At 63.3% G+C, this 57,671-nt stretch carries 52 protein-coding genes and 2 pseudogenes (1 of these 54 running past the window's edge); 16 read left to right on the plus strand and 38 right to left on the minus strand.

Features of this window, described 5'->3' with window-relative positions:
• The 9 genes from ASD12_RS14890 to ASD12_RS14930 all read right to left on the minus strand — a co-directional run.
• A partial coding sequence (locus ASD12_RS14890; protein ID WP_156398595.1) for an MBL fold metallo-hydrolase occupies nt 1–412 on the minus strand: 412 nt, incomplete at its 3' end.
• Between the two features lie 11 nt (nt 413–423).
• Nucleotides 424–1,251, minus strand: a complete 828-nt coding sequence (locus ASD12_RS14895; RefSeq protein WP_244482851.1) for a universal stress protein — start codon at nt 1,249–1,251, stop codon at nt 424–426.
• Between the two features lie 716 nt (nt 1,252–1,967).
• Nucleotides 1,968–2,321, minus strand: a complete 354-nt coding sequence (locus ASD12_RS14900; RefSeq protein WP_056587188.1) for a cupin domain-containing protein — start codon at nt 2,319–2,321, stop codon at nt 1,968–1,970.
• Between the two features lie 132 nt (nt 2,322–2,453).
• Nucleotides 2,454–3,347 (minus strand): sugar phosphate isomerase/epimerase, encoded by an 894-nt coding sequence (locus ASD12_RS14905; protein ID WP_056587191.1) that lies wholly within the window; start codon nt 3,345–3,347, stop codon nt 2,454–2,456.
• Between the two features lie 98 nt (nt 3,348–3,445).
• Nucleotides 3,446–4,384 carry an ABC transporter substrate-binding protein gene (locus ASD12_RS14910; protein ID WP_056587194.1) on the minus strand — a complete coding sequence of 313 codons (939 nt, stop codon included), beginning with the start codon at nt 4,382–4,384 and terminating at the stop codon, nt 3,446–3,448.
• Nucleotides 4,385–4,460: 76 nt separating this feature from the next.
• Nucleotides 4,461–5,459 carry a ribose ABC transporter permease gene (locus tag ASD12_RS14915; protein ID WP_056587197.1) on the minus strand — a complete coding sequence of 333 codons (999 nt, stop codon included), beginning with the start codon at nt 5,457–5,459 and terminating at the stop codon, nt 4,461–4,463.
• The gene (locus ASD12_RS14920) at nt 5,456–7,000 is read right to left on the minus strand and encodes a sugar ABC transporter ATP-binding protein (RefSeq protein ID WP_056587200.1); all 1,545 of its coding nucleotides are present in this window, start codon (nt 6,998–7,000) and stop codon (nt 5,456–5,458) included. The genes ASD12_RS14915 and ASD12_RS14920 overlap by 4 nt, the downstream gene beginning before the upstream one ends.
• The gene (locus ASD12_RS14925; RefSeq protein ID WP_056587202.1) at nt 6,997–8,376 is read right to left on the minus strand and encodes a hypothetical protein; all 1,380 of its coding nucleotides are present in this window, start codon (nt 8,374–8,376) and stop codon (nt 6,997–6,999) included. The genes ASD12_RS14920 and ASD12_RS14925 overlap by 4 nt, the downstream gene beginning before the upstream one ends.
• A complete protein-coding gene (locus tag ASD12_RS14930; RefSeq protein WP_056587205.1) occupies nt 8,373–9,155 on the minus strand; it encodes a DeoR/GlpR family DNA-binding transcription regulator in 783 nt (260 codons plus the stop codon). Before ASD12_RS14930 ends, ASD12_RS14925 begins: the two co-directional genes overlap by 4 nt.
• A 193-nt stretch (nt 9,156–9,348) precedes the next feature.
• On the opposite strand from ASD12_RS14930, the gene ASD12_RS14935 reads away from it, so the two are divergent.
• Genes ASD12_RS14935 through ASD12_RS14945 form a run of 3 tightly spaced genes read left to right on the plus strand, consistent with a single transcriptional unit; the run spans nt 9,349 to nt 12,529 of the window.
• The gene (locus tag ASD12_RS14935) at nt 9,349–10,392 is read left to right on the plus strand and encodes a class II aldolase/adducin family protein (RefSeq protein ID WP_056587208.1); all 1,044 of its coding nucleotides are present in this window, start codon (nt 9,349–9,351) and stop codon (nt 10,390–10,392) included.
• Between the two features lie 14 nt (nt 10,393–10,406).
• A complete protein-coding gene (locus tag ASD12_RS14940) occupies nt 10,407–11,681 on the plus strand; it encodes an FGGY-family carbohydrate kinase (protein ID WP_056587211.1) in 1,275 nt (424 codons plus the stop codon).
• Entirely contained in the window at nt 11,678–12,529 is an 852-nt protein-coding gene (locus ASD12_RS14945) for a TIGR01459 family HAD-type hydrolase (protein ID WP_056587213.1), read from the plus strand. The genes ASD12_RS14940 and ASD12_RS14945 overlap by 4 nt, the downstream gene beginning before the upstream one ends.
• On the opposite strand, the gene ASD12_RS14950 is transcribed toward ASD12_RS14945, so the two are convergent.
• Nucleotides 12,516–13,526, minus strand: coding sequence for a sugar-binding transcriptional regulator (locus tag ASD12_RS14950; RefSeq protein ID WP_056587216.1), 1,011 nt, complete (start codon nt 13,524–13,526; stop codon nt 12,516–12,518). The two genes, ASD12_RS14945 and ASD12_RS14950, sit on opposite strands and share 14 nt — an antisense overlap.
• A gap of 158 nt (nt 13,527–13,684) precedes the next feature.
• Here ASD12_RS14950 and ASD12_RS14955 point away from each other — a divergent pair, with 158 nt between their 5' ends.
• Entirely contained in the window at nt 13,685–14,488 is an 804-nt protein-coding gene (locus tag ASD12_RS14955) for a hypothetical protein (protein WP_056587219.1), read from the plus strand.
• A gap of 24 nt (nt 14,489–14,512) precedes the next feature.
• Here the strand turns inward: ASD12_RS14955 and ptsP are convergent, their stop codons facing one another.
• Genes ptsP through ASD12_RS14980 form a run of 5 tightly spaced genes read right to left on the minus strand, consistent with a single transcriptional unit; the run spans nt 14,513 to nt 19,230 of the window.
• On the minus strand, nt 14,513–16,498 hold the full coding sequence (gene ptsP, locus ASD12_RS14960) for a phosphoenolpyruvate--protein phosphotransferase (RefSeq protein WP_056587223.1): 1,986 nt from the start codon (nt 16,496–16,498) through the stop codon (nt 14,513–14,515).
• Between the two features lie 55 nt (nt 16,499–16,553).
• Complete coding sequence (locus ASD12_RS14965; RefSeq protein WP_056587228.1) at nt 16,554–16,934, minus strand: PTS glucitol/sorbitol transporter subunit IIA; 381 nt, start codon at nt 16,932–16,934, stop codon at nt 16,554–16,556.
• A 26-nt stretch (nt 16,935–16,960) separates the two neighbouring features.
• A complete protein-coding gene (locus ASD12_RS14970; protein ID WP_056587231.1) occupies nt 16,961–17,962 on the minus strand; it encodes a PTS glucitol/sorbitol transporter subunit IIB in 1,002 nt (333 codons plus the stop codon).
• Nucleotides 17,963–17,978: 16 nt separating this feature from the next.
• Complete coding sequence (locus ASD12_RS14975; protein WP_056587234.1) at nt 17,979–18,740, minus strand: PTS glucitol/sorbitol transporter subunit IIC; 762 nt, start codon at nt 18,738–18,740, stop codon at nt 17,979–17,981.
• Nucleotides 18,741–18,792: 52 nt separating this feature from the next.
• Nucleotides 18,793–19,230: a transcriptional regulator GutM gene (locus ASD12_RS14980; RefSeq protein WP_023757337.1), complete on the minus strand. Its 438-nt coding sequence runs from the start codon at nt 19,228–19,230 to the stop codon at nt 18,793–18,795.
• Between the two features lie 194 nt (nt 19,231–19,424).
• Between ASD12_RS14980 and ASD12_RS14985 the strand changes: the two genes are divergently transcribed.
• Together ASD12_RS14985 and ASD12_RS14990 are read left to right on the plus strand one after the other, a co-directional pair.
• Nucleotides 19,425–20,066, plus strand: a complete 642-nt coding sequence (locus tag ASD12_RS14985; RefSeq protein WP_056587237.1) for a hypothetical protein — start codon at nt 19,425–19,427, stop codon at nt 20,064–20,066.
• A gap of 113 nt (nt 20,067–20,179) precedes the next feature.
• Entirely contained in the window at nt 20,180–20,854 is a 675-nt protein-coding gene (locus ASD12_RS14990) for an HAD family phosphatase (protein WP_056587453.1), read from the plus strand.
• Here the strand turns inward: ASD12_RS14990 and ASD12_RS14995 are convergent.
• The 6 genes from ASD12_RS14995 to ASD12_RS15020 all read right to left on the minus strand — a co-directional run bounded on the left by ASD12_RS14995 (nt 20,851) and on the right by ASD12_RS15020 (nt 27,973).
• Entirely contained in the window at nt 20,851–22,050 is a 1,200-nt protein-coding gene (locus ASD12_RS14995; protein WP_056587241.1) for a DUF930 domain-containing protein, read from the minus strand. The two genes, ASD12_RS14990 and ASD12_RS14995, sit on opposite strands and share 4 nt — an antisense overlap.
• 158 nt (nt 22,051–22,208) lie before the next feature.
• Nucleotides 22,209–22,964, minus strand: coding sequence for a 5'/3'-nucleotidase SurE (gene surE, locus ASD12_RS15000; RefSeq protein ID WP_056587243.1), 756 nt, complete (start codon nt 22,962–22,964; stop codon nt 22,209–22,211).
• A complete protein-coding gene (locus ASD12_RS15005) occupies nt 22,961–24,127 on the minus strand; it encodes an MBL fold metallo-hydrolase (RefSeq protein WP_056587246.1) in 1,167 nt (388 codons plus the stop codon). Before ASD12_RS15005 ends, surE begins: the two co-directional genes overlap by 4 nt.
• A complete protein-coding gene (locus ASD12_RS15010; protein WP_056587249.1) occupies nt 24,127–25,206 on the minus strand; it encodes an ABC transporter ATP-binding protein in 1,080 nt (359 codons plus the stop codon). Before ASD12_RS15010 ends, ASD12_RS15005 begins: the two co-directional genes overlap by 1 nt.
• On the minus strand, nt 25,194–26,897 hold the full coding sequence (locus tag ASD12_RS15015) for an iron ABC transporter permease (protein ID WP_056587252.1): 1,704 nt from the start codon (nt 26,895–26,897) through the stop codon (nt 25,194–25,196). Before ASD12_RS15015 ends, ASD12_RS15010 begins: the two co-directional genes overlap by 13 nt.
• A gap of 89 nt (nt 26,898–26,986) precedes the next feature.
• A complete protein-coding gene (locus tag ASD12_RS15020) occupies nt 26,987–27,973 on the minus strand; it encodes an ABC transporter substrate-binding protein (RefSeq protein WP_056587254.1) in 987 nt (328 codons plus the stop codon).
• Nucleotides 27,974–28,235: 262 nt separating this feature from the next.
• Between ASD12_RS15020 and ASD12_RS15025 the strand changes: the two genes are divergently transcribed.
• Nucleotides 28,236–29,207: a sugar-binding domain-containing protein gene (locus tag ASD12_RS15025; RefSeq protein ID WP_056587257.1), complete on the plus strand. Its 972-nt coding sequence runs from the start codon at nt 28,236–28,238 to the stop codon at nt 29,205–29,207.
• A gap of 13 nt (nt 29,208–29,220) precedes the next feature.
• Here the strand turns inward: ASD12_RS15025 and ASD12_RS15030 are convergent, their stop codons facing one another.
• From ASD12_RS15030 to ASD12_RS15055, 7 genes and pseudogenes are all read right to left on the minus strand, one after another.
• Nucleotides 29,221–29,589, minus strand: coding sequence for a hypothetical protein (locus ASD12_RS15030; protein ID WP_056587260.1), 369 nt, complete (start codon nt 29,587–29,589; stop codon nt 29,221–29,223).
• Nucleotides 29,590–29,702: 113 nt separating this feature from the next.
• Nucleotides 29,703–30,056, minus strand: a 354-nt coding sequence (locus tag ASD12_RS35050; protein WP_210173857.1) for a 2-oxo acid dehydrogenase subunit E2, incomplete at its 5' end; no start/stop codon positions are given.
• 1 nt (nt 30,057) lies between these two features.
• Nucleotides 30,058–30,526 (minus strand): annotated as a pseudogene (locus ASD12_RS35055) (2-oxo acid dehydrogenase subunit E2); the annotation flags it as partial.
• Between the two features lies 1 nt (nt 30,527).
• Nucleotides 30,528–31,405, minus strand: a pseudogene (locus ASD12_RS15040) (E3 binding domain-containing protein); the annotation flags it as partial.
• A gap of 3 nt (nt 31,406–31,408) precedes the next feature.
• Nucleotides 31,409–32,407 (minus strand): alpha-ketoacid dehydrogenase subunit beta, encoded by a 999-nt coding sequence (locus ASD12_RS15045; RefSeq protein ID WP_056587264.1) that lies wholly within the window; start codon nt 32,405–32,407, stop codon nt 31,409–31,411.
• Nucleotides 32,407–33,435 (minus strand): thiamine pyrophosphate-dependent dehydrogenase E1 component subunit alpha, encoded by a 1,029-nt coding sequence (locus tag ASD12_RS15050; RefSeq protein ID WP_056587267.1) that lies wholly within the window; start codon nt 33,433–33,435, stop codon nt 32,407–32,409. Before ASD12_RS15050 ends, ASD12_RS15045 begins: the two co-directional genes overlap by 1 nt.
• Nucleotides 33,436–33,437: 2 nt before the next feature.
• Nucleotides 33,438–34,766 (minus strand): NAD(P)H-dependent oxidoreductase, encoded by a 1,329-nt coding sequence (locus ASD12_RS15055; protein WP_056587269.1) that lies wholly within the window; start codon nt 34,764–34,766, stop codon nt 33,438–33,440.
• 291 nt (nt 34,767–35,057) lie between these two features.
• Between ASD12_RS15055 and ASD12_RS15060 the strand changes: the two genes are divergently transcribed.
• Nucleotides 35,058–36,113 (plus strand): phosphopantetheine-binding protein, encoded by a 1,056-nt coding sequence (locus tag ASD12_RS15060; protein ID WP_056587272.1) that lies wholly within the window; start codon nt 35,058–35,060, stop codon nt 36,111–36,113.
• A complete protein-coding gene (locus tag ASD12_RS15065; protein WP_056587276.1) occupies nt 36,110–37,576 on the plus strand; it encodes a class I adenylate-forming enzyme family protein in 1,467 nt (488 codons plus the stop codon). Before ASD12_RS15060 ends, ASD12_RS15065 begins: the two co-directional genes overlap by 4 nt.
• Here the strand turns inward: ASD12_RS15065 and ASD12_RS15070 are convergent.
• The 7 genes from ASD12_RS15070 to ASD12_RS15100 form a co-directional block, all read right to left on the minus strand.
• A complete protein-coding gene (locus ASD12_RS15070; protein WP_056587279.1) occupies nt 37,573–39,552 on the minus strand; it encodes a tripartite tricarboxylate transporter permease in 1,980 nt (659 codons plus the stop codon). The genes ASD12_RS15065 and ASD12_RS15070 overlap by 4 nt on opposite strands.
• Before the next feature lie 21 nt (nt 39,553–39,573).
• The gene (locus tag ASD12_RS15075) at nt 39,574–40,056 is read right to left on the minus strand and encodes a hypothetical protein (RefSeq protein ID WP_200953701.1); all 483 of its coding nucleotides are present in this window, start codon (nt 40,054–40,056) and stop codon (nt 39,574–39,576) included.
• Nucleotides 40,057–40,212: 156 nt separating this feature from the next.
• The gene (locus tag ASD12_RS15080) at nt 40,213–41,217 is read right to left on the minus strand and encodes a hypothetical protein (protein ID WP_056587456.1); all 1,005 of its coding nucleotides are present in this window, start codon (nt 41,215–41,217) and stop codon (nt 40,213–40,215) included.
• Between the two features lie 171 nt (nt 41,218–41,388).
• The gene (locus ASD12_RS15085; protein WP_244482852.1) at nt 41,389–41,976 is read right to left on the minus strand and encodes a metallophosphoesterase; all 588 of its coding nucleotides are present in this window, start codon (nt 41,974–41,976) and stop codon (nt 41,389–41,391) included.
• A complete protein-coding gene (locus tag ASD12_RS35315) occupies nt 41,955–42,635 on the minus strand; it encodes an SDR family oxidoreductase (RefSeq protein ID WP_244482853.1) in 681 nt (226 codons plus the stop codon). Before ASD12_RS35315 ends, ASD12_RS15085 begins: the two co-directional genes overlap by 22 nt.
• A 307-nt stretch (nt 42,636–42,942) precedes the next feature.
• Complete coding sequence (locus ASD12_RS15095) at nt 42,943–43,950, minus strand: amino acid ABC transporter substrate-binding protein (RefSeq protein ID WP_056587282.1); 1,008 nt, start codon at nt 43,948–43,950, stop codon at nt 42,943–42,945.
• A gap of 124 nt (nt 43,951–44,074) precedes the next feature.
• A complete protein-coding gene (locus ASD12_RS15100; protein ID WP_056587285.1) occupies nt 44,075–47,131 on the minus strand; it encodes an aminotransferase class III-fold pyridoxal phosphate-dependent enzyme in 3,057 nt (1,018 codons plus the stop codon).
• Between the two features lie 131 nt (nt 47,132–47,262).
• Here ASD12_RS15100 and ASD12_RS15105 point away from each other — a divergent pair, with 131 nt between their 5' ends.
• Nucleotides 47,263–47,703: an Lrp/AsnC family transcriptional regulator gene (locus ASD12_RS15105; RefSeq protein WP_056587288.1), complete on the plus strand. Its 441-nt coding sequence runs from the start codon at nt 47,263–47,265 to the stop codon at nt 47,701–47,703.
• A 17-nt stretch (nt 47,704–47,720) separates the two neighbouring features.
• On the opposite strand, the gene ASD12_RS15110 is transcribed toward ASD12_RS15105, so the two are convergent.
• On the minus strand, nt 47,721–48,254 hold the full coding sequence (locus ASD12_RS15110; protein ID WP_056587290.1) for a TetR/AcrR family transcriptional regulator: 534 nt from the start codon (nt 48,252–48,254) through the stop codon (nt 47,721–47,723).
• 145 nt (nt 48,255–48,399) lie between these two features.
• Here ASD12_RS15110 and ASD12_RS15115 point away from each other — a divergent pair, with 145 nt between their 5' ends.
• A complete protein-coding gene (locus tag ASD12_RS15115) occupies nt 48,400–49,722 on the plus strand; it encodes an efflux RND transporter periplasmic adaptor subunit (protein WP_056587292.1) in 1,323 nt (440 codons plus the stop codon).
• Nucleotides 49,719–52,802: an efflux RND transporter permease subunit gene (locus ASD12_RS15120; protein ID WP_056587294.1), complete on the plus strand. Its 3,084-nt coding sequence runs from the start codon at nt 49,719–49,721 to the stop codon at nt 52,800–52,802. Before ASD12_RS15115 ends, ASD12_RS15120 begins: the two co-directional genes overlap by 4 nt.
• 213 nt (nt 52,803–53,015) lie before the next feature.
• Here the strand turns inward: ASD12_RS15120 and ASD12_RS15125 are convergent, their stop codons facing one another.
• Nucleotides 53,016–53,477 (minus strand): L,D-transpeptidase, encoded by a 462-nt coding sequence (locus tag ASD12_RS15125; protein WP_056587296.1) that lies wholly within the window; start codon nt 53,475–53,477, stop codon nt 53,016–53,018.
• A gap of 356 nt (nt 53,478–53,833) precedes the next feature.
• On the opposite strand from ASD12_RS15125, the gene ASD12_RS15130 reads away from it, so the two are divergent.
• Entirely contained in the window at nt 53,834–54,166 is a 333-nt protein-coding gene (locus tag ASD12_RS15130; RefSeq protein ID WP_056587300.1) for a hypothetical protein, read from the plus strand.
• A gap of 41 nt (nt 54,167–54,207) precedes the next feature.
• Nucleotides 54,208–54,375 (plus strand): hypothetical protein, encoded by a 168-nt coding sequence (locus ASD12_RS34885; protein WP_081738724.1) that lies wholly within the window; start codon nt 54,208–54,210, stop codon nt 54,373–54,375.
• A gap of 72 nt (nt 54,376–54,447) precedes the next feature.
• Here ASD12_RS34885 and ASD12_RS15135 read toward each other — a convergent pair whose 3' ends face one another.
• Nucleotides 54,448–55,149, minus strand: a complete 702-nt coding sequence (locus tag ASD12_RS15135) for a response regulator transcription factor (RefSeq protein ID WP_056587303.1) — start codon at nt 55,147–55,149, stop codon at nt 54,448–54,450.
• Nucleotides 55,150–55,195: 46 nt separating this feature from the next.
• Between ASD12_RS15135 and ASD12_RS15140 the strand changes: the two genes are divergently transcribed.
• Nucleotides 55,196–55,969, plus strand: coding sequence for a response regulator transcription factor (locus tag ASD12_RS15140; protein WP_200951033.1), 774 nt, complete (start codon nt 55,196–55,198; stop codon nt 55,967–55,969).
• A gap of 79 nt (nt 55,970–56,048) precedes the next feature.
• A protein-coding gene (locus ASD12_RS15145) for an ATP-binding protein (RefSeq protein WP_056587309.1) crosses the window boundary here: on the plus strand, nt 56,049–57,671 show its 5' portion. It continues 465 nt past the right edge of the window; the window shows 1,623 of its 2,088 coding nt (coding positions 1–1,623); it begins with the start codon at nt 56,049–56,051; its stop codon lies off the right edge, out of view.

Below are 57,671 nucleotides of genomic sequence, written 5' to 3' on the forward strand. Positions count from 1 at the left end.
CGGCATCCTGCAGGCGGTAGATCGGTTCGACCGGCGGCCGACCGCGCTGCGCATTGCGGCGATTCAGGTGCTCGACCTCCATTTCCTGGATATGCGCCGAATCCGGCAGCATGACCGAGCAAAGATCGATGGTGGCGCGGGTCGTATGGATGGGACCAGAAAAGCCCTGTTTAACCAGTTTCGGCAAAAGGCCGCTGTGGTCGATGTGCGCATGCGTCAGGATGACAGCGTCAATCGCGTCAGGTGGAAACGGGAATGGACCGTAGTTCAATTCCCGCTCGGACTTCGACCCCTGGAACAGGCCGCAGTCGATAAGGATGCGCGAATGCGGCGTCTCGATCTCATAACATGAGCCGGTGACGCCATGGGCCGCGCCATGGAAACGCAGGATAGGATCCGTGTCGCGTCTCATCTCGGGACGACCTAATGCGACAGGAGGACAGGCAGGCGCAGGTCCGCGAGAATGCCTTCGGTGGCGCCGCCAAGCACGAAGTCCCTGACGCGGGAGTGACCATATCCGCCCATGACAAGCAGTTTGCCGCCGATCTTGAGAGCGTGTTCCTGGAGAGCGGTTCCGATCGACCGATCCCCTGCCTGGATCGAGGCGGCCTCGGCCACCAGACCACGCGTCCTCAAGCCCTGCGCAAGGCGTTCGTCGATGTCCTGTCCCGGAAGCGGCTTTTCGTCGGTCACGGTCACAACGGTGATCATGGAGGCATGTTCGAGAAACGCCCGCGCGTCGGCAACAGCCCTTGCTGCCACTCGGCTGCCATCCCAGGCGATGACGACATGGTCAAGRACCCCAACGTCCGTGGAGTCGGGAAGAAGCAGGGCCGGTCGACCCGAACCGAACAGGATCGCCTCGGCTATCATCCGCGCCGTCTGGTTGCCCGGCGCCCAGCCGGCCAGACAGACATCGAAATAGCGGGACTGCTCTGCGGCAACGTCGCCCATCAAGGCCGGTGGTGCGGTCAGCAGCTGCGTGGTGAGGGTCACACCGCCATGCGCTGCTGCTTTCGCAATCGCCTCCAGCAGGACACTGCCGCATTTGCGGCTGGTCGCCTCGACCTCTCGTATCTTGTGGGGAAGATCGAGCAAGTAGCTCGACAGCGCGTTCGAGACGTCGGGAATGTCGACATTGATGGCAACGGCATGGAGCGCCGCGTCGATCTGCTTGACGAGCGCAACCGCATTCTCTGCAATCTTCGGGGAGTTTGCGTCTGGATAGGTCGCCAGACAGAGAGATGCCATAAGCTTCATCGGATTTCGCCTCGGTGCGGCCGCGGATGGCCATCGTTCGTGACATTTGTAGTCACAAGGGACGAGGCNCGCCAGACAGAGAGATGCCATAAGCTTCATCGGATTTCGCCTCGGTGCGGCCGCGGATGGCCATCGTTCGTGACATTTGTAGTCACAAGGGACGAGGCTAGCTTTGATTCACCGCAAATGCGTCTCCGCTAGATGATGGGCGCTGATCCCTGAATTGCCGCGCCGTCGAAAGCCCTGAGGGTGGCCGGCATTTGGTTAGGAGCAATGGTAGTGGGAGCCGTTTGCCCACAAGCACCATGAAACCCGGCAGATCGGTGTCTCGAGCAAAATATTGACCCGAAGACGCCGGCTCAAGGTTTGCGACGGCGCGGTCGATGAGGGGCAGTCGTAGGTCTGTCATGAAATTAGTACGGCGATTGCGTGGTGTTCGATCTGATGGTTTGTCTACGCTACAATAGCCGCGCAGTACGAAAACCAGCATAATTTCAAATCATTAGAGACCTCGCAATCGTACAATGACAGGCATTGGGAAATATCAGGAAAGGTCGTCTGACAGATTCCTAGTCTGTACGTCACAGGTTCGATTCCTGTCGGGATCACCATGCAAAGTCAAATTTCTAAGGCGTCGCCGCCAACATGAAAAACCCGCCATGGCGAACCATGGCGGGTGATTTTCACGCAAAATGGAAACAGCCCGTTCAGCCAACCCGAACGACAAAATGCTTCGTCACCGGCTCGACGATCTTCCACGTTCCCTTGAAATCGGCTTCCACCACGAAGGCGTCGCCGGGGCCGACTTCGACAGGCGTGCCGCCGTCGGGCGTGATGATGATGCGGCCGGCGATCATGTGCACGAACTCATAGTCGGTGTATGTCGCGTGATAGGTGCCGGGCGTCGCCTGCCATGTGCCCGACAACACCTTGCCGTCCTCGGTCGTGTGCTGGACGGCGGTTTTCATGGTCGGTTTGCCCTCGATCACGACCCAGCCGGTCAGATCACCGGCTTCCGCGTTTTCGACGGCGCCAAATTTGAGGATCGTGTTGCGTGTCATGTCCTGGGCTCCGTCTGGTCCGTTGTGCCGGCGTCATTTGCCTGGACGGTCAGATAGCCGATGCCCCTGCCGCGAGCAATGCCGGCGCCATGCGGTGCATGACGCACTCGCGTATCGGGTCAACGGGCAGATTCAGGGTTTGTGCCGTGCCGAGACCAGCTCGGCCTTGCGCCGCGCCGTCTCCAGTCCAAGCCCGATGAAGGCGCGAGCGTGTTTGGCGAGCGCCACATTGTCTGTCCACAGATTGCGCCAGATGGCGGTTTTTTTCGACAGGTTCTCGTCGACGATTTCCGACGAGAAGGATTCGAAGCTGAGGTCATCGCTGTAGCCGATCGCCGTCAGCGCATCGAAGATCGCCGCGAAGTCGATGTTGCCGGTGCCGAGGAACCCGCGATGGCTTTCGCCGATATGGACATAGCCGATCTTGCTTGCGGCATGGCGGATGGCCAGCCCGACATCGGCTTCCTCGATGTTCATGTGGAAGGTGTCGAGATGCAGGAAGATGTTGTCCGAGCCTGTATCCTCGATGAAGGCCAGCCCTTGCGCGGCGGTGTTGAGCAGGTTGCTTTCGAAGCGGTTGACGATCTCGAGGTTGAGCGTGACGCCGGCCGCCTTGGCCGTCTCGGCGACCTTCGCCAGCGTGCCGGCGCTGCGCTGCCATTGATCGCGCGTGGGCGCCTCGACCTGCAATCCGTGGCTGGTCGAGAGAATGCCGGCGACCTTCCGGCCGCCAAGATCGCGCGTCAGCGCGATGGTGTCATTGAGGATTTCGACGCCGCGCGCGGCAATCGCCTTGTCGGCGCTCGAAATGTCGCCATCACCAGGCAATCCGATGCTGATCGCGACGCCAAGGCCGAGATCGGCGATGCGCCTGGCAAGTCCGCCAATGTCGACATCGGCCGGGTCGAGATAGGAGAATTCGATGAGGTCGAAGCCGGCCTCTTTGGTGTTGGCCAACGTCCGCTCGAGATCGGCCTGTGCCGAGCTCGCCGACCAGACGAAAGAATGGATTCCAATACGCGACATCATCGTCTCCGGCTTCTGCGCATCGGACCCAGAAGCGGAGCCGATGCCTGGACAAGACGTGCGGCCGGTGATCCCGGCCGCACGCTGCTGAGGGACGTTTAGCGGGCCGCGGTCCAGCCCTTGTAGTCCTTCAGGTTCTCGGCCGTGATCAGCTTCGGGTCGAGCAGCACGGTCGGCTCCGCCGGCTTTTTGCCGGCAAGCAATTCGGCTGCCATCGTCAGCGACTGGCCAGCCATCACGTAAGGATCCTGCGAGGCCGAAGCCTTGATCATCGAGGTGCCGGAGGAGAGTTCCTTCTCGATATCGGGCGCGCCGTCGACGGCGGTGAAGATGAACTCCGAGCGGTTGAGCTGCTTGGCCGCGAGCTGGGCGCCGATCGCCGTCGGATCGTTGATGGCGAACACCGCATCGATCTTGTCGAAACGCGTGAGCAGCGACTGGAATACCTTCAGGCCGCCGTCGCGCGAGCCTTCGGCATTCTGGTCGTCGGAGAGGATCTTGATGTCGGGATGCTGTGCCAACACGTTCTTGCAGCCCTTCACCCGCTCCAGGATCGACGACGATGCAGGCCCGTTGAGGATGACGTAGTCGCCCTTGCCCCCGGTATGGTCGACCAGGTACTGGCAGGCCTCTTCGCCGGCCTTGACGTTGTTGGTCATGACAGTGACGTCGGCGCCCGGCGCCGAAACGTCGAAGGCGGCAACGACGATGCCCGCGGCTTGCGCCTTCTTCACCGCCGGTGCGATCGCCTTGGCGTCGACTGCATTGAGCATGATCACATCGACGCCGGCGGCGATGAACGAATCGACCTGCGAGACCTGCTTGTTAAGGTCATAGTCGGCCGACACCGACGTCACCTCGACCTTCGGGTTGATCTTCCTGGCCGCGTCCTCGATGCCCTTGATGGTGGCGACGAAGAAGGGGTTCCCGAGCAGGCCGACCGAGATGCCGACCTTGTTAAGGTCCTTGGCCGAAGCAGGCGCGATGGCGAGCGACGCGAGTGCGACGCCGCAGAGCAGTTTGGCGATGGTCTTCATTGCTTTCCTCCGATTGCCCCGCGCCTCTCACGGTGCGTTACACAAACCGGTCGTTTACGCCGGCGACTAAGGTCAATCACGTTCTTGCTCCTGCCTGGAGCCTGTAGCGGTCGAGGGCGACCGCCACGATGATGACCAATCCCTTGATGATGTACTGCCAGATGTCCGACACACCGGCCAAGATGAGTCCGTTGGAGAGCACCGCGATGATCAGCCCGCCGATCAGCGTGCCCCAGATCGAACCGACACCGCCGACGAAGCTGGTGCCGCCGAGAATGACCGCGGCAATGGCGTCGAGCTCGTAGGATTGTCCGAGCTGCAGGCCATTGGCAGCGTAGAGCCGGGCCGCCGACATCGCGCCGCCAAGGCCTGCCAGCATGCCGGATACGCCATAGACGAAGAGCAGCACCAGCGGCACCTTGATGCCGGTCAGCCGGGCTGCCTCGGCATTGCCGCCGACGGCATAGATCCAGGTGCCGAGCACGGTCCGCTTGAGTACCAGCCAGGACAGCACCACGACCGACAGCGCAATGATGACCAGCCAGGGAATGCCGAACAGCGAACCGTTGCCGATGAAATCGAACGGCAGGTCCGAATTGAACACCGTCGTGTCCTGGCCGAGCAGGCGGGCGACGCCGCGCACCGCGGTCAGCGAACCCAGCGTGACGATGAAGGGCGGCAGCTTGATGTAGGCGATGAGCAGCCCGTTGATCAGGCCAAAGGCGAGGCCGACCAGAATGGCCGCCGGCACGCCGAGCAGGCCCCAGTCCGGCACCAGCGACACCATCACCGCCACCATCGCCGATGCCGCAAGGATGGCGCCGACGGACAGGTCGATGCCGCCGGTCAGGATGACGAAGGTCATGCCGGCCGCCAGCACGATGTTGATCGACGACTGCTGGGTGACGATCAGCAAATTTGTCTCGGTCAGGAAGCGCGGGTTCATGAACTGGAAGCCGGCCGCCAGCAGGATCAGGACCGGCAGCATGCCAAGGGCAGCGATTGCGGTGCGCAACCGCCGGCTCGTGCCGGTGGCCTGGCCGCCTGCGCTGATCTCGGTCGCCTTGTCGGTCATTGCTGAGCCGCTCCCGTTGCAAGTTCCATGATTTTCTCCTGGCTGAGCGGCACGCCTTCGGATGCCGTCACCTCGCCCGATATCGTGCCGTCGCGCATCACCAGCACGCGGTCGGCGACGCCGATCACCTCCGGCAATTCGCTGGAGATCATCAGGATGGCGATGCCTTGCTTGGCGAGATTGTCGATCAGCCGGTAGATTTCCGACTTCGCTCCGACATCGACGCCGCGCGTCGGCTCGTCGAGGATCACGACCCTCGGCTCGGTTTCGAGCAGGCGGGCGAGCAGCACCTTTTGCTGGTTGCCGCCCGACAGCGAGCCGGCATTGGCCTGCACCGAACTGGTGCGGATGGACAGATCGGCAACAGCCTTGGAAGCGCGCCTTTCGGCGGCGGCGAAATCACGCAAGCCGCCGGCGAGGGAATCCCTTGCCAGCACGCCCATGCTGATGTTGTCAGAAATCGACATGTCGAGGAACAGGCCGAGTTCCTTGCGGTCCTCGGTCAGATAGGCGATGCCGGCATCCAGCGCCTCGCGTGGCGAGCCGATGGTTACGGGCTTGCCGTCGAGTTCCAGCGTGCCGGACGTGCGCCTATCGGCGCCGAAGATCAGCCGCGCAAGTTCGGTGCGGCCGGAGCCGACCAGGCCCGCCAGCGCCAGCACCTCCCCCTTGTGCAGGTCGAACGAGCAGTTCTTCAGCAGACGGCCGTCGGACATGCCGCGCACCGAGAGTGCCACCGCGCGCTTTGCGTCCGGCGGCCGATGGTCCTTCTTGTAGAAGGCGGACAGATCGCGGCCGACCATCATCGACACCAGGCGCGAGGCGCTGAGCTCAGCGCGCTCGATCGTGCCGACATAGCCGCTGTCGCGCAGCACGCTGACGCGGTCGGCAAGCTGGTAGACCTCTTCCATGCGGTGGCTGATGTAGATGATGGCGATGCCTTGCGATTTCAGCGTCGCAATAACCTCGAACAGCCGGTCGGTCTCGCGCGAGGTCAGCGACGTCGTCGGCTCGTCCATCACGATGATGCGCGCATTGGTCGACAGCGCACGGGCGATCTCGACCAATTGACGCTCACCGAGCGACAGGCTGGAGACCATGTCGCGGGCCGAGAAGGAGACGCCGAGACGGGCAATGATCTCCCTGGCGCGCCGGGTGCACTGGTCGCGGTCGACGATGCCGAAGCGTCGCGGCTCGTTGCCAAGGAAGATGTTCTGCGCCACCGTCAGATTGGGCGCCAGCGACAGCTCCTGATAGATCACCGCGACGCCGCTGGCGCGCGCCTTGATCGGATCGCCGGTCGCGGCGGGCATGCCCTCGATCAGGATCTCGCCGCCCGCATCCGGCCGATAGGCGCCTGAAAGCACCTTCATCAATGTCGACTTGCCGGCGCCGTTTTCGCCCATCAATGCGTGCAACTCGCCAGCATGGACGCTGAGCGAGACATCCTGCAGGGCGCGGATGGCGCCGAACGTCTTGGAGATGTGACGCATTTCAAGAACCGGCTGGCGCCCCGTCTCAACCTTGGCAGCCGCACTCATCGCGCGCCTCCCACCGCGGCACCAGCGATGCCACGGTCCATGGCCAGCGCACGCCAGTCATCACGATAGAGGGCTAATCCGGTGAAACGCGAAGCGCGCACCGGCACCGGCACTTCGGCTGCAAATTCGCGCCCGACGCTCTCGAAGGCGAGCGCCGCGGCGCCCGTGGCGCTGCCCTCCAGCGTGGCACCCTGCAGGAACGTCTGGCCAGGACGCAACTGCGCCAGCAGGCCGGCGAGCAGACCACCCGTGTTCAGCCCGCCATCGACGATCACGCTGTTGTTCGAATGGATGAGGTCGAGGCAGAGATCGACCATCAGCGCGACATAGAGCAGGGCCACCGCCGCCCGCTCCTCGGCATCGGGCGTACGCCCGACGAGCCGGCCGGAATGGCCGGACATCGGTCCGCCCGGCGCGAAGCTCGGCAGCGCCATGATGCCGGCGTCGATCACCCGCTGCACCGTCGGGCCGGCGATCTCGCCTTGCCAGCCGCCGCTGATGGTCGCGAATTCGCGCCCACCCATGAAGCGGATGGTCGGCACCGGACCGCCGTCGACATCGACATTGACCAGCATATCGCGGTCCCGGTCGAGCACGTCGAGCGGGCAGTCCGGATTAAGCACGATGACCCAGGTGCCGGTCGAAACGACGGTGACTGGGCCTAGCTCCTGCCGGCGATAGGCATGCAGCGCCGCATTCGAGTCGTGGACGCCGTTGTGAATAGCGATCGGCCTCGCCGTATCGCCGAGGCGCCGCTCGCCGGTCAAGGCGCCGGCGCGCTCGAAGGCAGGCATCCGGTCACGCCAGCCCTGCGCGTCGACCAACGAGGAAAAGTCGCGCTGGCGCGGCGCCCACAGATGCGAATGACAGCCAAGATAGGACACTTCCGAGACCGCCCGCCCGCCAAGGCGCCAGCTCCAGTATTGCGGATAGCCGAGGATCGATTTCGACACGGCGAACGCGTCGGTATCGACCTCCTGCAGCCACAGCATGTGGCGGCCATAATTGAAGCCGAGCGGCAGTCGCGGCGAGAACGTCTCGGCAAAATCCGGAATGCGGCGATCGATCCGCGCGGCAATCTCGGCCGGCGGCTCTTGCTCATAGTCGAGGATCGGATGCGTCAGCGCCGCCTCGTCGATCAAGGCGAAGGTGCAGCCATGGCCCGACACCATCAGCCCCTCGACGCCGTGGCTTTCGACCGCATCGTTTACGGCACTGAGAGTCCAATCGTGGAGCGCTGTCTCGTCGAGCACGCTGAAGCCGCCTTGGCGCACCCATTTCGGCTGCGTCCGACGCTCGTCGAGAATGCGCCCGTCCTGCCCGAAGACGAACAGTTTCGAATTGGTCTTGCCGAAATCGAGGACCGCCACCTTCACTGGATGGCTCCCGAGGATGAGGCTATCCGCACCATGACGCCGGCATCTTCCAGCATGCGCGCATCGGTGTCGGAGAGGCCGTCATCGGTGACCAGCGTGCCGATGCGGGAAAGCGGCAGCGCGACATTGCGCGCGTGGATCGACAGTTTGCGGCTGTCGGCCAGCACCACGATCTGGTCGGCGCACAGGCTGAGGTCGATGATCGAGCGCACCAGCAGCGGATGCGATTCCATCACGCCTTCCTGGCCAAGGCCTTGCGCGCCGAGAAAGAATTTCGAGGCATAGAAGGGCGCGGCCTGTGCGAGCGAATGGATGATGCCGGGTTCGCGATGCAGGTCGCCGCCGGCAACCGTCAGGCTGCAATGGCCGTGGTCGCTGAGGTAGGCCGCGAGCGGCATCGAGTTTGTGTAGAGCCGGATGTTGCGCTCGGCGAGCTTGACCCCGAGATGGAAGCAGGTCGAACCACCATGCACGATGACCGCATCGCCGTCACGCACCATGGTCGCCGCAAGAGCGGCGATCTGCCGCTTGGCCTCGACCGCAAGGTCGCGGTTCTCGTCATAGGGCCTGGCATAGGCGACACCGGCCTGGGAAGCCCCATCGAGCGCCGAGATGCCGCCATAGACCTTCCGCGCTTCGCCGGCCTCGTCGATCCTGTCGATGTCGCGTCTGACCGTCGCGGCCGAAACGCCGAGCCGCTCCTGCAGTTCGCGCACCGAGGCGAACGGGCGATCCCGCAGCAGTTCGACGATCTGACGTTGGCGGCCGGAGTCGCTCAACTCTTTCCTCCCGAGTGCCATTTTTCACGGCAGTTGGTGCAACTTACTCAACATTAGCCAGATTGCAAGCGGGTTTTGATGATAGTAGATCACTGTTGACGTAGATCACTCGTATCTGCGATATCAGCGCCAATTCGATCCTGGTAACGGGATTTCGCGCGGGACACGGCCGAGCCGTTGGAGGAAAAGCGCCATGGCAACCCAAGCTGACGCACAGGAGCTGGCGGCCTTGCGGGCGCTTTCGGCCAGCATCGGGCAGAGCCCGCATCTGACCCAGGCGGCGGGCGGCAACACTTCGCTGAAAGCCGGCGACACTTTGTGGATCAAGGCCTCCGGCACCTGGTTGAAGGATGCGCTCACCGACGACATCATGGTGCCGGTGGCAATGGCGCCGCTGCTCAGGGCGGTCGAACAGCGCGACCGCGCCGCCGACCAGCCGCAGGGTTTTACCATTGCGGCCCTCAACCCGCGCGGCCTGCGTCCGTCGATCGAGACCACGGTGCACGCCCTGATGCCGCAGCGCGTCGTTCTGCACGTCCATTGCGTCGACACGATCTCGCTTGCCGTGCAGGCCAATGGCGAGGCCGAGGTCGCCAGGCGGCTCGATGGCATCGAATGGGCCTATGTGCCCTATTTCCGGCCAGGCCTGCCGCTTGCCCACGGCATTGCTGAAAAGCTCCGGCCTGATGTCGACGTGCTGATCCTTGGCAATCACGGGCTGGTCGTCGCCGCCGAAACCGTCGCCGGGGCGGAGCTTCTGCTGTACCGCGTCCGGTCGCTGCTGGCCCGGCCGGCGCGCGCTACTGCCGAGCCCGACCTTGCCGCTTTGACGGTGCTTGCCGGCGACAGCTTCTACAGATTGCCGGCCGATGTCGAAGCGCATGCGGTTGCGCTCGACCCGGAAAGCCGTCGCATGGCGGAGGCCGGCAGCCTCTATCCGGACCACGTCATCTTCCTCGGCCAGGGCTCCGTCGTGGCGGGGCTCGGCGAGACCGTGGCCGATGTCATCGCGCGGCTGGGCACGCCGCCGGCGGCGATCCTGTTTCCCGCCACCGGCGTGCTGATGCGCGGCGACGCCAGTGCCGGCGCCGACGCCATGCAACGCTGCCTTGCCGACGTGACGGCGCGCATCGACATCGCCGCGCGGCTGAACTATCTCACCGCCGCCGAGAATGACGAGCTGGTCAATTGGGACGCCGAGCAGTATCGCCAGAAGCTCAACGCGGCCGGTAACTAGCAAGGACAGACGACATGATGCCACTTGTCATCGGCATCGACATCGGCACCTCAGGTGCGCGTGCCGTCGCGATGCGCCCGGATTTTTCCATTGCCGGGCATTCGGCTGTTCCGCTCGACAGATTTGGTCGCGAAGGCCGCGACCCCAAGGCATGGTGGCAAGCGGTCAAGGCGGCGCTGACAGAGCTGCTTTCCGGCATCGACCGCGCCGCAGTCCGCGCGATCGCCATCGACGGCACGTCGGGCACACTGCTGCCGATCGATCCTGCCGGGCGGCCGCTCGCCGAGCCGCTGATGTACAACGAGAAGGTCGCCGACGGTGACATCCTGGCGGCGATCGCCCGCGAGGCGCCGGCTGCAAGTGCTACGCACGGAGCGACATCCGGTCTCGCCAAGGCCCTGCACTTCCAGAGCGTGCCCGGCATTGCAATGGTGCTGCACCAAGCCGACTGGATCGCCGGAAATCTCTCAGGTCGCTTCGATGTCAGCGACGAGAACAATGCGCTGAAGACCGGCTATGACGTCGAAGCCCGCCGCTGGCCGGACTGGATCGCGGCTGCCGGGATGCGCATGGAGTTGCTGCCGCGCGTCGTCGAGCCGGGCGATGTCACCGGCAATCTCACCGCGGCCGCCGCGGAGCTGTTCGGCTTGCCCCGGGATGTGGCCGTTGTCGCCGGAACGACGGACGGCTGCGCCTCGTTCCTGGCGACCGGTGCCGCGGCCGTCGGCGACGGCGTCACGGCGCTGGGATCATCGCTGACCATTAAGATCCTGTCCGAGCGCCCGATCTCGGCGCCGCGCTTCGGCATCTACAGCCATCGGCTCGGCGACTCCTGGCTGGCGGGCGGCGCTTCGAATTCCGGCGGCAAGGTGCTGGCGCAGCATTTTCCGCTCGCGCAAATCATTGAACTCAGCGCGGCTATCGACCCCACCACCACGACCGGCCTCGACTACTATCCGCTTCCCGCCATCGGCGAACGCTTCCCGATCGCCGATCCGGCGCTACCGCCACGCCTCATGCCCCGGCCAGCGGATGACGCAAACTATCTGAAAGCGATGTTCGAGGGCATCGCCGCGATCGAAGCGCTTGGCTATGACAGGCTTGCCGAGCTTGGCGCGCCTGCACTGACATCGGTCAGGAGCGTCGGTGGCGGCGCCGCAAACGCGGTCTGGACGGCAATCCGGCAGCGCAAGCTCGGCGTCACCTTCCTGCCCGCGCTTTCCGATGAGGCCGCCGCCGGCACGGCACGGCTGGCGCTGCAGGGTGCAAGTGAGGCGGGGCTGCTATGAACACGAAGAACGTGGAGCGTCTCGACGGCATCGGCCCGCTGGCCGAGCGCTACCAGGTTTTCTTGCTGGACCAGTTCGGTGTTCTGCATGACGGCCAGCAGCCCTATCCGGGCGCGGTGGCGGCATTGTCGGCGCTGAAGCGCGCCGGCAAGACCGTGGTGCTGATTTCCAATTCCGGCAAGCGGGCACAACCCAATGAAAGCCGGCTCATGAAACTCGGCTTCGAACCGGGAAGCTGGGACCATTTCGTCTCTTCCGGCGAGGTGGCGTGGCGATCCTTTAGTGACATGACGGCATCGGGGAAGCTGCGCCCGGGGACAAAATGCCTGCTGATCAGCCGCGACAGCGACCGCACCGCGATCGAAGGCCTACCCCTCGTGCTGACGGCGGTCGGTGAAGACGCCGAACTGGTGCTGATCTCAGCCAGCGAGGGCGATCGCTACGACCTCGACCATTACCGCCGGCTGCTTGCTCCGGCAGCGGCGCGACGGGTACCGTGCTTCTGCACCAATCCCGACAGGATCATGCTGACGGCTGTCGGCCCCCGCTTCGGCGCCGGCGAGATCGCCGATCTCTACGAAAGCCTTGGCGGCAGCGTCACCCGCATCGGCAAGCCCTACAAGGCGATTTTCGACGCAGCACTGGCTCTGGCCGGCAAGCCGGACCGTGGCATCGTGGTCTGCGTCGGCGACAGTGTCGAACACGATATATCAGGCGGCAATGGTGTCGGCATCGCCACGGCGCTGGTTCTGAGTGGGATACTGACGGACACATCAGATCTCGCCGCTGTTTTCAACGAACAGCAGGCCTGGCCGGACTATATCACGGATAGCTTCAGCTTCCGCTGACCGCTTCCAGCATGCGCCTTGCACTTTCCTCGTCGGTGATCAGGATCGTCGGCGCGATCAGGGTCATGGCGCCGAGCAGCGCCTCGGTCTTCTCCGCACCGCCGGAGGTGAGGATGCGGATCGGCGCCCTGCGCAGACGGTCGACATCCACCGACATCACGTGGCTGTTGACGGGATGGTCGACCAGATCGCCATTGCGGTCGAAGAAATGGAACAGAAGGTCGCCAACGGCGCCACGCGCAAGCAGGGCCTCCCGATCCGCTTCCTTGAGAAAGCCGCCGCGAGAGAAGGTGGTGGCCGAGGCGATGCCGCCGACGCTCAGCAGAACGGCATCGAGCACGTTGGCCATTTGAAAAACCTCCTGCAGGCCGCAGCGCTCGACCAGCGCGATCTTGGTCTCGACGCTGTCGACGACGGCCGGCGTCGGGATCAAATAGCCGTCGCCCTGGAAGATTTGGGCGAAGCGCCAGGCGAATTCGGCCGGGTTGTATCGGCGCACGACGCCGACACCGCCAAGCAGCGAAATGACCTTGAAGTCGGTGAGCGACTTGGCGCTGATGAAGGGCAGGCTCGAGAACAGCGTCTGACCCCAGCCGACACCCACACGCATGCCGGATTTCATCGTGTCCGACAGGAAACTGCCGGTCTTGGCACTGATTGCCGGTATCGGATCGGCGTCGGGCGTGGAAAGCGGCGCCACCAGCGCCTGCTGCAACCCGAACGTCTTTTCCAGCGCGCGCTCCAGCCGCACGATCTCTGACAATTCGCTCTCGATGCTGATCTTGACCTCGTTACGCGCGCGGGCGTCCGCCAGCATGCGCACGATGGTGACGCGGCCGACGCCGAGCACATCGGCGATCTCGTTCTGCGTCATCTGCTCGACGAAATACATCCATGCGGCGCGAATCCTGAGCCGATCCGTCCGGCTTTCGCTGGCGACCTGCTCGGTTGCCTCGGCTCGGCCGTCTTTGCTTTCGCCCTGTCGTCGCCTGCCCACGCCTATCTCTCCCCCTGCGGCGACGGACGAGCGCGCCGTCGCCGATTCTGCATGCTGGTCTAGTATCGCCTATTGATCTACCAATCGATAGGAACAATGTAGAGGGGGCGGCCGCCCCCAGTTGGTGGCCATCCGCAGCAATTTCGAGGCGATCCGCGATGCTCCGACAAATCTCCGAAGACGTCCGCGTCAACCTGAAGGACCGGTTGCGGGAAGTCCGTGAAATCATCCGCCAGAGCCGGCACGACGGCAGCGGCGACGCCAGTGTCCTGCGCGAAGCAACCAGCCATCTGCCGCCGTTTCCGGGCAAGGGCATCGAAGGCCTGCTCAGCCATGCTGCGAGTGCCGTCGACGAAGCGCTGTCGATTGCTGAATCTTTCGTCCCGCATGAGCGCCCGATAAAGGTGGACGGCACGACGGTAAAGGGCCTCGGCACCTATTTCCCGGTCGGTAACGAGGATCGCCAGCTGAGCGCGGAGCGCCTGTTCCGGCGCGATATGTATTATCTGACCAAGGCGGTACTTGCCGGCCTGAACATCGACAATGCCCGCATCCACGAAGCCGATTTCGCGGCCGTCCATGCCACGATGCGCAAGCGGCATGGTGATCTTTTGGCCGCATTGGCGGCGCCGGGTGCTGGACTGCAGGCAATCGCGGCCACCTGTTCGGCGCTGCTGGTCGAGTGCCTCAACCAGCATCCCGTTCGCTTTGCCGAGACCGCGCCGGAAGCGCCGGCGGTGGTGGGTGGCCGGGCACTCGACATAAGCTGCCTGGCGCCGCTCGCTTTGGCCTGCGGCCTGGCCACCACCGGCAGGGACGGTTCGCCGGAACCTGATATGCTGGAGATCGCGATCCTGGCCGCCGACATCCGTCACGACCGCATCGTTCAGGCCTGCGCCAAGGCGAGCCCGATCAGTGAATTGACACCCGTTTTCGCCACCTTGCTGGCCCATTTGCCATAGCTTGCCGGTAGAGGGCACTCAGATTTAGTCTGCAGCGGCCATGGCCATGATCGTCTTTTTGGCGCGCTGGATCGAGGCCGGGCTCATCGAGAGTTCGGTCAGCCCCATCTTCACGAAGGTCGCAATGAGGTCGGGACGGCCGGCCGCCTCACCGCACATGCCGACCATGATGCCGGCGGCGACGCCGGCTTTTGCCGTCATTTCAATCGCCGACATGACGGCTGGATTGGTGACATCGTTGAGCTTCGCCACGGTCGGATTGAGCCGGTCGGCGGCCATGATGTACTGGGTAAGATCATTGGTGCCGATCGAGAAGAAAGCGACCTCCTTGGCCAGCGCCGGGGCAATCAGCACGGCAGCCGGAGTTTCGATCATCACGCCGAGATCGAACGTTGCATGCGGCACGCCCTCGGCTTTCAGTTCGGCGGCGCATTCCTCGACTAAAACCCGAGTCTGCCTGACTTCGCCGATATCGGAAACCATCGGCAGCATCACCTTGATGTGGCCGTGCACGGCGGCCCGCAGCAGCGCCCTGAGCTGACGCTTGAAGATATCGGGCCGGTCGAGGCACATGCGAATGCCGCGCCAGCCGAGGAAGGGGTTTTCCTCATCGGGAAATTCGATGCCGGCGATCGGCTTGTCGCCGCCGATGTCGAGCGTGCGCACGATGACCGGATACGGCGCGAAGGCCTTGGCCAGCGCCGCGTAGGTTTCCGCCTGCATGTCTTCCGAGGGCAGATGCAGGTGACGCATGAACAGAAGCTCGGTGCGGAACAGGCCGACGCCCATGGCGCCTGCCTCTTGCGCCGCCTCGATTTCCTCGAGCGAGCCTATATTGGCCGCGACTTCGATGATCCTGCCGTCGGCCAACTTCGGCGTCACCGCCTTGAAGACGGTCAGCCCGGCGCGCTCCTTTGCCGCCGCTTCGACACGGCCGACGAAATCGGCGCGGGTCGCCGCGTCGGGGTCGATGATCACATGGCCGGCATTGCCGTCGAGTGCGACGTCTCGCGCGGTGCGCAAGGCGTTGACCTGGTCGCCGAGGCCGAGCACCGCCGGAATGCCGTGCGAGCGGGCAATGATGGCGATGTGCGAGGTGGCGCCGCCATGGCCGCAAACCACGCCGCCGATCCGCTTCAGCGGCGCACGCGCCAGATCCCAGGCGCCGATGTCGTCGGCAATCAGGATAGCGCCTTCGGGAATGTTTTCGAGGCTGACATCGTCCTGCCCGAGCAGCGCGAGGCAGATCTGCCGTCCGACCGCATGAACGTCGTCCGCCCGCGCGTTGAGATAGTGATCGTCGACGGCGCTGAAATCGGCGGCGATGGTAGAGGCTGCGGTGATGACAGCCGAAATCGCGTCGTTGCCGCCCCTGATCAAGCTCTCGGCTTCACAGGTCAGGCTGTCGTCGGCGGCGATATCCCTGAGTGCGGCGACGATGCCGCGGTCTCCAGCCGACAGGCTGTCCTGCGCCAGCGCATCGTCCATGCGTGCCTGGACCGCGCGGACAGCAGTGCGGAACCTGTCGATCTCGCCGCCGATCTCCTCGGCCTGCAACATGCGACCTTGCCCGGCGATGTCAGCCGGGAAATGCGCAAAGGCCGGGCCGATGGCAAAACCTTCGCTTGCCGCCACGCCGCGCAAGCCGTTTGCTCGATCAAGTGCTGCCGGCGCTGATTCGGGCACTGGCGCGGGTGCCACTTCCTGCCCGGCATCATTCGCCGGACTCTGCGTGTCAGCTTCGTCATCCAGGCCTGCTCTCGGATTTTCGAGATAGCCGATCAGCGCCTCGATCGCCTCGATGGCATCAGCGCCATTCGCCCGCACCGTGACTTCCTGGTTCTCCTTGACCGCCAGCAGCATCAGCTTGACTGAGCTCTTGGCGCTGACCGCCTTGCCGTCCTTGACCAGCTCGACATCGGATTCGAAACCCTTGGCGAGCTTGACGAACCGCGTCGCGGGACGGGCGTGCAGACCTTCATGCACTCTGACGATGGTCGAGCGTTCCATGGCAAATACTCTGGTTTTGGGCGCCGCTCCAACATGGACTGCGGCGCGAATGCTGTCAGGCGGCGATGGTGATGATCGCGCCCGCCTTAAGGGCGGCCACGAGCGCTTGCGGGTCGACTTGCGACGCACAGATTTCGCCCGGCCTTTCGGCCTCGGTGGCCCCGTTGAACGAGATGACGACATGGCCCATTTCAAGAACCTTGCTCCAGGCGCTGGAGCCGACCGCCGTTATAACGGCGACAACCGGGCCGAGTGTGATCGAAGCGCCCTTGGCGGGCGCTCCGTCACTTGGTCCCTCCTCCGCCTTGTGGAGCACCGACACCTCGGCAAGCTCCGGTGGCGAGCCATCCGCAAACAGGATGACCACGCCCCCTTCGGCAAGGTCCGCCACTTCGGGTCCGATGGCAGTGACCCGTGTTCTCAGCAGAACCGTCATATGGCGAACCTCATTTCATGCTTTCCTTAGAATACGATCAGGCTGACGACCCACGCGATCAGCACCGAGACCGGTCCCATGATCTGGCGGCTGATGAGCACCGCCGGAACGCCGATTTCGATCGTCTTTGGCTTGGCCTCCCCGAGCGCGAGGCCGACCGGGACGAAGTCGCAGCCCACCTGGGTATTGTAGGCAAACAGCGCCGGCAGTGCCATTGCCGGCGAAATCGTGCCGTTGGCGATCTGCGGGCCGATGATGGCGACGCCGATGACCTGCGCGATGACAGCGCCTGGCCCGAGGATGGGCGACAGGAACGGCAGGCCGCAGATAGCCGAGATGATCAGCAGGCCAACGATGTTGTTGGCCAGCGGACCCATCGGCTGCGCCAGCACATCGCCGATGCCGGTATACAGGATCAGACCGATGAGCATGGTCACGAAGGCCATGAACGGCAGCACGTTGCGGATAACCTGGTCAATGGTACGGCGGCCGGCATTGAAGAAGATGCCGACGATACGCCCCATGACGCGGCCGATCGTGCTGATGAGGCCGATCAACCCACCCTCGCTTGGCAGCGGCTGTGGTGCCGCGGCCGCATTGTTGCTTGAACTCATCGCTGCTGCTCCCCCTGCAGTCGTGACCGTTTCGGATCCGTCCGCCATTGTGATGTTGGCCGGCTTCACGCCCGAAACGTAGATGTCCTCGGTGATGAACTGGGCCAGCGGCCCGGACTGACCGACCGGCGTCAGATTGACGGTCGGGATGCGCTTGCGCGGATAGACGCCGCATCGTGCGGTGCCGCCGCAATCGACGACGACAACCGCCATCTCGCTTTCGATCGGCGGCGCCCTGAAGCCGTCGACGGCTTCGGCACCGGTCATGTCGGCGATGAGCTGCGCCACCGGGTGAATGCCGCCACCGGTGACGGAAACAACCTTGCTGCGCTGTTCGGTCGGCTCGATGACCAGCGGGCCACCCCAGCCGGTTTTGCCCTGGGATATCCTTACGGCTTTGTATGTCTTGGCCATGATGTCCTCCCCGCCCTTACAGCTCGACGCCCTGGCGGCGTGCCATGATGGCGGTGATGCGTTCGGTCAGCATGCCCTTGAGCAGGATGACGACGAGACCGACGATGGCGTACCAGATCGCCACCTTGACGTGGTAGCCGGCGACGACGACGCCCTTCTTCTCCAGCTCCAGCAGCGCGACGAGAATGCCGCCCCAGACGAAATACTCGCCGGGATTGATGTGCGGGAACAGGCCCAGCGGCGGGTGAACATAGGACACGGCCGCGTCATAGAAGGCCGGCTTATGCTTTTCTTCCAGGAACGATCCGAACGTATAGGCCATCGGATTGGTGAGGAAGAACACCGCCAGCAGCGGCAAGAGCGTATAGCGCGTCAGCGCGATACGGCCGGCGCCGCGCGCCAGACCATGCACGCGCTCTTCTCCGACCAGTTCGGTGACGGCGTAGAAGGCCGTCATCAGCACCACCAGCGTCGGAATGATGCCGGTGACGAAGCCGGCAAAAACCTCGCCGCCCTTCTGGAAGATACCGATGAAGTACTTGCCGATGGCGGTCAGCCAGCCGAGCTGCTCTTCCTGCTGCACGTCCTTCAGCTTTTCCTTGAACTGATCGACGGTGATCGGTCCGCTGTCCGCTTGCGCGAGGACAACGAGATGGTCCGAGGCATGCTCGACGGCGAGCTTGCCAGGCAATGCAGCATCCGAGACCATTGCACCTGCCACATGCAGATTATGCACGGCCATGTCGGCATGCTGCGCCAACAACGAAAATACAGACATTTCTCCTCCTTATGCCGCCCGCCGGTTGATCCCAGTCGGTGCGCGGCGTCCTCTAGGCCCTTGCTATGTTCAAGCCGGACAGACCCGGCTTCTTCCCCGGCTCCGACCGTGTTTTGTCGATCTGCTCGATCGCCCGCTTCACGGCCTCGGCCACACCGGATTCCCCCTCCCCCATGATTGCAGGGTTGGACCGGAGTCGATCGAGGGGAACGCCCTCGAACTCTTCATGTCTTTTGAATTTGGTGAAGACGGAACGGCCGCTCATCACCATCAGGCGGCGCACGACCAGATCGGGTGTCACCACGACGAGCGCGATGGTGCCCTTGGCCAATCGACCGCGAAAATTGCCGGCTCCGACGAAGCCATCCTTGTACTGGTCGGTGACGCCCCTGAAGACATCCGAATAGTGCCGCATTTGCAGCCAGACGCCGAGCGACTGCAGCGCCCACACGATAACCAGCAGAAGCAGTCCCCACTGCCAAATCGCCATTCGGTTCTCCTCCCGAAGCCTCAGTTGAACCGCACCTTGGACCGGCGCGTGACAACGGCAAAGTGAGAACATTTGTTTCCGAGAATGTCAATATGTATGATATTGGCCTCAGCTGTCGTCATCCACAGGGACACTGACAGATTTCGGCGGCGGCGCCATTGTGCTAGCCTGACCGGGAACAGGATACGAGGAACATGGATCTGCCCTTCAGGGACGAACTGGCCTTGATGCCCGACCTTCGCCATCGGTTGCGGCAGTTGCGCTGGTTCCGCGCCACCTTTCGCGGCAGCGCCAAGGTGGTCTCGGACACGTTCGGCGTGCGCTTCGAGATCGATGAGGCCAAGCTCACCAGGGCCTTTCTCGACTGGGTCGAGATCATGGAGGCGCAGAAGCGCTTCGCCGCGATCGACCGCGCCGACTTCATCGTCTTTGCCGCCGGCCTAGTGCTGCGCGAGCTGATCAAACAGGCGCCGGCCAGGGAAATCTCCGGCCTCACTCAGCTGATCGAGACGGAAACGAATGCCGGCACGCTGGAAATCGTCCGTTTCTGGCCGGAGGGTTTCCTCTACACCAACTACTGCGTCTCGGTAATTTCGGCGATCCACGAGCAGGAATTCGGCAGCGCACCGAACATCGACAAATGTGCCGACGATCTGCGCACATGGTGGTCCTATCGCGAGAACGTGACCGAGATGCCGGCCTATGCCGTGGCCTTCCTCGACCGCTTCCTGGGCGCCGAACCGAACTGGATCACGCCGGATCGCGCACAGTCCCGGCAAGCCATGCAAAGGGCTCTCGGATCCGCGCGAGCGAGCGATGCGCTGCGCCAGCTCTGACTGCGCGCCGGGTTTCGCACCCCAGACACGCAAACCGTCAAAAGCACCCGCGCTATTGAACATTTGACTTTTTGCCGATAGCGATGTGCGAAATTGACTCGTTGGAGAAGCGCGTGGCGCGAGCAAGGCCTATCATTTTCGATTGCGACGGCGTTCTTGTCGACAGCGAGCCGCTGGCCGCCCGGGCCTATGAGCGCGTCTATGAAAAGCACGGCATGCCCGGCGTCAACACCAGCATCATCGCCCAATGCATCGGCATGAAGCAGTCAGATATCATCGTCAAGATCAGGGATTTGACCGGCCACCAGTTTCCGGCGGCGGCGGATGGCGATATCTGGGCCGAGACCAAGGCGCTGTTCTCCGAAGAATTGAAGCCGACACCGGGGATCGCCGCGTTTCTGCAGACGCTTGCGGGCGACCGCTGCGTTGCCTCGTCCTCCTCCGTCGAGCGCATAAACCACAGCCTTGCCGTGACCGGACTGGCAGGGTTTTTCGGCGATGCGATCTACAGCTCCTCGATGGTCAAGAACGGTAAGCCGGCGCCGGACATCTTCCTGTTTGCGGCCGACAAGATGGGCGCTAACCCCGCTGACTGCATCGTCATCGAGGATTCGCCCTTCGGCATCCAGGGCGCGGCCGCTGCCGGCATGACGGCGATCGGTTACACAGGCGGCGGTCACACCTATCGCGAGCACGCCGCACGGCTGACATCGGCGGGTGCCGATTTCGTCTGCGCCGACTGGCATGAAGTCAGCCGGCAATTGGCCGGGCTCGGTGTGCCGGCCTAATTTAGCGGGTACTTGGTGAATCCACGGCTGGCCCATTCGCCAGGCGGGACCAATGACCCCACACGGAAGTTGAAGGATAGAACCCTCGTCGCATCGGGATCGACTTCACACCGGAAGTTTAGATTGTACCAGGTGTTTCTGGTACTGAAGGCCGCCTTAGCAGGATTGAGAACATTGCCTTTGTCCAGCGTAATGGTTGGCACCCATTTGACCGCATAGTCGGCACTTTGCAGTTCCTGGCTTAGAACATTGCCGCAAAGGGTGGCCACGCGCTGACCGCGCGGCACATTCTCCATGGAGCTTGTAGCGAACGCATTGCCGGTTGCTCCCTGCGAGTAAAGCTTTCTGACGCCCGGAAGGCCGGAATAGATCGGTGATCCTGCAACCTCATTGTTGGTGGGATTTGACCTTCCAGTATTTCCGATCGGCGCTTTGAAAGCTCTTGCGGGTTTGAACGTCATTGTCTTGGCAGGTTTGGGCTTTGCCTTCCCAGTTGAGGCCGGAGGCGCCGGCTTACCACCGGTCTCAGCCGCCAATGGCTTTGGCGTCACGACCGCTTGCTGTTCGGCGGGTTGGGGTGCGAGGCCCTGTTTGTCCGGCTGCTGTTTGTCAGTGTCCTCGGCCGCCTGCTTCTCCTCGTTTTGCGCAGGTTTGGCGTCAGGCGCGGCGACCGCCTGCTTTTCCTCGCCTTGGGCGGGCTTTTCTTCCGGCGCAACGGCGGCCGGCTTCTCGTCAGGCTTGCTGGGCTCTGCCCTTTGCTGTGGCGCTGCAGCCGGGGCGGGCTGGGTCGGCGCGGGTGTCGGTGCTACAGGCGGCTTCGCCGCCTCATCCTTGGCCGGCGACGGCGCGTTGGGCTTAGCGCTGCTTCCGTCGAGCGATTTCTCCGGCCCGGTATCTTTCTGGCTGTACTGGAAAACGCGCTTCAGAATCTGGTCGTCTGGCGGTTTCGGCGGTTCCGGAGGCGGCTTTTCAGCCTTCTTTTCAGGTGTCGGCTCCGGTGGCTTTGGAGCAGGTTTCGGCTTAGGCTTCTCGGGCGGCGGCACGATCGCGACATTGACGGGCTGTTCCAGCTGATCCGGCTGCTCGGGTCTCGGCAGGCCAAAGAACAAGAACGCTGCGATCAAGGCATGCAGGATCAGCGATGCGGCTAAGGCCCATCGCCAGCTGCGAAACCATTCTCGTATCTTGCCGTTCATTGCGCCCGATGTGGAATGAAATAACGGCGGCTTCAAGCATAGGCACGGGATTGACGCAATTTGACCGCTGACAGGTTGGTGATCTGCGGTCGCGCGGGCAATCGTCGCCAAAGCGCTGGTACGCTTTAAGCGGCTCCACGATTCCGACCTGAGATGAGCTAGCTTTGCTGCAGGGGATGAATTCCATCTAGCAACCGCTCGCCCAGCCGCGTTTCGCCAAACCAGTTCAGCCGATTGATACTTACGAAGCCGGCATCGATCGCCTCATTCTCGTCGCCGGGTTCACTTGCATGAGCCCGGCCGCGCGGGACGGTGATGACGGTACGATCGCCATCGCTCTGCACAATCTCGGCCTTGCGGCCAATCTTGTCACGACCGATGCGCGGCTGGCGGATTTCGGCCGGCAGCGTGGTCGGCAGGTTGATGCTGAGCCAATGGCCCTCCGTCGCCCAGTCGGCGCGCGATTGCCACAACGAGGCGATCAGCGCGCCAAGCCACTGGTCATCGGCATCGGTGAAATCAGGATTCTTCACACGCGAAAAGCCGATCGCCGGCACGCCCCAGAAGGTCGCTTCCCGTGCAATGCCAAGCGTGCCGGAATAGGCAAGGTCCTCGGCGACATTGCGCCCGTCATTGACACCCGACAGCACCAGGTCCGGTCTCCGCGCATCGGCAAACAGCCACGTCATCGCGCTGACCACGCAATCGGCGGGCGTGCCGGAACAGGAATACCAGCCCGGCCTCGCGCGCCGCATCGTCAACGGGTTGGCAATCGTCAGCGACGAGCCTGCAGCAGTGCGTTTGCTATCAGGCGCGACCACCCAGACATCCTCGCTCAACGCACTTGCGGCCTTGACGAGACGGGCGAGCCCCGGCGCTTCGATGCCGTCATCGTTGCAGATCAGAATTCTCATCGTCTTCTTGCCTCCGGCACCGTGATGCGCTGGCCGGTGCGGCATTGCGTGCGCAGCGGCGGGATGTGGCTTTTGAGATCGCCGAGAAGGTCCGGCGCGCAGGAATGGCCTAGCGCCACGGGACGCCCGGCCTTCTCCCAGATGTCGACATTGCCCGACAGCGTCGGATGGGTCGGCATGCGCACCCAGTCCGCGCGGCCAGCCTTGTGCAACAGATCGCCCGGGGAACTTGACGGCAGATGCCCGGTAAGCAGCACCGGAAAACCCGCCTGGTCGGCACGCGGCAAGAGGCGCGACGACGGGCCAGCCTCACCCATGCCATCATCCGCCAGCAACGGCATTGACGGCAGAGGATCGGCATCGGTCCAATCAGCTGCACCTTGCAGGCGGGCAAGCAAGAGCTTGGAAACACCCGGCAACAAGGCTGCGGTGGCGCCGATCTGCGCTTCCAGGGACGAACGCATGCCGGCATGGATGGCAAACGGCCCCGGCAAGGCGGCGATCAGCTCCAGCGACCGCCCCGAGAGCGGGGTCGGCAAAAGACATCCGTCTGAATGGCTCGCCACCCACTGCGAAATTTGGCGCGCGCGCGCCGTCCCCGGCACCGGATCGGCGCCATAGGAGGCATCGAGAACAAGCAGGTCGCAGTGCGGGATCGCGTCCATCACGAAGACATTGCTGTCCGGCACCACATCGGCCGAATAGGCAATGCGGCGCTCGCCGTCGTCGACGGCAAACCAGACGCCGCCCACGACGTGCCCCGACCGTCCAGTCCTGACGGCGAGATTGCCGCTCTTCAGCGTGTCGCCGGGCTCGAAAAGCTCGATGCGATCTACTGGAAAGGGAAACTGCCTGAGATCCCCGGGATCGGCATAACCGGCAAGCGTGGCCGGAGCCTCGTTGCGAGTCTCGGCCGTCATGAAAATCGGACCGGCATAGCCGCGCGACAACAGCCAGCTCAGCGCGCCGACATGATCCTCATGGGCATGCGAGACGAACAGCGCGTCAATGTCGGCGATCGACCCGTTCAGCGCCGGATAATAGTCCGCACCGGAGGCACCAACCTTGATGCCGATGTCGAGCAGGATGCGATCGTTGCCGCTGCTGACAGCAAGACTGGTGCGGCCCTTTTCGCCAAAGCCGCCGAGCAGGTCGAGCATCATCACGCTGCTGCCCCTGCAGCCGGGATGAGCCAGCCGGATCGTATCCGCAGACGCGCCTGGGCTCCGCTCTCCAGCACGACCGGGTCGGGCTGTTCGAAATGCAAGGTGAGGTCGGGATTGGTCGAAGGCGTGAATTCGATGCGCGCCGAGCCACCCTGATAGATCACCCGCTTGACCATGCCATCGAAGCCGGGGCCGTCCGGCGACACGTCGAGATCGGCCGACCGGCAGCAGATCTTTGCCCCGGTTCGCGGCCGCTCGCCTGGCCGGCAGCGGACAACCAGCTCAGCGCCGAGAACCCGGACCTTACAGCGGCCCGCCTGCTCCGCACTCAGTACGTCGGCGGGCAGCAAAATGCCTTGCGAAATGAAGGATGCGACCATTTCATTTGCCGGCTCATGATAGAGCTCACGCGGCGTCGCCAGCTGGGCAAGGCGCCCTCCATCCATCACCGCGATACGATCGGCCAGCGCCATCGCTTCGGCCTGATCATGGGTGATGTAGACGATGGTCGTGCCGGTGCGCTTGTGGAAGGACGCGAATTCGTCCTCCATCGAGGCCCTCAGATGCACGTCGAGATTGGCGAGCGGCTCATCGAACAGCACCAGCGAGGGCGCGGCGACAAGACAACGCGCTAGCGCCACGCGCTGGCGCTGGCCGCCGGAAAGATTAGCCGGCCTGCGGTCGCCCAGTGCTTGCAGATTGACCAGGGCGAGTGCGTCCTCAACCTTCTGGCGCGCGACCACCTTGTCCAGCTTCGCGACCTTCAGCGAATAGCCGATGTTCTCGGCCACAGTCATGTGCGGCCACAGCGCATAATTCTGGAAGACGATGCCGACGCGCCGCTTTTCCGGCGCGACGCTGCCGCCCTTGCCCGACACGACATCGCTGCCGATGCGGATTTCGCCTGACGTCACCTTCTCGAAACCGGCCACCAGCCGCAGCAACGTCGTCTTGCCGCAGCCGGAAGGCCCAAGCACTGCCAGGAACTCGCCATCGCCGACGTCGATCGAAACATCCTTCACCGCGTCGAAGTTGGCGAAGCTCTTGGTCACATTGTCCAGGCTCAATCGCGCCATGGCAGCACTCCGCTGGGAAGGTAGGGGGCAAGCAGATTGGTCACCAGCATCAGCACGAAGGTGACCGCTACGGTGATGACCGACATCGCCGCCGCGTAGTTGGAATCGCCGCCTTGTTCGAAGGAAAACATCACAACGCCGATCGTTTCCGACCCCGAAGACCACAGCAGCGCCGACACGGTGAGCTCGCTGAGCGCCGTCATGAAGATCAGCAGGCCGCCGGCGATCGCTGCCGGTGCCACCAAGGGAAAGATGATCGTGCGCATGCGCGTGAACAGTCCGGCGCCCGCCACTTGCGCTGCTTCCTCCAGCGCCCGGTCGATCTGGTGATAGCCGCTGATGGTCGGCCGCAGCGCCAGCACCAGGAAGCGGGCGAGATAGGCGTAGAGGATGATCCAGACGGTGTTGTAGAGCTGGATGCCGGTCAGCGGGATCGGCCGCAGGAACAGCAGCAGCGCGGCAATCGCCAGCACCACGCCGGGCAAGGCATAGGGCAGTTCGACCGACAAATTGAGCAGCCGTACCCAGCGCTGCTTGCCCCAGGCGATCAGATAGCCGATCGGCACTGCGACCAGGACCGCGAAGAAGGCCGCCGCGATCGACAGCCAGAAGCTGTTGAAGAAGGCACGGCTGGCCGCATCATGCTCGAACAGCACAAAGCGATAATTGTCGAGCGTCGCCGTCTTGGCGGTGAGCGCAATGCCGTAGCCCGGCACCAGCGATGTCAGCACCAGCCCGAACAGCGGCAGGACCAGCACCACCACGATCAGCAGCGACATGCCGGCCTGGACCACAGGCCGCCAGCGGCCCAGCTCGTAGGGTTCGGCCGCCAGCGAGGTGGAACTGATGCGATAGTCGCGGCGGCGGCTCATAACCTCCTGGGCGAGAATGCCCGCCATGGCGATGACGCCGATCAGCACCGACAGGAACGCGGTTTCGCCGAGCACGGCAGGACCGCCGCCGGCCAGCCGTTGATAGATCAAGGTTGGCAGCACGAGATAATTGGCGGGAATGCCGAGAAAGGCTGGAATGCCGAAATTGCCGACGCAGGAGACAAAGGCGAGTGCCGCCGCCGCCATAATCGATGGTGTCATCAGCGGCAGCACAATGGTGACCAACACGGTGAACCAGCCGGCGCCGCCGGCCCGCGCCGCTTCGACCAGTTCGCGCGGCAGTTTGCGCAGGCCGGCGCGCACCAGCAGGAAGACCAGCGGGCCATATTGCACGCCTAGCAGCAGGATGATGCCTGAGGTGGAGTAGAGCGGGTTTTTGGTACCGAGCGGCGGTGCCGCGCCGAAGAGCTTGAGGAACGGACTTGCCGGGCCGAACAATTGCAGCCAGGCCAGCGCCGTCACCTGCGGCGCGATCATCAATGGCATGACGTAGCAAAGCACCAGGGCGCTGCGGCGACGGATGTCGGTCAACGTGATGAGGACGGCCACCAGCGTTCCCGACAGCACCGCAAGCAGGGTACCGCCGACGCCGACGACCAGCGTGTGCCAGGTCGCGATCCAGGTCGCCGGGTTGGCGAGCCCGGCCTTTATCGCGACGGTCGACAGCGTGCCGCCGGGTGCCACGATCTCCTTGATGAGACGCAGCATCGGCAGCAGGGACAGCAGGACGATGACGATGGCTACCGCCGCCGTCAGGGCCATTTCCTGGCCCCGGCTTTCCCTGATCCGTGTTGACATGATTGCGTTTCCTGGGGTCGATCAGCCGATGCGATCAGGTTCGCCCGTTGGGGATGCCGCTTGAACGGCATCCCGCCGGGATTGTCGGCTCAGCCGCCGAACAGTTCCGAGAACTTCGCCTTGTCGGCGTCGGTCGTGGCAACGATTGCTTTGGTGTCGAACGGCATCACCTTGACCTTGACGCCTTCCGGCAGCCATTCGGGGCGGCCGACCGAGGCGCGCGCCGGCAGATAGCCCATCGACAGCGCAAGCTTCTGGCCGTCATCGGAAAGAATGAAGTCGACGAACTTCTTGGCGCCGTCGACATTCTTGGCTGTCTTCATGATGGCGACCGGTTCGGTCACCGCCGGCACGCCTTCGCTGGGGAACACGAACTCGACCGGCGAGCCCTTCTTCTTGGCGTTCATCGCCATGAAGTCGACCAGGATCCCATAAGGCTTCTCGCCTGATGCCACCGACTTCAGCACCGCACCGTTGCCGCGCACGCTGACGGTGTTGTTGGTCTTCAGCTTCTGGAAGAAATCCCAGCCATAATTGCTGTCGCCGACAAAGCCCGAAAGCAGGTAGGCCGCTGCACCCGAATAGAGCGGGCTTGGCATGACCAGGCCATCGGCATAGGCCGGCTTGGCGAGATCGGCCCAATGTTCCGGCTTCTCGGCGGCCGCTGTGTTGTAGACGATGCCGGTTGTGATCAGCTTGCTGCCGAAATAGGTCTTGTCGGCGTCGTAGGCATCAGCCTCGATGCCATCGAGCTTGGCCTCGGGATAAGGCAGCAGCCGGTCGTCCTTCTTCAGCAGCTCCATCGAGACCGCGTCGGCGATCAAAAGCACATCGGGCTGCGGGCTGCCGGCGGCGAATTCGGCCGCCATCTTGGTCAGGATGTCGCTCGTTCCCGAACGATAGATGGTCACGTCGATGCCGGGCTGCGCCTTCTTGAACGCATCCACGGTCTTGGCGGCGTCGGCTTCCGGCTGGGATGTGTAGAGCGTCAGTGTTTCGGCGCTTGCCACACCGGCAAACAAAGTTGCCGCGAGCGCTAGTTGGCTGGCCAGCAGCTTGATGATGTGCGTCTTCATGAGACCTCCTGTCTTGTCTGTGCATGACCGGTCCGGCCCTTGGCCAGATCCCCGTCTCTTCCTCCCTGCACGGCGCATATGACTGGTGGATGACACAGCGCGTGAAACCCACAAAATATGTTCATATGTACAATGTCAATTACAAATGAACAGGATTGTGCGATAATCGACACGCCGGAAATCCGGCATCAGTTGACATCCGGCGGCCGTTTCTCCGAAGAGAGCAACCTGGCCAGGCCATGGCTTATGAGGACGAGGACCGATGCCCACGGAAAAACCCAGACCGGCTCGACTGCCGATGGTCTCGTCGGACCTCAACGTCAAGACGGCATGGCTCTACTATGTTGAAGGCTTCACGCAGGAGCAGATCGCCGAAAAGCTCGATGTCTCCAGGGTGAAGGTCATGCGCACGCTGGCCGCCTGCACCGCCGACGGCATCGTCGTCACCATGATCAACGCGCCGACCGCCGCGCAGGTGGCTCTCGAGCGGGAACTGGAAAAGCGCTGGGGTCTCAACGCCGCCATCGTCATCCCGACGCCTTCGGCGCATGACCATCTGGAAAAGGCCATCGGCCATGCCGTCGCTGCCTATCTCGGCGAGCAGATGCAGGATGACATGACGCTGGCGATCGGCGGCGGCGCGACGCTGCATGCCAGCCTCGGCTTTCTTGCCCGCCGGCAACTGAAGCGCGCCTCGGTGGTGGCGCTCGTCGGCAGCCTGCCGCACTCGCAATGGATCAATCCTTCCATCGTTGCTGCCAAGGTCGCCGATGTGTTCGAGGTCGACAGCTACCAGATCACCGCGCCGGTGATGGTGGACGATTCCTCGTTACGCGATCTCCTCTGGGCGCAGCCAACCCTGCAGGATGTACGCCGACGCGCAGCCACTGCCGACATCGCGCTGCTGACGGTCGGCGACATGTCGCCCGATGCCACCATCTTCCGGCACGGTATCGTGCCGTCATCGCTGATCGCGCCGCTGAAAGCGAAGGGCGCGGTCGCCAACATGCTGTGCTATTTCGTCGACGCCGCCGGCGGGCTGGTCGATCACGAGGTCAACCGCCGCGTCATGGCAATCGAGCTCGATGTGGTCGGCCAGGTGCCCAATGTCGTGCTGGCCGCGGGCGGCAAGCGCAAGGTCGCGGCGATCCTCGCCGCGCTGAAAGCCGTCAGCACCAATGTGCTGATCACCGACAGCGATACGGCGACGGCGCTGCTGGCGAAGGGCGGCTGAGCCGGCTTTCGGTTTAAATAAGCCCGCGCTCGCGCAAAAAATCCTCGACGCCGACATGGGTCATGGATTCGAATTCGGCGATCGCTTCGGCCACCCGCCTGCGCTGCGCCGCCAGCAGCGTGAACACCTGCTTCATCTCGCCGGAAACGCCAAAACGGCTCCACCGCTCGGCGATGTGCATGGGCAGCCCGATGTCGGCACAGAACGCATCCAGGCTGTCATAGCCGAGGCTCGCAACAAGCTGCTTGGTCTCCTTCGCCGACATGCGTGGCTCAAAAGCGTGGTCGTGCAAGCGCTGCGCCACCAGCTTGATATCGGACGGCGACGCGCCCATGACCTTGCCGAACAGCGTTTTGACGTCAGATGGGTCGAATGCAGGCATTTTTGGCCTCCCTGGATCGCAATCCAGATGGAACATGGGTCAAGGGTCGGCGCCTGACAAGTCGTTTCTGATGTAAGCCGGCGCATCATCTGGCGCGCCGGTTCCGACAGGACCTAGACCAGCATGCCCATCGGGTTCTCGATCAGCCGCTTGAAGGCTACGAGCAGTTCGGCACCCAGCGCACCATCGACGGCGCGATGATCGGTCGACAGCGTCACCGACATCACGGTGGCTATTCTGATCTCGCCATTCTTGACCACCGCCCGCTCCTCGCCGGCACCGACCGCCAGGATCGTCGCATGCGGCGGGTTGATGACAGCGGCAAAGTCCTTGATGCCGAACATGCCGAGATTGGACACCGCGGTTGTACCGCCCTGATACTCTTCCGGCTTCAGCTTGCGGCTGCGGGCGCGGCTGGCCAGATCCTTCATCTCGTTGGAGATGGTGGACAGCGTCTTTTCGTCGGCNCCGCCCTGATACTCTTCCGGCTTCAGCTTGCGGCTGCGGGCGCGGCTGGCCAGATCCTTCATCTCGTTGGAGATGGTGGACAGCGTCTTTTCGTCGGCCTTGCGGATGATCGGCGTGATCAGGCCGCCGGGGATCGACACGGCGACGCCGACATCGGCATGCTTGTGCTTGACCATGGCGCTTTCGGTCCATGAGGCATTGGCATCCGGCACCGCCTTCAGCGCCAGCGCCATCGCCTTGATGACCATGTCGTTGACCGACAGCTTGTAGGCGGGTGCGTCGCCCTTATCGGTGTTCTTCACCGGGGCTGCCGCATTGATCTGCGTACGCAACGCCAGCAGCGCATCGAGTTCGCAGTCGAGCGTCAGGTAGAAATGCGGGATGGTGGTCTTGGCCTCGACCAGACGGCGCGCGATGGTCTTGCGCATGTTGTCATGCGGGACGAGGTCGTAGGAGCCATCCTCGAACANGCGTCGCCCTTATCGGTCTTCTTCACTGGGGCTGCCGCATTGATCTGCGTACGCAACGCCAGCAGCGCATCGAGTTCGCAGTCGAGCGTCAGGTAGAAATGCGGGATGGTGGTCTTGGCCTCGACCAGACGGCGCGCGATGGTCTTGCGCATGTTGTCATGCGGGACGAGGTCGTAGGAGCCATCCTCGAACAAGCGCAGGACGTCCCCCTCCCCCTTGAGGGGAGGATGGCCGGCCAAGGGCCGGTCGGCTGGGGTCGTCTCGGCAGTGCTCGACGCTAGGGCGGTGCTGGACTGGGCGGTGCCTTCTGAGGCGACCCCCTCCGTCCGCTTCGCGGACACCTCCCCCTCGAGGGGGGAGGAAAGTGCCGCGTCGATATCGGCTTTTACAACGCGGCCGTACGGGCCTGTGCCGGATATGCCGGAAAGGTTCAGGCCTGCTTCTCGAGCCAAGCGACGAGCCAAAGGTGTCGCGCGGGTTCTCCCCTCCCCCTCGAGCGGAAGGGGGCGGGCCGCAGGCCGGTCGGGTGGGGTCGGTTCGACCGGATGCGGCTCAAGGGAGGTGCCTCCTGAGGCGACCCCCTCTGTCGACTTCATCGACATCTCCCCCTCAAGGGGGGAGATTGGCGCATAGCTTTCATCCTCGGCATAAATCCACGCCACAGCCGCGCCAACGGGGATATCGACCCCCTCCTTGCCGGTGACGTCGCGCAGGACGCCGCTGGCCGGCGCGTCGATCTCCATCGCCGCCTTGTCGGTTTCGATCTCGAACAGCACATCGCCCTTCTTGACCCTGGCACCTTCCTCGGCAAACCAGCGCGAGATCTGTCCGGTCGCCATGTCCATGTCGACCTTGGGAAGAATGACTTCAGTCGGCATGGGTCAGCGAGCCCCTCTCACGAGGTCGCGCGCGGCGGTGATGATGTCGGGAATTTGCGGCACCGTCGCTTTCTCGAGTTCCGGATTGTAGGGGATCGGCGTTTCGGCGCCGCCCAGCCGCACAATCGGCGCATCGAGATAGTCGAACGCTTCGCTCTCGGCGATCATGGCGCTGACTTCGGCGCCGATGCCCAGCGTCTTGACCGCTTCGTAGACGCACATCAGCCGCGACGTTTTCTTGACGCTGTCGATGACGGTCTGCTTGTCCATCGGCCGGATAGTCCGGAGATCGACGACTTCGACGTCGATGCCTTCGGCCTCGAGAACGACAGCGGCGTCGAGCGCCTTCTGCACCATGATCGAGGTGGCGACGACGGTGAGATCCCGGCCCTCGCGGCGAATATCTGCCTTGCCGATCGGCACGGTGTAATAGCCTTCGGGCACCGGGCCCTTCATCTTGTAGAGCAACTTGTGCTCGAAGATCATCACCGGATCGGGATCGGCGACCGCCGCCAACAGCATGCCCTTGGCATCATAGGGCGTCGCCGGCTGGATGACTTTCAGACCCGGCACATGGCCGAGCCAGGCCTCGAGACTCTGGCTGTGCTGGGCCGCCGCACCCGTGCCGGAACCGGCGGGAAAGCGCATCACCACGGGAACCGAAACCTCGCCGCCCAGCATGAAGCGTATCTTGGCCGCCTGGTTGACGATCTGCTCCATCGCGAGCGTGGCGAAATCGGAAAACTGGAATTCGAAGATCGGCCGCATGCCGGTGAGCGCGGCGCCGACGGCGACACCGGCCCCGCCCAGTTCGGAAATGGGCGTGTCGATTACACGCTCGGTGCCGAAGCGCTCGACCAGATCGCCGGTCACCTGGAAAGCGCCGCCATAGACGCCGATATCCTCACCCATCAGAAAGACGCGCTCGTCCATGTCCATGGCGATCGCCATGGCTTCCTGGATCGCCTGGGCGTAGCTCAGTTCACGCACCATCGCGTCCATCACGCCTGCTCCGTATAGACATAGTTGCCGGTGTCGCGAACGTCAGGCGACGGGCTCGCCTTGGCGAACTCGATGCCGTCGGCGATCTCTTGCGCCACCGCGTCGCGAATGGCCTCGATGCCCTTGTTGTCGATGAAGCCGAATTCCCTGAGCTCGCTTTCGAACAGGGTGATCGGGTCGCGATTCGACATCCAGTCCTCGATCTCCTCCTTGGTGCGATAGCGGTTGCGGTCGCTCTTGGAATGGCCGCGATGGCGATAGGTCTTGGATTCGATCAGCGTCGGCCCCTCGCCCGCGCGGGCCCGGGCAACAGCTTGGTGCGAAGCCTCGGCGACCTCGGAGAAGATGTTGCCGTTGACGATGACGCCCGGCATCGAATAGGCGGCGGCGCGCTCGGCAATGTTCTTGACGGCGGTCGAGCGGGCCGTCGATGTCGACATGCCGTAGCCATTGTTCTCGCAGACGAAGATCACCGGCAGCTTCCAGATCGCGGCCATGTTCAGCGCCTCATGGAAGGCGCCTTCATTGTTGGCGCCATCGCCGAAGAAGGAGACCACGACCTTGCCGGTCTTCATCATCTTGGCGGACAATGCCGCCCCGACGGCGATCGGGATGCCGCCGCCGACGATGCCGTTGGCGCCGAGATTGCCCTTGCCGACATCGGCGATGTGCATCGAGCCGCCACGGCCCTTGCAGTAGCCGGTGGTCTTGCCGAAGAACTCGGCGAACATGCGCTTAACCTCGGCGCCCTTGGCGATGCAGTGGCCATGGCCGCGATGCGTCGAGGTGATCTGGTCATCCTGGGCGAGCGGCATGCAGATGCCCATGGCGCTGGCCTCCTGGCCGATCGACAGGTGCATGGTGCCGTGGATGAGGCCGCGCGTGTAGCACTCCTCCGCACCCTCTTCGAAGCGGCGGATGAGGTACATCTTGTAGAGCACCTCCCTGAGCTGCGCTGCGCTGTACTGGCGGTAGACGAAGGGCAGATTGGCGCGACTATCAGTGACGGCTTTGCTGGCTCTGGTCATGATCACGCTCCCACGGACCCGTAGACGAGCTTGTCCTGGCGCGCGCGCAGTTCGGCGATCTTGGAGCCCGCCGCGGGAGCGGCATTCGCATAGGTGATGAGCTCGCCCTTCCTGATCGGCGCGGTGACCGAGCCGCCCTGCAGCAGGCCGCAGGGAATGGCCTTGGCGGCGCGCGCCTCCGGCGTCGTCATGATCCAGGCGCGGTAGCAATATTCGCCGATCGCATCCAGCTTCTCGCCCGGCTTCATGTCCTTCTTGGCCACCGCGCAGACCTCGGCCACCGGTTTGGCCAGCGGCACCATGTCGGCCTTGCCGTAGAGCACCACGCGGGCGCAGGTCAGCGGCACTTCGAGCGAGGTCAGGTGATAGGGACGGTGGAAGGTGAAGTACGGGCCCTTGCCCATCTTGAGATCTTCCATGCGCTCCGAGATACGCGGATGCGACATGTCGGCGACGACGAAGACGCCGGGCGCGACACCCTTGCCGATCGAATAGTCGACGACGCCGACCTTCGACAGCACGCCGCCATCCCTCTGCGGTACTAGTACCTTGGACAATTCGCCAAGCGTCGCCGACGGGCCGTGCATGCCGGCCTTGTCGGGAACCAGCCCGGTGGCATTGGCGATCGCCGCCATCTCGACCATGGTCTTCGAGCCGTCAACGAATTCGACCAGCATGCGCACATTCATGTGCCGGCGCTTGGCTTCCTCCTCATAGTCGGGGGGAATGGCGTCGATGTTGAGCGGATTGTTCTTTCCCTTGCCAGCTGCAACGATCGGATGACCCATCGCCGAAACGAACTCGATCAGCTCCATGCAGGAAGATGGCTCATCGCCGGCGCCCAGCGAATAGGTAACGCCGAGGCGGTCTGCCTCGCTTTTCAGATAGGCGCCGATGGTGACATCGGCCTCGACATTCATCATCACCAGATGCTTGCCATGTTCCATGGCGCGCAGCCCGATCTCGGCGCCGACGGCGGGAACCCCGGTGGCATCGATAACGACGTCGATCAGATCATTGTTGATGACAAGGCTGGCATCGTTGGTGACCGCCACCTTGCCGGCCTCCATCGCCGCGGTCATCGCCGAATCGTTCGAGACTTCGCGCGCATGCCCGGTTTCCTGGAAGGCTATATCCACCGCCTTGCTCGCCGCGGGCAGGTTCAGTTCGGAAATGGCGCCGATCTCGATGCCCGACATATGGGCGACGCGGGTGACGATGTCGGTTCCCATCTCGCCGGAGCCGATCAGGCCGATGCGGATAGGCTTGCCCGATTTGGCGCGTTCCTGAAGATCGCGGGCAAGACCCGTCAACGAAACATTGGAAGCCATACCGCTTATTCCTCCCACATTGCAGGCTTGTTCAATTGCCTGACGGGTATTGAACATATGTATTTCTGTCAAGACTAATGTCCAAATCGATACTCTTTTAGGGCACTTTCCCGGGAGCGAAAAGGAGAGAGGGAAGGCCTGATATCGCGCAGTCAAACGGTTCACAGCAGGCCCGGATGACCCCATAAGAATCAGATGTCGCCCCTTCTTCCGGCAAAAGGAAGCCGGGGCTTGTTCGCTGGACTGTGTGTGCGTAAAAGGCGCATAGAGGCATCGGTTGGGGGCTTTCCGATGAACGTTCAACAATGGGTGCGGCCTGCCGCGCTGCCGGGCGATGGCCCGGCGCATGCGATCGCCGGCATTTTCGCCGCGGAACTGCAGATATCGGCGGTTCAGCTCGACGACAACTTCTTCGATCTCGGCGGCGACTCGCTGACGGCCGAGACTTTGGTGCTGGCCGTGCAGAAGCGGTTCGGCGTCAAGTTGCAGACCTCCGCCCTGCTCGGGGCGCAGACGCCGCGTGAGTTCGGCCGGCTGATTGCATCGCTGGTGCCGGTCCATCCTGCCGGTCAGTTGATCGTGCCGGTGGCGGGCAATGTCGGCCATGAGCCGATCGCCATGATCCACGGCATTTCCGGCTCGGCCCTGTTCGCCAATCGCTTCGGCAAGCGACTGAAGCAGAAATACGCTGTCATGGCCGTGCGCGGCATGGGGCTCGAGCCCGGCGAGACGCCCTATTCCAGCATGGCCGAATTCAGCTCCAACTATTTTGAAGCGCTCACTTCGGTGACCGGCCAGCATCCCGACATCATCGGCGGCATATGCGCGGGCGGCCTGCTGGCGATCGAGGTCGGCCGGCTGAGCCATGAAGCGACCGGCAAGCGGCCGGCGCTTGTTCTCATCGATCCGCCCTCGCCCGGCTCCGCCTGGCTGAAACCGATGCCGGACGATCGCATGACCGAGAGCAGGCGTCGCCAGATCGCCCGCAAGGTGATCTACTGGCGCCTGTTGCGCGATGGGCTCAGCGCGGTCGGCCTAGGACAGTCACGCCTTGGGCGACACCTGCGCAAGAAGGCGTTCAAGAGCGCGCTCTTGCAGGCAGCGGCCGGTTTCGTGCCCTCGTCCTATCCCTGCGACATCCTCATTCTCGCCAGTTCCGAATGGGGCGCCACGACAGTGGAGCAATACAGGGACTGGGCATCCGACATGGCCACCATGAAAACCGTCGTCATGCCGGGCGCGCATGACAAGTTCCGTGCGGCCAACATGGATGCGATCGACGCGGAGATCATCGCTTTCCTCGCCGCAAGAGACACGGCAGCGCGCGACGTTCAGCACCGGCAATGAGTTTTGGCCGAGACATACTGGAGGCCTTCGCCGCCCATGGCGACCGCGTGGCAATAGTCAGCGGCCGTCAGCAGATAACATACGGCCAATGCCTGGCGCAGATCGGCCATCTCGCCACCAATTTCAGGACATCGGGGCTGCGGCCTGGCGACCGCGTCGGCCTCTCCATGATCGATAACATCGACGTCGTGCTCTCGATCCTCGCCTGCTGGAAGATCGGCGCCACGCCGGCCGTGATCGATTTCCGGGCGCCAAGAATTCAGCGTGCGCGCTACGCCCACGACTTCGGACTCGCCCTGATTTTCGAGAGCCGCAGCCCGCCCGGGGACGACTCCTATCCGAATGCCATTTTCCAGACCGACTGGAAGGCCACCTCGGCGCCCGTCGATCCGATCGATGCCGACGATGGCGAAGTACATCCGGCCTTCCTGATGTTTTCGTCCGGCACCACCGGCGATCCCAAGGCCTATATCCAGTCTCATGGGGCGCTCGGACGTCGGGTCGCGGCACGCCGGAGCACGCTCGAAGGAACTGCAAAGCGCCTGCTGACGCCCATGGCACTGTCCTATTCGGCAACACGCCACCAAATGTTGGGATACCTGTTCTATGGCGGCACGGTCAGCTTGTTCCCGCCGCTGTTCACGCCATCCGAGCTGATTGAGGCCCTTTTGTCGTTCAAGGCCAGCGCAACCGCCTTGCCGCCGCCTGTGATTTCACGGCTGGTGCGCGAAGTGGGCGAGCGATCGACCCGCATTTTGCCGGATCTCGACGTGCTTTTCAGCATCGGCGGACCGGCACGGGCGGAAGACAAGATTGCCGCTTACCGGAACCTGTCTCCCGGCTATCAGATCGGCTACGCCACGAGCCTTACCGGCAACATCACGACTTTGAAGGGGTCTGACGTTCTGGCCAAGCCCGAGACCACCGGCAAGCCATTCGCCAGCGTGCGCATCGATGTGCTGGGGCCGAACGGAGAATTGCTCGGCAAGGGCGAGCCCGGACGGATCAAGGCCTGGACCTCCACCATGGTTTCGGCGGCGCTGCTGCCGGGCAACCGATTGTTCGTCGACCCGGACGTCATGGGCCCGGACTGGGGTATTCCGGGCGACATCGGCTTTGTCGACGACGATGGTTTCCTGACGATCGTCGACCGCGAGTCCGACATGATCGTGCGTGGCGGCGTCAACGTCGCGCCGCAGGAATTGGAGAAGCTGTTACGGGGCCATCCCAAGATTCGAGACGTCGCCGTCGCCGGTTTTCCCGACGACACGATGGGACAGGAGATTGCCGCCTTCATCGTAGCCGAGCATGGCACTGTCGAGGAATTCCGGGCATTCCTGCGCGCCAACGTCGCGCCGGACCGGCGGCCGCGTGAGATCAGGCTGGTGGCGTCGCTGCCCTACAGCGACAACGGCAAGCTGTTGCGCCGCCGCCTTGTCGAGACGCTCTCGACCAAGATCTAAAAGAGGTCCGGGATCTTCGCCAGCCATGGTGTCGGCCAGGGCTGCGACACAAGGATGTCGAACACGGCAAAGACGATGCATGTCGTGCCCGCGGCAACCAGGATGGGCGAGCGCGGCGAGATCGAGCCGAGCCCAAAGATCGCGCCCGCCACGAAGATGAATGTGGCTGCCAGATGTCCGATCGAGAGAATGAGCACCGCAAGCGCCAGGCAAAGCCCGATCACGGCAAGATTGCCTTTCATGGCGCCATCGCCGGAGGGCGCCCATTCACCGCTGGTGGTGGCCGGTGCGAAGGGCGCCTGGCCGTCTCGCGTCTGCCGCAGCAGCCGCAGCGCCGTCTGTACGGATATTGCCAGCGACAAGAGCGCCAGCAGGCCAGCCGTGATCATCGGGAAGATGCCGGCTTCGAACGGAAACCATGCCGCAGCGCTGACAAAGGCCGCCAGGGCAAGCAGGGTCATCACGCTGCTGGCGATCAGGTCGGGCAATGGCGGCGGCAGCGCCCCGGTGCTGTTTCGCGTCTTGACCCAGGATACCGATTGCCGGATCACGCCGGCGACGGAAAGGCCGAGCAGGACCAGCACCAATGGCTGCTTCAGCCATGACCAGCCCGATATCTGGTAGGCGAGGAAAAAGTAGTTTTCCAGGCTCGGCCCGAGCACGAAACCCAGCGAGAAGGCAGAGCGCGGCCAGTTGAGCTCCTTCATCGCCATGCCGATGATGCCGATCAGGATAAGCAGCACGAAATCGAGCGCGCTCATATTGGTCTGGAAGGCACCGACGACGATGAAAGTGACGACCAGGGGCACCAGCACGGCCGCGGAGACGCGTGCGATACGCGCCAGCGGCCTGGTCAGGAACAGACAGGTGACGGCGCCGATGATGTTGGCGACGGCGATGCTGAACACCATCGACATGGTGACCGCAGCGTTCTTGCCCAGCATGTCGGGCCCCGGAACCAGGCCGTGCACGACAAAGGCGCCGAGCAGGATGCTCATCGAGGCCGATCCGGGCACGCCGAAGGCGATGGTCGGGATCAGCGAGCCGCCTTCCTTGGCGTTGTTGGCGGCTTCCGGCGCGATGACGCCGCGCACATTGCCCTCGCCGAATTTCGGTCCAGGTCCCGGCCGCCGCGCGGCATGGCCATAGGCGATCCAGTCCAGCACGGCGATGCCGACCCCCGGAACCGCGCCCAGCAGGGAACCGATGGCGCTGCAGCGCAAGACCAGCGGCCACTCCCGCAGCGTATCCATCATGCCTTGCCGCATGCCGGAATAGGTCGGGATTGCCGAGTCGCCCTGGATTGAGCCTCGCATCAGCAGCGAAGCGAGTTCGGGCAGGCCGAACAGGCCCAGGAACACCACAACGATGGGCAGGCCGTTCCACAGATAGATCTGGCCAAAGGTCCAGCGGTCGGCGCCGGCAATGTGATCGAGGCCGACGAAGGACGCCAGCATGCCGAGCATCGCCGCCGCGAGCCCCTTCAGCGGCTGGCTGCCGGCGAGCAGCGCGACGATGGACAGGCCAAAGGCGCAGATGGCGAAGAAATCGGGCGTCCTCAGGTAGAGAACCACCGGCCGCATGATCGGAATGGCCGCGGCAAGCACCAGCGCGCCAAAGACACCGCCGATCATCGAGGCCGAGTAGGAAGCGCCGAACGCCCGCGCCGCCTCGCCTTTCTTGGCCATGGCATGGCCGTCGAGCACCGTCGCGGCGGCGCCGACCGAGCCCGGAACACCGAACAGGATCGCCGGTATCGTGTCCGATGTGGTGTTGACCGAGCCCATGCCGAGCAGCAGCGCGAAAGCCGCGTAGGCATCCATGTTGTAGGTCATCGGGATGAGCAGGGCCATGCCGAACAGGCCGCCAATGCCCGGCACCGCGCCGACGATGAGGCCGGCGAAGACGCCGGCCATCAGCATCAGCAAACGAAAGGGCTGCGCCATCTCGACGATGGCCGTGAGGATCAGATCCAAACCGAAGTTCCTGTCAGACGCCTACTTCACGAGATTCCTGGCCGCCTCGAACACTGTCGGATCGGCCTTGAGCTTGCGGGCGACCAGTGCCGTGATTTCCTCGCCCGTTGTGATCTTGATGGACAGGTCGCCGAGCTTGGCGGCATCGGCGAGAAAATCCGGATCCCTGCTCATGTCGACATAGGCCTTGCGCAAGGCATCGAGCGTCTCCTTCGGCGTTCCGGGCGGCGCGATCAGCGGCAGGTGAAACTCTCGCGAAGATTCGATCAACTGCGCCGCCTGGCGGATCACCGGATCCTTGATCTGGTCGGAAAAGCGCGGCAGCGTCGGCGCCTGCGGGATGGTGCCGGGCCCGAACGTCCCGATGACATTGAACTCGTCGAGCTTGTCGGCAACATTGTGGTAGGCAAGCGCGCACAGGCCCGCGAGCTCGCCACGCTGGCTTGCGACGATGATGTCGGCGGCCCCTTCAAGGACGCGCAATGCGCGAAAGATCGTAGCCACCGTATAAACCCCGCATAAAACCCGCAGCCGTTCTAACCCATGACCTCGGAAATCGGAATCGGTTTTCAGCAGGGGTGATGGTGTATCCGAATGCCGTCGCAGGAAGACTGGACAGCACCATGGAATGAGCGAGCGACGAAAACGCCGGGCAAAGCCCTATTCTATGAGATCTCTGGCGGCCTCGAAGACTACCGGGTCCGATTTGAGGTGCTGCGCGATAATTCGGCTGATCTCTTCGCCACTGGTAACCTTCACCTTGGTTTCGCCCATCCTGTTGGCGTCAGCCAGGAATTCCGGATCCCTGGCCATCTCCAGATAGGCTTTGCGCAGAGCATCGACCGTCTCACCGGGTGTTCCCGGCGGCACCACTAGCGGGTGATGGAAATGCAAGCTCGATTCGATAAGGCTGACGGCCTGTCGAATCGTCGGGTCCTTTATCTTCTCGGAAAAACTCTCCAGCTTTTCTCCACTCGCGATGGTGCCTTCTCCGAATGTCCCGATGATGTTGATCGTATCGCGATTGACGGTGAGGACATAACTTGAAACGCCGCACAAGCCGGCGATTTCACCACGCTGCATGGCCAATTGAATGTCCGCCGTGCCTTCGAAGCCGGTCACGATGTTGAACTTCGCCTTCAACCCGTTCTTGACCAGGGCCGGATAGATGTAGGTCGAACTGCTCCGGCCCGATGCCCCGATCAGGAAATCGGACCGCAGGAACTTCTCCATCGTGTCGATGCCGGAGCTCTTGGTCGTCATGCAATAGGCCGGATCGTCGATGAGCGAGCCGATCCACTGCAGGGCGAGCGGATCGAAATTCGCGTTCTTCGGATCTAGGATAGGGGCATAGGCCATAGCCTCGCCGATCGAGGCGAGAACGCTGCCATCGGCGGGCTCGCTGCCCACCATCATCTTTACGAGTTTGAGGCTTCCGCCCCCCGGCACATTCTGAACCACGATGTTCGGATTACCGGGCAGAAATTGGCCAAGGTGGCGTGCGATCAGCCGCGACGTCTGGTCATAGCCCCCGCCAGCACCGTAACCGACGTTGATCGTGATTGTCTTAAATTCAACCGCGTGCGCCGGCGTGCACAGCGCGAAGGCGAGGCCGGCAACGAGGAAGGAAAGGACGCGGAAAGCACCAAAGACCGTAGCGAACATATAGACCCCGTACAAAACCCGAAAATCGTTCTAGCCTATGGCTCCGGAAATCGGAATTGATTTTCGGCGGGGGACGGTACGGGTATCAGATAATTGTCGAGGTCGATTGCGGCGCGGGATGAGCGATCGACGGCAGCGGTCACCCACGACAAGTCGTGCCCACAGCATTACCTAGCCGGTGCTGCCGACAACGATAGCGCTACCCGGCCGCGCGGCGGGAAAGTCGTGGAAGTGGACGACCACCCCGTCAGCGTCGATCAGGATCACGGCATACGCGGGAGGCTCGTGGCCAAGGCTCCAGCTGTCCGAAAAATCGAGCGCGGTCTGATGATTGGTGCTGCGCAGCGTGCTCACCGGAATACCGCGCCAGCTGCCGGCGATCAGCCGATGGACATGCCCAGCGAAGATATGACGGACATTGCCGTGGCGCAGTAGGACATCGTGCAACGCATTGGCGTCGGTGAGCATGACACGGTCAAGCTCGGGGATATGAATCCTGAACGGCGGATGATGCATGAACAGGAAGACCGGCCGGTCGCGCGCCTCTTCCAGTCTCTCGCCTAGCCAACGCAGGCGCGCCTCGCACAGCCTGCCCTCGACATGGCCGCTGTCCAGTGTGTCAAGCAGGACCAGGCGGCCCTCGCTTCTGTCGACGACGCTTTGGACGAAACCGTTTTCCGCAACCGCTTCCGGGAACATCTCGACAAACAGCATCCGGTCGTCATGGTTGCCGAGCATCAGCCGGCAGGGCGGAACCAACCCTGCCAGCCGCCGTCCATCGGCAAGGTCGTGTCGGTGATCTGATTGGCGGAGTCCGAGCACAGGAACAGCGTCAGCGCGGCAAGCTCGTCGACGGTGACGAATTCCTTGGTCGGCTGGGCGGCGAGCAGCACATCATGCTTGACCTGTTCCTCGGTCATGCCGCGCGTCTTCATCGTGTCCGGGATCTGCCTTTCGACCAGCGGCGTCCAGACGTAACCCGGCGCGATGGCGTTGACGGTGACGCCGTCGATCGCTGCTTCCAGCGCCACCGTCTTGGTCAGTCCTGAGCCGAGATTCCACAGGATCGCCGCGACGAGCAGCGCGAACACTATGGCAAAGCCGGAGGACAAGCCGACCTGCAGGATCAGTTCCACCGGCAGCAGCGACAGGATGCCGAAGGCGACCGCGCCGCTGGAAGTGAGAACCCCGAGGAAATTGAAGGCGCCCGACCACATTACGGCGAATTCGGCCGGCATGGAGCGTGTGTAGATGACCGTCGCCACCGCGTTGGCGGTGTCATGGAAGCCGTTGATGAACTCGAAGCCGAGCGCGATCAGCAAAGCGATGCCGAGCAGGATCCACGGCACGGTCTTGGCCACCGCCTGATCCTGGATGAGCGCATAGCCGACATAGAAAATGCCGACGAGCACCAGCACGCCGACGGCCGGCAGGAACCACTTCGCGCCACCCCATTAATCCAGCGGATGATCCGGTCTCGGAATACCCGCCTCGCTATAAACTATATCCACCATGTCCCACTCCTATTGCATGGCAGCAAAGAACCGGGATGGACGCTATGTACGCACAATGAACCCTGTGGGACGATGACGAACACAATGTCCGCGGATATTTCAGGCGAAAAGCCTGGCGACCGACGCCGTCACGCGTCGCTGGATTGCGTCTCCAGGATCGCCGAAACAGGGCCGCGCGCGTCACCGAAACGCACGCGGCCCGGCTAGGATATCAGCGCGCCGGCGGCGCGTACATCAGGCCGCCGGCGTTCCACAGCGCATTGATGCCGCGCGCTATCTTCAGCTGGCTGGACTGACCGAGATTGCGCTCGAACATCTCGCCGTAATTGCCAACCTTGGCGACGATGTTGTAGGCGAAGGTAGGCTCGAGCCCAAGCTGCTGGCCATTGTCACCGTCGACGCCGAGGAAGCGGCGGATCGTCGGATTCTGTGACTTCAGCGAGGCTTCCGCATTGGCCCGGGTGATGCCTTCCTCTTCCGCCTCGATCAGCGAGAACAGTGTCCAGCGCACAATGTCGAACCACTTGTCGTCGCCCTTGCGAACGGCCGGGCCGAGCGGTTCCTTCGAAATGATCTCGGGCAGCACTGTGAAGGCGGCGGGGTCGGTCAGCTTCAGGCGCTGCGCATAGAGCGCCGATGCGTCCGTGGTGTAGACATCGCAGCGGCCGCTATCGAATGCCTTGATGATGCTGTCGGCGGAATCGATGACCACCGCCTCGTACTTCATCTTGTTGGCGCTGAAATAGTCGGCGACATTCTGCTCTGTGGTCGTGCCCTGCTCCGCGCAGACCGTCGCGCCGGTGAGCTTGAGCGCGCTGTCGACACCGAGGTCCTTGCGCACCATGAAGCCCTGGCCGTCATAATAGGCGGCGCCGGCGAAGTGGATGCCCATGCCCGTGTCACGCGACAGCGTCCACGTCGACTGCCGCGACAGAATATCGACGGTACCCGCTTGCAGGGCGGTGAAGCGTTCCTTGGTCGACAGCGCCACATAGCTCACCTTGTCGGGGTCGCCGAAAACGGCGGCCGAGACAGCGCGGCAGAAATCGATGTCGAAACCACCCCATTTCCCTTGGTCGTCGGGTGACGAAAAACCGGCGACGCCCTGGCTGACGCCGCACAGGATCGAACCCCTCTGCTTGACGATGTCGAACGTATCCGCCCGCGCCGGCATCGTGACCGATGCAAGCAAGAGCGCGGTGATGACTGCATGTCTCATGATCTGTTTCCTCCCTTGATGAGGCAAAGCCTCTCCTGCCGCCGGCACGTGGAGCGCCGGAAGTTCGTGAAAATCGCTGTCCCTAAAACTCTGTCCGCGCGCCGCCTGGGCGTGCGGATCCGCCCTACGTCCCTTCCGCCAGAACCGCCGCCAGCGTCTCATCGAGAACGCCGACCAGATGATCGGCGTTGGCCCGGCTGAAGATCATCGGCGGGCGCATCTTCAGCACGTTGTCGTGCGGCCCTTCGGTGCCGATCAGCACGCCGCGTGCCCTGACCCCGTCATTGACGTGGCGCGCTAGGGCGGTCGCCGGCGCCTTGCTTTTGCGGTCCTCGACCAGTTCGATACCGAGGAAGAGCCCTTGGCCGCGCACGTCGCCGATGATGTCGTAGCGGGACTGCAAGGCCTTGAACCTGGCTATAAGATAGTCGCCGATCTCCAGCGCATTGCGCCTGAGGCCGTCGCGCTCGATGACGTCGAGCACCGCAAGCCCGGCCGCACAGGACACCGGATTGCCACCGAAAGTGTTGAAATATTCCATGCCGTTGTTGAACGAGGCGGCGATCTCGGTGGTCGTCACCAAGGCCGCCATCGGATGGCCGTTGCCGATCGGCTTGCCCATGGTGACGATGTCGGGCGTCACCCCTTGCGTCTCGAAAGCCCACCAATGGCTGCCGACGCGGCCGAAGCCGACCTGCACCTCGTCGGCCGCACAAATGCCGCCGGCGGCCCGCACCATCGCATAGACTTCCGTGAGATAGCCGTCCGGCAGGAACACCTGGCCGGCGACGCTGGGGATAGATTCCGCCAGGAACAGGCCAGGCGCCCGGCCTTGTCTCGCCATATCAGCGATCTGCTCGGCGACACTCTCGGCAAAGCGTTTTGCTTGCTCCGCCAGCGGCCATTCGGCCGGGGCATGGTAGCTGTCGGGGATGATCGCCTCGAACACATGCGGCGGGCGCCCCTTGCCGCCCTTGCGCTTGTATTTGTAAGGGCTGAGTTCGATCAGTTCCTGCGTCGTGCCGTGATATCCCCAGTCGAGCACGATCGCCTCGCTGCGGCCGGTATGGGCTCGCGCCATGCGCAGCATCAGGCTGTTGGCCTCGCTGCCCGAACAGGCGAAGGACGCCACCGACAGGCCTGCGGGCAAGGTCGCCGTCAGCCGTTCCGCATAAGTGACGATGGCGTCGTGCAGATAGCGTGTGTTGGTGTTGAGTTTCGCCGCCTGCCTGGCGATCGCTTCGACCACATCGGGATGGGCATGACCGAGGTGGCAGACATTGTTGAAGCAATCGAGATAGGCGCGCCCAGTATCGTCGATCAGCCAGACGCCTTCTCCGCGCACGAACTTGATCGGCTCGGAATAGGAGATCGAGAGATTGGGCAGCAACGACGCCTTGCGCGCGGCAACGATCTGCGGACGGGAACGACCGCTTTTATGGAAGGTTTCGGGCGGAATGCCGGCCAGCTCAGCGGCGTCCGGAAACAGCTCTTGCCAGACGGCAAGATAGCGTTCTTCGCCGACGCCAAGGATGTCGCGCGCGGCCAGGCTTGCATCCGTCGATATCTGGAAATGCAGATGCGGCGCCCAGCCGCCATTCTCCGCGGCCGTGCCCATTTCGCCAACGAGCGCGCCTGCTTCCAGGTGGTCGCCGGCCTTCAGCCGCCGTCCTGCCTCATGCGCCATATGCCCCCACAGGGTGACGAAGGGTGGGCATCCCGGCGGCGCATGTTCCAGCGCCACCAGGCAGCCATAGCCGAGCGGATCCTCCTCGATCTCGACGCTTCTGACGGTGGCGGCCAGTGGCGTGTAGAGCCGCGTACCCGCCGGCATGAACAGATCGAGGCCCAGATGATTGGCACGGCGGGCGCCTTCGACGAACCGCGAGCGGAAGATGTCGCTGGTGTAGACCGTGCGTGCCTCGCCCCACGGGCCGATGCCGAGCGCAATGCCATGCTCGGCGCAATAGGCATCCCACCATGCGGTCGCCTGGTCGGGCTGCTGAGCGGCCGATGTCACCGTCATTGGACTTTGCGGATCGCCGTACGGCACGATCGCCTTGGCAAGCGTCGCCGGATGGCGGTCGAGAATTGGCGCAAGTTGCGCGCGGTTCGCAGTGATCCAGCGCGTGATGGCGCGCGCTCCGGGCGCGGCCTCGAAGCCGCAGGCGTGGCGCAGGATCGCCGTCGCGAAGCGCCGGTTCATCGCTCCCAAGCGCCGCAGCAGGCGCCAGGCCGGCGCTTCCGAAATGGACAGATAGGGATTGTCGGTGGTCCGCTCCTTGCGCGCCGCCGACAGCGTCACCGAGGTGACGAGACGCATCGCAATGAGATCGAAGAGCAGATCGAGCTCCTCTTCACGCAGCGGATACTCGGCATGGAACCCGCCGGCAAGACGGGCGGCAGCGCCGATCGGATCTTCGGCATCGAGGATGGCATAAGCACAGGCGACCGCAACCTCGGCGATCAGCACGCTGTGCAAGGCATCGCCGAAATCGATCAGCCCGGCGACATGCTCTGGCCGCTCCGGATCGACGAGCACGTTCCAGTCATTGGCGTCGTTGTGGATCACCTGCGCCCGCAGCGCCTGCAGTCGGGGCGCGATCGCGGCATCGAAATGATCGAGGAACCGCTCCAGCAAGGCGCGATCCTGCTCATCGTCGATGTGGTGAAGGCGTTGCCGCGCAGCACCGGCCCGGCGAATGTCCCAGTCGAACGTGCGCAGCGCGCCGGGGTGGATGAAGCCTTGCAGTGCGCGGTCCAACCGGCCGAGCGCGCCGCCGAGGCTTTCAAGCAGCTCCGGAGTGGACGGGCTCTCAGCCAGCGGCCGGCCGGCAAGCCAGGAGACCAGGCGCACGGCATGGTCTTCGCCACCGGCGCCGGTGGCGCGAGCGAGAGATGTTCCCCGCGCCGTCATCCTGAGACGCGGTACTGCGAGATGAGGACTGTTGCGCTCGAGGTGGTCGAACAGCGCCGTCTGGAACTCGCTCTCACCGAGCGGCTCGCTGGCGTTGACGATCTTGAGGATCCACAACGAATGGTCGGATGCGGTCAGCTTGAAATTCTGGTCGCGCTCGCTGTCCAGCGATGTGACGCTGCCGGCAATGCCGAAATGCCGCGCGGCGATATCAATGGCCTCGCTTTGCGAGAACTGAGGCGCTGGGTGGGAAACATTGGTCATCGGCAATCCGCATCTGCTTTCTCAAAGCTTGGCATGGGCTTGAAAATCGGGCATCCGGCAAAGCGTCGGTTGCGCCGTCACAATGACTGCATTGGCCGGCACATTAACGGAAGCGGATGGGAGCGGCTGTGATGAGGGAACTGGACGCCAAGGACAGGGACATTCTCGGCATCCTGTCGAAGGAGGCTCGCATCCCGCTGAAGACGCTTGCGGGGCGCATCGGCCTGTCGCGCAGCGCGACGAGCGAGCGGGTGGCATCGCTGGAAAAAAGCGGCGTCATCCGTGGCTACCGCGCCGATATCGGTCAGATGGACAAGGGACTGGTCTGCGCCTTCCTGCTCGTCACACTGATACGCACGCCGTCGATCGGCATTCTCGACCAGCTGGCACGCTATCCGGAAGTCCGGCGGGTATCATCGGTCAGCGGCCAGCTCGATCTGATTGTCGAGGTCGAGGTGCCGTCCATCGACAGGCTGAACACACTGCGCGATCTGATCGCCAGTCATGGCGGTGTCGAGGACCTCACAACCGCGATCGTCCTGCGCCGCGATATCGAGCGCGCGGTGGATTGAGCGCTCCGACCAAGCGCCTATTTGGCAATCTCAAGCAAGGACGATACCAGCAGCTCTCGCTCGTCTTTCGACAGGACATCCGCATCGAAGAGGTTCATGCTGCGCAACCCCTCGATGGCGAGGTAGCAGACCAGCAGCGATTTGAGGTCCGGCGTCTCGCCCTTCAGCCGCTCGAAAAGCTGCCGCTTGAATGTCTTTATCGGCGTCATGAAATCGGGGTCCTCGGCGATCGCCGAGAAGATCCAGGAGGCGGACGGCTGCTTGTCCTCGCAATCATTGGCCGACAGCCTGATGTAGACGGCCAGCGGATTTTCGTCCTTGTCATTCGCGCGGGCGGATTCCAGCGCGTGCTCGAATTCACGCAGATAGCCTTCGACCAAACCCTGCATCAATTTGGCCTTGGTCGGGAAATTATAGAGAAGCCCGCCCTTCGATACACCGGCGCGGCTGGCGACCGCTTCCAGCGACAGGCTTCCGGGCCCGGATTCCCGTGCGACTTCGGCCGCCGCAGCGAGAATCTTCTCGCGCGAGTTCGTTCTCTGGGCTCTCATGGCGCCTCCCTTCGCGAGCTTAGGCCCAATTGACAAGACCGTCCAGACGGTACAGTAAGACCGCCACTATTTGAAATCGGGACCCGCAGTCGATATGTGTCCCGATGTCCGCGCTTCGCGCCGGATTTCGACTGAGGGGACTTCCTTGTTCAAGCGCATACTCCGTATCTTTATCATCGTTCTGGTTCTGGCCGTGCTCGTCGTCGTGGTCGGCGGTATCGTCGGCTTCAACTTCCTGCGCGACAACGGCATCAAGCAGTATTTCGCCTCGATGAAGCCGCCGGCGGCAACCGTGTCGACGACGATCGCCAAGCCGTCGACCTGGACGCCGGGCGTCGAGGCGATCGGTACGGTCAAGGCGGTGCGCGGTGTTGACCTGACGGTAGAGACCACCGGTGTCGTCAAGGACATCCTTTTCCATGCCAACCAGAAGGTTGCGGACGGCGCGGTCCTGCTGCAGCTCGACGATGCGGTCGAGCGCGCAGATCTAGAAGCGACGAAGGCGCAAGTGGCGGTCGTCCAGATGGCGCTGACGCGCGCCATTGAACTGCAGAGGCGCGGCGTTAATGCGGACGCTACGCTCGACACGGCGCGGGCAACCGCAACGGCAACCGCTGCGCAAGTGAGCAAACTGCAGGCGGTGCTCGACCAGAAGCAGCTGACGGCGCCTTTCAGCGGCATGGTGGGTATCCCGAAAATCGACCTCGGCCAGTACCTGGCGCCCGGCACCGCTGTAGTGACGCTGCAGGATCTCGACACCATGCGGGTCGATTTCTCGGTTCCCGAACAGCAACTCCCGCTGCTCAAGATCGGCCAGACGGTTCGATTGGGCTTCGGCGGCGAGGACAGGCCGTTTGCCGGCGCCATTCGCGGCATCGACCCGAAGATCGACTCGTCCAGCCGGCTGGTGAATGTCAGGGCGGAAGTCGCCAATCCCGACGGCAAGCTGACCCCTGGCCAGTTCGTGCAGGTGCGCGTCGAACTGCCTGAAGAGCAGAACGTGCTGACGCTACCGCAGACGGCACTGACGACAAGCCTCTATGGCGACTACATCTTCGTGGTGCAGCCAGCGAAGCCTGCCGAGGCGGCCCCGGCGCAGGCAGCCAAGCCGGAAGAAAAACCAGCCGCGGCGGCCACCGACAAACCGGCTGACGCCAAGCGAGCCGATGCCATGAAGCCGGCGGCTGATGCAACGAAGCCCGCCGCCGATGCGGCAAAGCCAGCGGACAAGGCTGCCGATGCGGCCAAGCCGGCTGCGGAAGGTGACAAGCCTGCGCTGGTGTTGTCGCAGGTGTTCGTCAAGCCAGGCCGCCGCAATCAAGGCATGGTCGAGATCGTCGAGGGGCTGAAGGCCGGCGACGAGGTCGTCACTGCCGGTCAGAACCGTCTCTTCAACGGCATGTCCGTCGCTGTGGACAACACCATTGATCCGACCAAATCGGCGAACAAGCAGGCCGACCAGCAATGAGCTTTTCCGATCTCTTCATTCGCCGGCCTGTCCTTTCGACGGTCCTTGCCTGCATGATCTTGCTCCTGGGTTTCCAGGGCATCTTCAACCTGTCGATCCGGCAGTATCCGAAGGTCGACGAAACGGCCATCACCATCACGACGGCCTATCCAGGCGCCAGCGCCGATCTGATCCAGGGATTCATTTCCGCCCCCATCGCCCGCGCCGTTGCCTCGACCGAGAACATTGACTACGTCACCTCGTCCAGCCGGCCGTCGTCCAGCACCGTGACTGTGCAGATGAAGCTCGGCTCCAACCCCGATGTCGCGCTGACCGAAGTGCTGTCCAAGGTCCAGGGCGTGCGTGGCACCTTGCCCGACGCCTCCAAGGACCCTGTCATCGTCAAGGGCACCGGTCAGCAGTTCGCGATGATGTACATCTCGATGCAGAATCCGAACATGACGAAGGAGCAGCTGACGGAGTATATCGAGCGCGTCATCAGGCCGCGCATGTCGACCGTCGAAGGCGTCGCCGATGTGCAGATCTTCGGCGCGCAGGAATACTCGATGCGCGTCTGGATCGATCCGATCAAGCTCGCCGCGCGCGGCGTGACGGCCTCCGAAGTGCTGACGGCGATCAACAATTCCAACTTCCTGTCGGCACCTGGCAACACCCAGAACGAGTATGTCGTCTCGTCGATCACCGTGCGCTCGACATTGCAGACGCCGGAGGCGTTCGCCGAACTGCCGCTGCGCTCGACCGATGGCAATGTGGTTCGGTTGCGCGACGTGGCTCGCGTCGAACTCGCCGCCGCGAACACCGACACCAGGGTCTCCTTCAACGGCAAGCCCGGCACCTTCCTCGCCATCTTCCCGACCCCGGCGGCCAATCCGCTGACCACGGCGGCGGCGCTCACCAAGCTGGTGCCGCAGATTCAGGAGACACTGCCGAAAGGCATGACGATCGAGGTCGTCTACGACGCGACCGGGCAGATCAGCGCCTCGATCTACGAAGTGTTCAAGACCATTGCCGAGGCGGTTGCCATCGTCGTCGTCGTCATCCTTTTGTTCCTTGGCTCCTTCCGTTCGGTGCTGATGCCGATCATCACCATCCCGCTGTCGCTGATCGGCGTCTGTTTCCTTTTGTTTGCGGTCGGCTATTCGATCAACCTCCTGTCGCTGCTGGCCATGGTGCTGGCGATCGGCCTAGTCGTCGACGACGCCATCGTGGTGGTGGAGAACATCCATCGCCATATGGAAGAAGACCACATGTCGCCGATGCAGGCCGCGTTCAGCGGTATGCGCGAAATAGCGTCAGCCATCGTTGCCATGACCATGACGCTGGCCGCCGTGTTCGCGCCGCTGGCTTTCACCGGCGGCCTGACCGGCGCGCTGTTCCGTGAATTCGCGGTCACGCTCGCCGGCTCGGTGGTGCTGTCGGGCGTCATCGCCATCACCATCACCCCGATGATGTCGGCACGCCTCCTGAAGTCCGGCACGCCGGGCCGTTTCCAGCGCATCGTCGACGGCACCTTCGCGCGGGTCGAACATGTCTATGAGCGCGCCGTCACCGGGTCGCTGAACTATCGCCCATTGACGCTGATCATCGTGCTTGCGCTTGTCGGCGTCACCGGCTTCATGTTCACCAAGACCTCGAGCGAACTGGCGCCGGAAGAGGACCAGGGCTTTCTGCTCTCGCTTGTGACAGCGCCGCGTTATGCGACCTCCGACTACACCGAGACATACGTCAACCAGATTCTCGGTCTGGTGAAGGATATTCCCGAAACACGGGCGCAATTCTCGGCCGTCGCCTTCGGCGGCACGACAAACAGCGCCTTCGTCGGCTTTGCCTTCAAGGACTGGGCGGAACGCAAGCGCAATTCGAAGGAACTGCAGGCCGACATTACGGCTCGTATCGCCAAAGTGGCAGGTGTCCAGGCCTTCGTCTTCGCGCCGCCGACGCTGCCGGGCTCCGGCGGCGGCCTGCCCATCTCCATGGTGGTGCGATCGACCGGCGATTCCTCGGAAGTGTACGAGGTGGCCGAGCAGATCAAGAACAAGGCGCAAGCCTCCGGCCGCTTCATCGTCGTGCAGAATTCGATGGCCTATGACGCACCGGAGGTGACAGTGACCATCGACCGTGACCGCGCCGCGGCGCTGAACCTGCCGATCGCCGATATCGGCCGCACGCTGACATTGCTGGTCGGTGGCGCCGAAGTGGCGCAGTTCGACCGCGACTCCAACAGCTACGACATCATCCCGCAGGTGCCGCAGGAATTTCGCGACAACCCCGACAAGCTCGGCGAATACTTCGTACGCAGCGTGACGGGCGAGATGGTGCCGCTGTCGGCGGTGGTCAAGATTTCGACCAATGCGGCGCCGGCCGCCATCGAACAGTTCAACCAGCTGAATTCGTCGACGATTTCGGCGCTTCCGCTGCCCGGCGTCACTACCGGCGACGGGCTGAAAGCGCTGGAGGACATCGCCAACGAGAGCCTGCCCGACACCTTCTTCGTCGACTATTCCGGTCAATCGCGACAGGAAAAGGAACAGGGCAACACCATCCTGATCGCTTTCGCGGCCGCCGTTGTCGTCATCTATCTGGTGCTGGCGGCACAGTTTGAAAGTTTCCGCGACCCGCTGATCATCATGATGGCGGTGCCGCTGTCCATCTTCGGCGCGATCGTGCCGCTCAATCTGGGCCTCGGCACACTCAACATCTACACGCAGGTTGGCCTGATCACACTGATCGGTCTGATCACCAAGCACGGCATCCTGCTGGTCGAGTTCGCCAACCAGCAGCGCGAAAAGCATGGAATGCGGCGGCGCGACGCCATCATCGCCTCGGCCAAGGTGCGCCTGCGGCCGATCCTCATGACGACGGCGGCGATGGCGCTCGGCGTTGTGCCGCTGATCACGTCCAGCGGCGCTGGTGCCGCGGCCCGCTATTCGATGGGCCTGGTCATCTTCACCGGCATCCTGGTCGGAACCATGTTCACGCTCTTCGTCGTGCCCATGTTCTACACCTTCATCGCCAGCAAGGACCTGCCTCACCTGGCCGAGAAACCGGATCCCAAGCTGATGCCGGCGCTGCCGAGCTAATAGAGCAATTCCAGGAAAAGTCTGTAACGGTTTTCCGCTCGGAATTGCTCAAGACACGTTGGAAACAAAAGAAAAGAGGCCAGAAATTTCCGACCTCTTTTCTTTTTGGCTGGGCTCGATACCGCCGGTTTGAGCTGTACTCAATGCTGCAGCGTTTTCCGGTGGGAGCTTTGAGGCGCGGCAGCATGCTGCCACGCCATCGTTTCCAGCCTGCTACTTGACGATGACGATGCTGGTGTTGGTCGCCCCGAATGTTTCGACGAGCTGGTAGAAATCGGCGGCGTTGTCGGGATGCAGTCGCACGCAGCCATGTGAAGCCGGCTGGCCTAGACGCTTGATCGCGTAAGTCGCATGCACCGCATAGCCGCCGCTGAAGAAGACCGAGTGCGGCATCGGCGCGTTGTCGTATTTCTTCGAATACCACATCTCATGCATGCGGGTCGGCTTGAACGAGCCGGTCGGCGTCACATGAGCCCGATCGCCGGTGGAAACCTTCCAGGCGAAGGTCGGCCGGCCGTCGACCGAGACTTCCATGATCTGCTGTGAGAGCGAAACGCGTGCCACGATCTTGTTGGCGGCGTGCGCTGCGCCCGAGCCAGCGCCGAACAGCAGTGCGACGCCCGTCAGCGCGGCTGCGGTGATGTTGATGAGCTTGGCGGAAATGGCGGTACGCATGATGAAGTCCCCTCTCTCTGCCGGTCCGGCCGGCTCCAATTCGATGACTGCTTATCCCAGCGTCATGTTTCGAGGGTATTTCGCAAAATGCTCATTTGTGTTTCGAATCTGTTTCCTCCGGTTAACAAGTGCAGACGTTTCATGGGAGCGAATGAGAGTCGGCTCCGCATCCGGCCGGCAGGACCAAAGTCAGGAACATGAGTATCTGCCTCTAAACGAAAGTGCGAATTAGCGTCATACGAAAGAAAGGTCGGCGACCTCGAAACCGAACTGAAACGAAGCGAGGCTTCAAGCGGCATCATCCGGATACGGGCCGCAAGCAAAGTTGACGCAACGAAAACAGCCGGTAACGAAACATGGGAACGAGATCGAACGCGCTGTCCTGGCTTTTCAGGATCAGCATCGCGGCAGCGGTCATCGGCGGCGGCGGCACGGTTGCCGGCACCCCGCTGACAAGCCTCGGCGGGATGACTTCAGGCGAGATTTCGACGCTGCATGCCGCACTGTTTTTCGCCACGGTCTGGATTGTTTCCAGCCTGCGCATCGCCCGGCTAAAGGCCCTCTGGCGGGTCGGCCTTAGGCTGACGGGTTTGCGCGGCGCCTCCGGCAACTTGCTGCCGAGAGGACCGAGGGCCCGCGCCGCGACGGGGGGCTCCGTGGGCGGCGCGGGCACTTCGGGGGTGTCCTGAAGCGACCCGCAACACGTTCATTTTTTTGGGGAATTGGTACGATGAAAACGAAATTTGCCGCTTCGGTGCTGTCCGCACTGCTCTACGCACAGGGCCTGCTCGGTTTTGCGGGCCTTGCCACCGTGCTGCTGAGGGACCGCGCCCATGCAAGCGAACTGACCATGGGCAGTGACATGCCGGTCGGCCCATCACTTCTGCTGGTACGCTGAGCCTCAAGAGTATCGGGCCCAGAGATGGAAAATCCGATGCTCAGCCAAACAAATTGTCTGGGTGTCCGGCAATCAACTGGCGAATTGCTGCGGCGGATCGAACCTGTAGCCGGCGCCACGTATGGTGGTGATGGTTTCGGTGTCGAGCTTGCGGCGCAGCCGCACGATGCGCGAATCGATCGAGCGATCGAACGCGTCGGCGTTTTCGGCGGGTGCTGCGGCAATGATGTCGTCACGCGTCAGCACCTTGCGTGGACTGGCCAGGAACAGCCTGAGCAGGGCCACCTGACCGGGCGAGAGCTGTTCCTCCGTGCCGGAGCGATGCATGACCATGGCCGACCGCAGATCGACGGTCGCGTTCTCCAGCACGATCAGTTCCTGGGTGCCCCTGCCGCGCCGCGAAAGCAGGCCGCCAACCCGGGCTGCCAGCTCCCTGACATTGAGCGGGCTCTCGACGACGTCGGCCGCACCCAACTCGAGCGCCAGCACCTTGTCGACGAGATCGGCCGGCCGGCAGATCAGGATGAACTCCGGTCCGCCCTCGCCGCCCCCGCCTTGGCCGCCATAACGCCGGAGCAGGTCGCGCCCCTCAGCCTGGCTGAGGCTGTCGCCGACGACGACGACGTCGATGCCCTTTCCCGACAGCAGCGATTCGGCCTCCCAGGGCTGCCGCGCCTGGCGCACATCGTGACCGCGTCGCTCGAGATGGTCGGCGAGTTCGGTCGCGACCACTTCGGCAACGGAAACAAGCGCGATGATCGATCGTGCGGCCATGTTTTCCCACCCTGCAACAGACATCCCGAGATGAGTGCTGGACATCATGTTTATACCCAATCTACTTTCCACTGAAAGTGGGAGCGAAAGCATCGTGCGGGCAAGAATTATCATCGTCGAGGATGAGCCCGACCTGAGGGACGCGGTTGCCGAATATCTCGAAGCCGCCGGCTATGAGGCGGTCACCGCTGAAAGTGCTATCGCCGCGCGCAGCCTCGTTGAAACGCAGTCGTTCCACCTCGCCATTCTCGACATCGCGATGCCCGGCGAGGATGGCCTGTCGCTCGGCCGCTGGCTGCGCTCGAAGCTGCCGATCGGCATCATCTACGCCACCGCCGCCGGTACCGCGCTCGACCGCATCGTCGGACTGGAGCTTGGTGCCGACGACTACATCGTCAAGCCATACGAATTGCGCGAAGTGCTGGCGAGGGTCCGCAGCGTGTTGCGCCGGGTTCCCCAGCCTCAGGAGCTTCAAGACAAAAAGGCCAGGACCGATCGCCGTTCCGTTGCTTTCGGCCCTTTCCAGGCCGATCTCGACGGCAGGCTGGTCACCGGCGCCAATGGCGCGGTGGTCGACATGGCCAAGAGCGAATTCGACGTGCTGGAGGTTTTCCTGACCCGCGCCAACCGGCTTTTGACCCGCGCCGCGATCTCCGAGGCGATCGGCTTCACCGAAGATCCGGAATCGTCGCGCGCCGTCGACATTCGCATCATGCGGCTGCGCAAGAAGATCGAGACCGACCCGGCCAATCCGAAATTCCTGCGCACGGTGCGCGGCGAAGGCTATATCTTCTCGCTGCCGACCGGCGACGGCAACTGAGCAGCGAGGCCAGAGGGTTTCAGGCTCGGGCCGTTGCTCGTCGATCGAATTGGCATGACCTCTGGAATGACGGCTGATAATGACCGCTGAAGCAGCAAGCTCGGAGATGCAGGGTTTCAGGCAGGGCGCTGCGATGGCGGCCGTGCGTATCGTTCGCCGGCTGCGTGAGGCCGGCGACTGGCAGCGCGAGATGGAAGGTATCCTGGAAACGCTCTGCCGGGCCATGGATTCCCAGCGCGGCATCCTGTTTCGCTTGCGCGAACTGCCCGGCCAGGGCTTCGCCCAATCCGTCGCCGCCTATTGGATCGACCCTCTCTTTGGCGGCGAACTGGCGTCGCCGACTGTCATCATGCAGTCGATCGTCAATTCGGACCCGCTGCTGGAGCGGCTGGCCGAGGACGAGCGGCAAGGCAAGATCTTCGCCGGCCACACGCGCAATCTCGATGGCTTTCTGAGAACCGATTTCGAAAAGCAGAACATCAAGTCGTTCCTGTCGGTGTCGGTCTTCGCGCACGGCCATCTCTGGGGCACGCTAGCGGTCAATGACTGCGTCAACGAGCGCGAGTGGACCGACGAGGAAGAGGCGACACTGCACATCATCGCGCTGGCCATCGGCGATGCCATCGAACGCTCGCTGTCCGAAGCCCATGCCAGCGAGGTCATTCGCCGCACCATGCTGCAGGCCTCGCTCGACGCTATCGTCGTCATCGATGAGACCGGCTCTATCATCGAATTCAATCCGGCCGCCGAGAAGATGTTCGGCTTCCAGCGCAGCGACATCCTCGGCAAGGATCTGCTCGATACCATCGTGCCGATCTATTACCGAAAGGGCTATGCTTCGGGAGCCGAATACATGTCTGGCCGCGGCGCGCCGATGGTCGGCCAGCGGCTCGAGACGGTGACCCAGAACGCCGCCGGCGAGGTGTTCCCGATCGAGCTGACGGCAACCGAGATGCGGGTCGCCGACCGCCGCCTGATCTTCGGCTCCATCCGCGACCTGCGCGACAAGCTTCGCGCCGAGGAGGAGATCGGCCGCCAGCGCGAGAAGCTGCACCAGAATGAGAAGATGGCGGCGATGGGTTCGTTGCTGGCCGGCGTGTCGCATGAGCTCAACAACCCGCTGGCCGTGGTGGTGGCGCAATCGACGCTGCTGCACGAGTTCGCCTCCGATCCGCAGACCAAGGTGCGCGCAGAGAAAGTCCGTGCCGCCGCCGAGCGCTGCGGCCGCATCGTCAAGAGCTTCCTGTCCATGGTGCGCCTTCATCCCGCGGCGCAAGCCGAAACCGACCTCAACCAGGTGATCCGTGCAGCGTTGGAAGTGACCGCCTATGGCGCGCGCTCAAGCGGCATCATCATCGACACCGACTTCGCCGCCGGCCCGCTGCTGGCCATGGCCGACGCCGACCACGTGACGCAGGTGGCGGCCAATTTCCTCATCAACAGCCAGCACGCTCTGGCCGGCATTGCCGGCGACCGGCTGATCAAGGTGCGGACGTTCCGCAGCGACCGGGGTCACCCCTGCTTCTCGGTCGAGGACAACGGGCCCGGCGTGCCGGAAGCGATCCGCAGCCGCATCTTCGAATCCTATTTCACCACCAAGCCGGTCGGCGTCGGCACCGGCATTGGCCTGTCGATCTCGAAATCGATCATCGAGCGGCACAATGGCAATGTCTGGTTCGAGGAAGTGCTGCCGCGAGGAGCG

It is taken from the genome of Mesorhizobium sp. Root102, from assembly GCF_001425625.1.
Classification (GTDB): Bacteria; Pseudomonadota; Alphaproteobacteria; order Rhizobiales; family Rhizobiaceae; genus Mesorhizobium.

Coding starts and splice junctions, on each gene's coding strand:
- ASD12_RS14900 (WP_056587188.1), bottom strand. CDS start 2,321: ATGACACGCAACACGATCCTCAAATTTGGCGCCGTCGAAAACGCGGAA.
- ASD12_RS15025 (WP_056587257.1), top strand. CDS start 28,236: ATGCCCACGGAAAAACCCAGACCGGCTCGACTGCCGATGGTCTCGTCG.
- ASD12_RS14980 (WP_023757337.1), bottom strand. CDS start 19,230: ATGGCGATTTGGCAGTGGGGACTGCTTCTGCTGGTTATCGTGTGGGCG.
- ASD12_RS15095 (WP_056587282.1), bottom strand. CDS start 43,950: ATGAGACATGCAGTCATCACCGCGCTCTTGCTTGCATCGGTCACGATG.
- ASD12_RS14970 (WP_056587231.1), bottom strand. CDS start 17,962: ATGGCCAAGACATACAAAGCCGTAAGGATATCCCAGGGCAAAACCGGC.
- ASD12_RS14905 (WP_056587191.1), bottom strand. CDS start 3,347: ATGTCGCGTATTGGAATCCATTCTTTCGTCTGGTCGGCGAGCTCGGCA.
- ASD12_RS15100 (WP_056587285.1), bottom strand. CDS start 47,131: ATGACCAATGTTTCCCACCCAGCGCCTCAGTTCTCGCAAAGCGAGGCC.
- ASD12_RS15125 (WP_056587296.1), bottom strand. CDS start 53,477: ATGCGTACCGCCATTTCCGCCAAGCTCATCAACATCACCGCAGCCGCG.
- ASD12_RS15050 (WP_056587267.1), bottom strand. CDS start 33,435: ATGACCAGAGCCAGCAAAGCCGTCACTGATAGTCGCGCCAATCTGCCC.
- ASD12_RS15020 (WP_056587254.1), bottom strand. CDS start 27,973: ATGAAGACGCACATCATCAAGCTGCTGGCCAGCCAACTAGCGCTCGCG.
- ASD12_RS14985 (WP_056587237.1), top strand. CDS start 19,425: ATGGATCTGCCCTTCAGGGACGAACTGGCCTTGATGCCCGACCTTCGC.
- ASD12_RS14965 (WP_056587228.1), bottom strand. CDS start 16,934: ATGACGGTTCTGCTGAGAACACGGGTCACTGCCATCGGACCCGAAGTG.
- surE (WP_056587243.1), bottom strand. CDS start 22,964: ATGAGAATTCTGATCTGCAACGATGACGGCATCGAAGCGCCGGGGCTC.
- ASD12_RS14915 (WP_056587197.1), bottom strand. CDS start 5,459: ATGACCGACAAGGCGACCGAGATCAGCGCAGGCGGCCAGGCCACCGGC.
- ptsP (WP_056587223.1), bottom strand. CDS start 16,498: ATGGAACGCTCGACCATCGTCAGAGTGCATGAAGGTCTGCACGCCCGT.
- ASD12_RS15045 (WP_056587264.1), bottom strand. CDS start 32,407: ATGGACGCGATGGTGCGTGAACTGAGCTACGCCCAGGCGATCCAGGAA.
- ASD12_RS14975 (WP_056587234.1), bottom strand. CDS start 18,740: ATGTCTGTATTTTCGTTGTTGGCGCAGCATGCCGACATGGCCGTGCAT.
- ASD12_RS15015 (WP_056587252.1), bottom strand. CDS start 26,897: ATGTCAACACGGATCAGGGAAAGCCGGGGCCAGGAAATGGCCCTGACG.
- ASD12_RS14935 (WP_056587208.1), top strand. CDS start 9,349: ATGGCAACCCAAGCTGACGCACAGGAGCTGGCGGCCTTGCGGGCGCTT.
- ASD12_RS15010 (WP_056587249.1), bottom strand. CDS start 25,206: ATGGCGCGATTGAGCCTGGACAATGTGACCAAGAGCTTCGCCAACTTC.
- ASD12_RS14995 (WP_056587241.1), bottom strand. CDS start 22,050: ATGAACGGCAAGATACGAGAATGGTTTCGCAGCTGGCGATGGGCCTTA.
- ASD12_RS15080 (WP_056587456.1), bottom strand. CDS start 41,217: ATGTTCGCTACGGTCTTTGGTGCTTTCCGCGTCCTTTCCTTCCTCGTT.
- ASD12_RS15065 (WP_056587276.1), top strand. CDS start 36,110: ATGAGTTTTGGCCGAGACATACTGGAGGCCTTCGCCGCCCATGGCGAC.
- ASD12_RS14940 (WP_056587211.1), top strand. CDS start 10,407: ATGATGCCACTTGTCATCGGCATCGACATCGGCACCTCAGGTGCGCGT.
- ASD12_RS15135 (WP_056587303.1), bottom strand. CDS start 55,149: ATGGCCGCACGATCGATCATCGCGCTTGTTTCCGTTGCCGAAGTGGTC.
- ASD12_RS15060 (WP_056587272.1), top strand. CDS start 35,058: ATGAACGTTCAACAATGGGTGCGGCCTGCCGCGCTGCCGGGCGATGGC.
- ASD12_RS15005 (WP_056587246.1), bottom strand. CDS start 24,127: ATGATGCTCGACCTGCTCGGCGGCTTTGGCGAAAAGGGCCGCACCAGT.
- ASD12_RS34885 (WP_081738724.1), top strand. CDS start 54,208: ATGAAAACGAAATTTGCCGCTTCGGTGCTGTCCGCACTGCTCTACGCA.
- ASD12_RS14910 (WP_056587194.1), bottom strand. CDS start 4,384: ATGAAGACCATCGCCAAACTGCTCTGCGGCGTCGCACTCGCGTCGCTC.
- ASD12_RS14920 (WP_056587200.1), bottom strand. CDS start 7,000: ATGAGTGCGGCTGCCAAGGTTGAGACGGGGCGCCAGCCGGTTCTTGAA.
- ASD12_RS15110 (WP_056587290.1), bottom strand. CDS start 48,254: ATGAGAGCCCAGAGAACGAACTCGCGCGAGAAGATTCTCGCTGCGGCG.
- ASD12_RS15120 (WP_056587294.1), top strand. CDS start 49,719: ATGAGCTTTTCCGATCTCTTCATTCGCCGGCCTGTCCTTTCGACGGTC.
- ASD12_RS15105 (WP_056587288.1), top strand. CDS start 47,263: ATGAGGGAACTGGACGCCAAGGACAGGGACATTCTCGGCATCCTGTCG.
- ASD12_RS15055 (WP_056587269.1), bottom strand. CDS start 34,766: ATGGCTTCCAATGTTTCGTTGACGGGTCTTGCCCGCGATCTTCAGGAA.
- ASD12_RS15140 (WP_200951033.1), top strand. CDS start 55,196: ATGTTTATACCCAATCTACTTTCCACTGAAAGTGGGAGCGAAAGCATC.
- ASD12_RS15030 (WP_056587260.1), bottom strand. CDS start 29,589: ATGCCTGCATTCGACCCATCTGACGTCAAAACGCTGTTCGGCAAGGTC.
- ASD12_RS14945 (WP_056587213.1), top strand. CDS start 11,678: ATGAACACGAAGAACGTGGAGCGTCTCGACGGCATCGGCCCGCTGGCC.
- ASD12_RS15130 (WP_056587300.1), top strand. CDS start 53,834: ATGGGAACGAGATCGAACGCGCTGTCCTGGCTTTTCAGGATCAGCATC.
- ASD12_RS14955 (WP_056587219.1), top strand. CDS start 13,685: ATGCTCCGACAAATCTCCGAAGACGTCCGCGTCAACCTGAAGGACCGG.